General features: G+C 66.8%; 50 protein-coding genes, 3 tRNA genes and 1 other RNA gene (2 of these 54 cut by a window edge). 44 read left to right on the top strand and 10 right to left on the bottom strand.

The window, feature by feature from the left end; translation table 11 throughout:
* From LV476_RS06270 to LV476_RS06255, 4 genes are all read left to right on the top strand, one after another.
* Positions 1–907: the 3' portion of an autotransporter assembly complex protein TamA gene (locus LV476_RS06270; RefSeq protein ID WP_250074493.1), read on the top strand. It extends 773 nt beyond the left edge of the window; only the last 907 of its 1,680 coding nucleotides appear in the window; its start codon lies off the left edge, out of view; its stop codon occupies positions 905–907.
* A 26-nt stretch (positions 908–933) separates the two neighbouring features.
* Positions 934–4,797: a translocation/assembly module TamB domain-containing protein gene (locus LV476_RS06265; protein WP_250074491.1), complete on the top strand. Its 3,864-nt coding sequence runs from the start codon at positions 934–936 to the stop codon at positions 4,795–4,797.
* 145 nt (positions 4,798–4,942) lie between these two features.
* Positions 4,943–5,632: a zinc metallopeptidase gene (locus LV476_RS06260; RefSeq protein WP_250074489.1), complete on the top strand. Its 690-nt coding sequence runs from the start codon at positions 4,943–4,945 to the stop codon at positions 5,630–5,632.
* A 94-nt stretch (positions 5,633–5,726) separates the two neighbouring features.
* Entirely contained in the window at positions 5,727–6,497 is a 771-nt protein-coding gene (locus tag LV476_RS06255; protein ID WP_250074487.1) for an inositol monophosphatase family protein, read from the top strand.
* 90 nt (positions 6,498–6,587) lie between these two features.
* Here the strand turns inward: LV476_RS06255 and LV476_RS06250 are convergent, their stop codons facing one another.
* Both LV476_RS06250 and LV476_RS06245 read right to left on the bottom strand, forming a co-directional pair.
* Positions 6,588–7,397: an undecaprenyl-diphosphate phosphatase gene (locus LV476_RS06250; RefSeq protein WP_250074485.1), complete on the bottom strand. Its 810-nt coding sequence runs from the start codon at positions 7,395–7,397 to the stop codon at positions 6,588–6,590.
* A 147-nt stretch (positions 7,398–7,544) separates the two neighbouring features.
* Positions 7,545–8,141: a Maf family protein gene (locus tag LV476_RS06245; protein ID WP_250074483.1), complete on the bottom strand. Its 597-nt coding sequence runs from the start codon at positions 8,139–8,141 to the stop codon at positions 7,545–7,547.
* A gap of 111 nt (positions 8,142–8,252) precedes the next feature.
* Here LV476_RS06245 and LV476_RS06240 point away from each other — a divergent pair, with 111 nt between their 5' ends.
* From LV476_RS06240 to LV476_RS06205, 8 genes are all read left to right on the top strand, one after another.
* Positions 8,253–8,819 carry a YceD family protein gene (locus LV476_RS06240; protein ID WP_250074482.1) on the top strand — a complete coding sequence of 189 codons (567 nt, stop codon included), beginning with the start codon at positions 8,253–8,255 and terminating at the stop codon, positions 8,817–8,819.
* Between the two features lie 99 nt (positions 8,820–8,918).
* Positions 8,919–9,104: a 50S ribosomal protein L32 gene (gene rpmF, locus LV476_RS06235; RefSeq protein ID WP_250074479.1), complete on the top strand. Its 186-nt coding sequence runs from the start codon at positions 8,919–8,921 to the stop codon at positions 9,102–9,104.
* A 120-nt stretch (positions 9,105–9,224) separates the two neighbouring features.
* A complete protein-coding gene (gene plsX / locus LV476_RS06230) occupies positions 9,225–10,247 on the top strand; it encodes a phosphate acyltransferase PlsX (protein ID WP_250074477.1) in 1,023 nt (340 codons plus the stop codon).
* Entirely contained in the window at positions 10,244–11,218 is a 975-nt protein-coding gene (locus LV476_RS06225; protein ID WP_250074475.1) for a beta-ketoacyl-ACP synthase III, read from the top strand. Before plsX ends, LV476_RS06225 begins: the two co-directional genes overlap by 4 nt.
* Positions 11,219–11,247: 29 nt before the next feature.
* Complete coding sequence (locus tag LV476_RS06220; RefSeq protein ID WP_250074473.1) at positions 11,248–11,715, top strand: CYTH domain-containing protein; 468 nt, start codon at positions 11,248–11,250, stop codon at positions 11,713–11,715.
* A 163-nt stretch (positions 11,716–11,878) separates the two neighbouring features.
* Positions 11,879–12,505 (top strand): response regulator, encoded by a 627-nt coding sequence (locus tag LV476_RS06215; protein ID WP_250074471.1) that lies wholly within the window; start codon positions 11,879–11,881, stop codon positions 12,503–12,505.
* A 24-nt stretch (positions 12,506–12,529) separates the two neighbouring features.
* Entirely contained in the window at positions 12,530–14,371 is a 1,842-nt protein-coding gene (uvrC, locus tag LV476_RS06210) for an excinuclease ABC subunit UvrC (RefSeq protein ID WP_250074470.1), read from the top strand.
* 143 nt (positions 14,372–14,514) lie between these two features.
* A complete protein-coding gene (locus tag LV476_RS06205) occupies positions 14,515–16,851 on the top strand; it encodes a mechanosensitive ion channel domain-containing protein (RefSeq protein ID WP_250074468.1) in 2,337 nt (778 codons plus the stop codon).
* Between the two features lie 80 nt (positions 16,852–16,931).
* Here the strand turns inward: LV476_RS06205 and LV476_RS06200 are convergent, their stop codons facing one another.
* A complete protein-coding gene (locus tag LV476_RS06200; protein WP_250074466.1) occupies positions 16,932–17,522 on the bottom strand; it encodes a Tll0287-like domain-containing protein in 591 nt (196 codons plus the stop codon).
* A 154-nt stretch (positions 17,523–17,676) separates the two neighbouring features.
* A complete protein-coding gene (locus tag LV476_RS06195; protein ID WP_250074465.1) occupies positions 17,677–18,357 on the bottom strand; it encodes a DUF1134 domain-containing protein in 681 nt (226 codons plus the stop codon).
* Between the two features lie 194 nt (positions 18,358–18,551).
* Here LV476_RS06195 and dcd point away from each other — a divergent pair, with 194 nt between their 5' ends.
* Positions 18,552–19,133 carry a dCTP deaminase gene (gene dcd, locus LV476_RS06190; RefSeq protein ID WP_250074463.1) on the top strand — a complete coding sequence of 194 codons (582 nt, stop codon included), beginning with the start codon at positions 18,552–18,554 and terminating at the stop codon, positions 19,131–19,133.
* Between the two features lie 39 nt (positions 19,134–19,172).
* Here the strand turns inward: dcd and LV476_RS06185 are convergent, their stop codons facing one another.
* Complete coding sequence (locus tag LV476_RS06185) at positions 19,173–19,847, bottom strand: HAD family hydrolase (protein WP_250074460.1); 675 nt, start codon at positions 19,845–19,847, stop codon at positions 19,173–19,175.
* Between the two features lie 246 nt (positions 19,848–20,093).
* On the opposite strand from LV476_RS06185, the gene LV476_RS06180 reads away from it, so the two are divergent.
* From LV476_RS06180 to LV476_RS06160, 5 genes are all read left to right on the top strand, one after another.
* Positions 20,094–20,672 carry an RNA pyrophosphohydrolase gene (locus LV476_RS06180; protein ID WP_250074458.1) on the top strand — a complete coding sequence of 193 codons (579 nt, stop codon included), beginning with the start codon at positions 20,094–20,096 and terminating at the stop codon, positions 20,670–20,672.
* On the top strand, positions 20,662–22,953 hold the full coding sequence (ptsP, locus tag LV476_RS06175; RefSeq protein ID WP_250074456.1) for a phosphoenolpyruvate--protein phosphotransferase: 2,292 nt from the start codon (positions 20,662–20,664) through the stop codon (positions 22,951–22,953). Before LV476_RS06180 ends, ptsP begins: the two co-directional genes overlap by 11 nt.
* Before the next feature lie 124 nt (positions 22,954–23,077).
* Positions 23,078–23,154, top strand: a tRNA-Pro gene (locus LV476_RS06170).
* A gap of 18 nt (positions 23,155–23,172) precedes the next feature.
* Positions 23,173–23,249: transfer RNA gene (locus LV476_RS06165), tRNA-Arg, on the top strand.
* Positions 23,250–23,285: 36 nt separating this feature from the next.
* Positions 23,286–23,361 (top strand) — tRNA-His (locus tag LV476_RS06160).
* A gap of 52 nt (positions 23,362–23,413) precedes the next feature.
* Here the strand turns inward: LV476_RS06160 and LV476_RS06155 are convergent.
* Positions 23,414–23,779 carry an EscU/YscU/HrcU family type III secretion system export apparatus switch protein gene (locus tag LV476_RS06155; protein ID WP_250074454.1) on the bottom strand — a complete coding sequence of 122 codons (366 nt, stop codon included), beginning with the start codon at positions 23,777–23,779 and terminating at the stop codon, positions 23,414–23,416.
* Positions 23,776–24,717, bottom strand: a complete 942-nt coding sequence (locus tag LV476_RS06150; protein ID WP_250074452.1) for a flagellar hook-length control protein FliK — start codon at positions 24,715–24,717, stop codon at positions 23,776–23,778. The genes LV476_RS06155 and LV476_RS06150 overlap by 4 nt, the downstream gene beginning before the upstream one ends.
* Positions 24,718–25,116: 399 nt before the next feature.
* On the opposite strand from LV476_RS06150, the gene LV476_RS06145 reads away from it, so the two are divergent.
* The 10 genes from LV476_RS06145 (at position 25,117) to LV476_RS06100 (ending at position 35,292) form a co-directional block, all read left to right on the top strand.
* The gene (locus LV476_RS06145) at positions 25,117–25,311 is read left to right on the top strand and encodes a hypothetical protein (RefSeq protein ID WP_250074450.1); all 195 of its coding nucleotides are present in this window, start codon (positions 25,117–25,119) and stop codon (positions 25,309–25,311) included.
* A gap of 349 nt (positions 25,312–25,660) precedes the next feature.
* Positions 25,661–27,070 (top strand): sigma-54 interaction domain-containing protein, encoded by a 1,410-nt coding sequence (locus tag LV476_RS06140; protein WP_250074447.1) that lies wholly within the window; start codon positions 25,661–25,663, stop codon positions 27,068–27,070.
* A 76-nt stretch (positions 27,071–27,146) separates the two neighbouring features.
* Positions 27,147–27,500 carry a flagellar hook-basal body complex protein FliE gene (gene fliE, locus LV476_RS06135; protein WP_250074444.1) on the top strand — a complete coding sequence of 118 codons (354 nt, stop codon included), beginning with the start codon at positions 27,147–27,149 and terminating at the stop codon, positions 27,498–27,500.
* A 51-nt stretch (positions 27,501–27,551) separates the two neighbouring features.
* Complete coding sequence (fliF, locus tag LV476_RS06130) at positions 27,552–29,339, top strand: flagellar basal-body MS-ring/collar protein FliF (RefSeq protein ID WP_250074441.1); 1,788 nt, start codon at positions 27,552–27,554, stop codon at positions 29,337–29,339.
* Positions 29,340–29,344: 5 nt separating this feature from the next.
* The gene (fliG, locus tag LV476_RS06125) at positions 29,345–30,382 is read left to right on the top strand and encodes a flagellar motor switch protein FliG (RefSeq protein ID WP_250074440.1); all 1,038 of its coding nucleotides are present in this window, start codon (positions 29,345–29,347) and stop codon (positions 30,380–30,382) included.
* Complete coding sequence (locus LV476_RS06120; protein ID WP_250074438.1) at positions 30,369–31,190, top strand: FliH/SctL family protein; 822 nt, start codon at positions 30,369–30,371, stop codon at positions 31,188–31,190. The genes fliG and LV476_RS06120 overlap by 14 nt, the downstream gene beginning before the upstream one ends.
* A complete protein-coding gene (gene fliI, locus LV476_RS06115; RefSeq protein ID WP_434062818.1) occupies positions 31,187–32,551 on the top strand; it encodes a flagellar protein export ATPase FliI in 1,365 nt (454 codons plus the stop codon). Before LV476_RS06120 ends, fliI begins: the two co-directional genes overlap by 4 nt.
* Before the next feature lie 15 nt (positions 32,552–32,566).
* Positions 32,567–33,034, top strand: a complete 468-nt coding sequence (locus LV476_RS06110; RefSeq protein ID WP_250074437.1) for a flagellar export protein FliJ — start codon at positions 32,567–32,569, stop codon at positions 33,032–33,034.
* Entirely contained in the window at positions 33,031–34,686 is a 1,656-nt protein-coding gene (locus LV476_RS06105) for a flagellar hook-length control protein FliK (RefSeq protein ID WP_250074434.1), read from the top strand. The genes LV476_RS06110 and LV476_RS06105 overlap by 4 nt, the downstream gene beginning before the upstream one ends.
* Before the next feature lie 282 nt (positions 34,687–34,968).
* Entirely contained in the window at positions 34,969–35,292 is a 324-nt protein-coding gene (locus tag LV476_RS06100; RefSeq protein ID WP_156574744.1) for an H-NS family nucleoid-associated regulatory protein, read from the top strand.
* 118 nt (positions 35,293–35,410) lie between these two features.
* Here LV476_RS06100 and LV476_RS06095 read toward each other — a convergent pair whose 3' ends face one another.
* Complete coding sequence (locus LV476_RS06095; RefSeq protein WP_250074433.1) at positions 35,411–36,577, bottom strand: tetratricopeptide repeat protein; 1,167 nt, start codon at positions 36,575–36,577, stop codon at positions 35,411–35,413.
* Positions 36,578–36,718: 141 nt separating this feature from the next.
* Here LV476_RS06095 and rnpB point away from each other — a divergent pair.
* The 16 genes from rnpB (at position 36,719) to ftsZ (ending at position 54,384) form a co-directional block, all read left to right on the top strand.
* Positions 36,719–37,074: RNase P RNA component class A (gene rnpB / locus LV476_RS06090), an RNA gene on the top strand.
* A 340-nt stretch (positions 37,075–37,414) separates the two neighbouring features.
* Complete coding sequence (gene mraZ / locus LV476_RS06085) at positions 37,415–37,867, top strand: division/cell wall cluster transcriptional repressor MraZ (RefSeq protein ID WP_349665998.1); 453 nt, start codon at positions 37,415–37,417, stop codon at positions 37,865–37,867.
* Positions 37,864–38,787, top strand: coding sequence for a 16S rRNA (cytosine(1402)-N(4))-methyltransferase RsmH (gene rsmH / locus LV476_RS06080; RefSeq protein WP_250074428.1), 924 nt, complete (start codon positions 37,864–37,866; stop codon positions 38,785–38,787). Before mraZ ends, rsmH begins: the two co-directional genes overlap by 4 nt.
* Entirely contained in the window at positions 38,784–39,044 is a 261-nt protein-coding gene (ftsL, locus tag LV476_RS06075; RefSeq protein ID WP_250074427.1) for a cell division protein FtsL, read from the top strand. The genes rsmH and ftsL overlap by 4 nt, the downstream gene beginning before the upstream one ends.
* Entirely contained in the window at positions 39,041–40,810 is a 1,770-nt protein-coding gene (locus tag LV476_RS06070) for a peptidoglycan D,D-transpeptidase FtsI family protein (protein ID WP_250074425.1), read from the top strand. Before ftsL ends, LV476_RS06070 begins: the two co-directional genes overlap by 4 nt.
* A gap of 1 nt (position 40,811) precedes the next feature.
* Positions 40,812–42,329, top strand: coding sequence for a UDP-N-acetylmuramoyl-L-alanyl-D-glutamate--2,6-diaminopimelate ligase (locus tag LV476_RS06065; protein ID WP_250074423.1), 1,518 nt, complete (start codon positions 40,812–40,814; stop codon positions 42,327–42,329).
* Complete coding sequence (locus LV476_RS06060; RefSeq protein ID WP_250074421.1) at positions 42,326–43,780, top strand: UDP-N-acetylmuramoyl-tripeptide--D-alanyl-D-alanine ligase; 1,455 nt, start codon at positions 42,326–42,328, stop codon at positions 43,778–43,780. Before LV476_RS06065 ends, LV476_RS06060 begins: the two co-directional genes overlap by 4 nt.
* Positions 43,761–44,843, top strand: coding sequence for a phospho-N-acetylmuramoyl-pentapeptide-transferase (gene mraY, locus LV476_RS06055; RefSeq protein ID WP_250074419.1), 1,083 nt, complete (start codon positions 43,761–43,763; stop codon positions 44,841–44,843). The genes LV476_RS06060 and mraY overlap by 20 nt, the downstream gene beginning before the upstream one ends.
* Positions 44,843–46,303, top strand: coding sequence for a UDP-N-acetylmuramoyl-L-alanine--D-glutamate ligase (gene murD / locus LV476_RS06050; protein ID WP_250074418.1), 1,461 nt, complete (start codon positions 44,843–44,845; stop codon positions 46,301–46,303). Before mraY ends, murD begins: the two co-directional genes overlap by 1 nt.
* The gene (gene ftsW, locus LV476_RS06045) at positions 46,300–47,538 is read left to right on the top strand and encodes a putative lipid II flippase FtsW (protein WP_250074417.1); all 1,239 of its coding nucleotides are present in this window, start codon (positions 46,300–46,302) and stop codon (positions 47,536–47,538) included. Before murD ends, ftsW begins: the two co-directional genes overlap by 4 nt.
* Complete coding sequence (murG, locus tag LV476_RS06040) at positions 47,535–48,653, top strand: undecaprenyldiphospho-muramoylpentapeptide beta-N-acetylglucosaminyltransferase (RefSeq protein WP_250074416.1); 1,119 nt, start codon at positions 47,535–47,537, stop codon at positions 48,651–48,653. The genes ftsW and murG overlap by 4 nt, the downstream gene beginning before the upstream one ends.
* Positions 48,653–50,089, top strand: a complete 1,437-nt coding sequence (gene murC, locus LV476_RS06035; RefSeq protein ID WP_434062817.1) for a UDP-N-acetylmuramate--L-alanine ligase — start codon at positions 48,653–48,655, stop codon at positions 50,087–50,089. The genes murG and murC overlap by 1 nt, the downstream gene beginning before the upstream one ends.
* Entirely contained in the window at positions 50,086–51,066 is a 981-nt protein-coding gene (locus LV476_RS06030; RefSeq protein WP_250074413.1) for a D-alanine--D-alanine ligase, read from the top strand. Before murC ends, LV476_RS06030 begins: the two co-directional genes overlap by 4 nt.
* Positions 51,066–51,872, top strand: a complete 807-nt coding sequence (locus tag LV476_RS06025) for a cell division protein FtsQ/DivIB (RefSeq protein ID WP_250074411.1) — start codon at positions 51,066–51,068, stop codon at positions 51,870–51,872. The genes LV476_RS06030 and LV476_RS06025 overlap by 1 nt, the downstream gene beginning before the upstream one ends.
* A 64-nt stretch (positions 51,873–51,936) precedes the next feature.
* A complete protein-coding gene (gene ftsA / locus LV476_RS06020) occupies positions 51,937–53,181 on the top strand; it encodes a cell division protein FtsA (RefSeq protein WP_250074409.1) in 1,245 nt (414 codons plus the stop codon).
* Between the two features lie 45 nt (positions 53,182–53,226).
* Positions 53,227–54,384 (top strand): cell division protein FtsZ, encoded by a 1,158-nt coding sequence (gene ftsZ, locus LV476_RS06015; RefSeq protein WP_250074407.1) that lies wholly within the window; start codon positions 53,227–53,229, stop codon positions 54,382–54,384.
* A gap of 100 nt (positions 54,385–54,484) precedes the next feature.
* Here ftsZ and LV476_RS06010 read toward each other — a convergent pair whose 3' ends face one another.
* Positions 54,485–54,943 carry an RDD family protein gene (locus LV476_RS06010; protein ID WP_250074404.1) on the bottom strand — a complete coding sequence of 153 codons (459 nt, stop codon included), beginning with the start codon at positions 54,941–54,943 and terminating at the stop codon, positions 54,485–54,487.
* A protein-coding gene (mfd, locus tag LV476_RS06005) for a transcription-repair coupling factor (RefSeq protein ID WP_250074403.1) crosses the window boundary here: on the bottom strand, positions 54,940–56,909 show its 3' portion. It continues 1,495 nt past the right edge of the window; only the last 1,970 of its 3,465 coding nucleotides appear in the window; the start codon falls outside the window, past its right edge; the stop codon is at positions 54,940–54,942. The genes LV476_RS06010 and mfd overlap by 4 nt, the downstream gene beginning before the upstream one ends.

Here is a 56,909-nt window from a genome sequence, read left to right as displayed (position 1 = left end):
TGCCACCGATGTCGGTCCGCGTGTCGGGGCCAAGGTGACGCGTCGCTACGTCAACAAGCGTGGGCATCAGTGGGCGGCGCGTACCCAGCTCTCGGCGATCGAGCAGCGCATCGACACCACCTACACCATCCCCCGCGCCGCCGATCCGCTGCGTGAGCGCTACGACATCTACGCCCGAGCGACGCGCGAGGACAACAACGACATCCTCACCACCGCAGCGGCGACCGGCCTGCAATGGGCGTACGAAGGCGATCGCTGGACCCGGTCGCTGTTCACCGAGTACCTGCTCGACCGCACCCGCTACGGCGACGAGCCTCCCGAATCGAACGGCTTCGCCATCCTCGGCGGCCGGCTGGGGTACGACGGGTTGGACGATCCGCTCTTTCCCAGCGAAGGGGTGGTGGTCGACGTCTCGCTGCAGGGGGCGGCCGAGCCCGTGCTCTCGGCGACGAGCTTCGTCCGTGGGCACCTGTTCGTCGGCGGCTATCTGTCGCTGGGCCGCTGGATCTTCGCCGGGCGGGGCGAGGCCGGCATGATCGTGACCGACGAGTTCGACAAGATGCCGCGCTCGCTGCGGTTCTTCACCGGCGGCGACCGTTCCGTGCGCGGCTACGAGTACGAGTCGCTCGCGCCGGAGAACGAAGACGGCACACTGATCGGCGGCAAGTACCTGCTGGTCGGCAGCGTCGAGGCCATGTACCCGGTGGTCCGCGATGACTGGTATGTCGCCGCCTTCGTCGATACCGGCAATGCCTACATCGATCCCCAGGCGGAGCTCAAGACCGGTGCCGGGCTGGGCGTGCGCTGGCGATCCCCGGTGGGCATGGTCCGCCTCGACGTGGCGCAGCCGCTCGATGGCAGCGATGGCTTGCCGCGGTTGCACCTCGGGCTGGGGGCCGCGTTTTGAACCGGGGTCGGAGGCTGTTCACCCTGTTGGTCTGGGCTCGACGCGTGGTGCTGGTCATTGGCTGGTCGGTCGTGCTCGCCACGCTTCTGTTGCTGGTCGGGTTGTGGTGGCTCACCTCGACGCCCAGTGGCGTGCAGTGGGGTGTCGCGCAGGCCGAACGCCACCTCGGCGCCCTCACGGTCGACGAGGTGTCCGGTACGCCCTGGCGCGGCATGCGTGTCGCCGGTCTCTCCTGGACACCCGAGCAGGGCGCGAACCTGAGATTCGAGGCGGCAAGCCTGCAGGTCGATCCGGGTGAGCTCTGGCGGGCGCGGTTGCACATCCCGAAGTTGTCGGTCGACGGGGCCGAGGTCGAACTGCCGCCTGCTCCGGAGCCGAATGCGACCGATCAACCGGCCGGTCTGCCCGCGATCCCGCCGATTGCCATCGACCTCGAACAGTTTTCAGCCAACCGTGTCGTGGTTCGCCAGGGCGAGGCGCGCTATGAACTGGTCGAAGCCCGTCTCAGTGCCGGCCTGGAGGCTCGTGATCAGTCCCCGCAGCTGTCCATGCGGCTGCAGGCGCTCGACCTGCGCCTGCCCGACTCACTCCGGGTGAACGGTCGGGGCGAAGTGGCCGCCGGTCTCGCCGGCGAGATGCCGCTGACGGCACGCCTGGACCTGCTGGTCGACCATCCGCGCGGCTGGCTGAGCGGGCCGATAACGGCCGATGGCTCGATCCGCGACGGGGTGACATTGACTCCGCGCCTGGCCTGGATCGGTACCGACGGTGTGCCGGCATCGGTGTGCGGGCGGATGGTGCTCGATACCGAGCGGCTCGATCTCGAGTCGCTGCGGGTCGATTCGCTTGGTGGCCACCTCGATTTGCGTGGCGAGGCGCGCTGGGCACCGCGCTGGTCGTTCGATCTGGTCGGCGAGGCGCGCTCTCTGGACCCGGCATGGGTCGAGCCGTCGCTGCCCGGCACGCTGGACTTCGATCTCGATGCCCACTTGGAGGCCGCCGACGGCTGGCTGCCGGCGCGCGGCAAGGTGCTGTTGTCCGGGCTGACGGGGCGTCTCGCCGGCGAGACGCTCGACGACGTGACCCTCGACCTGCGCGCAGAACAGACGCGGGCGACCGCCGAACTGAGCGGCTCCGCGGCCGGCGGCCAGCTGGCGTTTGATGGACACCTGACCCCCGAGCGCACGTTTGCCGCCGAGTGGCAGATCGATGCGCTGCCGATCGCGGGCGGAGATGAAAAGCACGGGGCCATGCGTCTGGCCAGTCGCGGTCGACTCGACGGCCAGCTGCCCGACTGGCGCCGCAAGCTGACGATTGATGACTGGATCGAGTCGAGTCGCGTCGACCTGCAAGGCGGGGTGTTGCGCGTCAGCGAGCATCGCGACGGCCAGGTGGCCCGATCGGCCGAGGCGCGCCTGATCGGTCGGTTGGATGGCGGTCGCCTGTCGGTGGGGCAGTTGGCGCTCGATGCCCCCGGTGGCGAGCTGGCGGCGAGTGGCGATCTGATGCTCTCGTCCGACTGGGCCCGGTGGCGTATCGAGGCCCTCGAGGCCGGATTGTCGATCCCCGATCTTGCCGACTTGCCCTGGGATCTGGTCGACCGTCTGCCCGGCGTGGACCTGGCAGCGCTTCGCCCGCAGACAGCCAGAGGCAAGATCAACATGGACGTAGAGGCCGCCGGTCCGCTGGTCGCACCTCATGGCCGACTCGATCTTGATGCCAGGGGACTGCAGTTGGCCGGCTACCGCCTCGAACGTGCCCAGACCGTCGTGCGCCTCGATCCGCCGTCGGACGAGGCGCCGGCGGATCGTCCGGCGCAACTGTCGCTTGAGGCGGTCGGCCTGCGATCCACGGCGGGCGGGCCACCGATCTTCGACCGGCTGGCCGTCGAGCTGGCCGGCCGGCGCACGGACCATCGCTGGATGATCGACATCGAGGGCGCGGCGGATGCCCACATCGAAGCAAACGGTGGCTGGCGAGAGGGCGCCTGGCGGGGACAGCTTGCCCGTTTGACGCTGGAGTCCCCCTGGGCGGGGGGCTGGCGACTCCCCGCGGCGGCGGACATGCTGCTCTCGCCGTCGGCGCAACGGATCGACGGTTTGTGTCTCAAGTCGACGGTGTCCACCGCCGACGGGTCGGTGTGCCTTGATGCCGAACGGCAGGATGGCCGTACGCAGGCCAGCATAAAGGGCGATCTCGGTCTGCAGACCCTGTGGGCGCAATGGCGCGGCGATGCCCCGGCCAATGTGACGTGGGCCGGTCGGATGCGGCTGGATGCCGAGGCTGATCTCGGCCCGGACGGGCGGATGGCGGATCTGTCGCTGGTCCTTCCGGCGAGCGAACTGCGCATCGATAATGCAGGCGGAGAGAGTGACGAGCCGGAGGCGGTTACCTACCCCGAGACGCGCCTGACGGCCCGACTTGCCGATGAGCGGGTCAAAGCCGCGTTGTCCGGCGGCGTGGAGGACTGGTTGATGGTCGATGGGCAGGGAACGATCGGGCTGGCCGACCGCAGTCTCGATGGCAACGTGTCTCTCCGGCAGGCCGACCTTGCCCGGCTGTTCACCTTGGCCGACCGTCTGGTCGGGCCGATCCAGACCCCGGTGAGCGACGTGACCGGCACGCTCGGCGGCGAAATGACGCTGAGCGGTAGGCTGGACGCTCCGCAACTGGCAGGGCGTCTAACCGGTCGGGGCCTCGGTTTCTCGTCGCTGCCGACGGGCACCTCCTATCGGGACGGGCGTGTCGAACTGCGCATCGACGAGGCGGGCCAGCTCGAGCTGACCGGTTCGCTGCTCGGCGAGGCCGACACGCCGCCGAAGCCCGTCTTCGAGGGGCGGCATGTCACCGAGACGGCGATGCCGGCCAGTCGCGGACGCATCCAGCTCGACGGCTCCGGGCATCTCAGGGCCCTCGACGACTGGCGGTTCTCCGCCACCTTGGGTGGCGAGGCCATCCCGCTCCTGCGTCTACCCAGCCTGGCGCTGGATGCCCGGCCGGACCTCGAAGGCGAGTTCACGCCGTCGGGCGGGCGGTTGTCGGGCAGCATCCATGTGCCGCTGGCGATCGCGAACGTCGCCCGGCTGCCCGAGAATGCCCGCCGCAATTCCGAGGACCTGGTGATCGTCGGCAAGGAACCGGAGCCAAGGAAGGCCGGCTATCCGTTGACCGGCGACATCAACGTGGTGCTGGGCGACTCGGTGAGCCTGCGAGGCCAGGGGCTGGCAACGCGCCTGACCGGCGGAATGGAGATGCGCCTGCGGCCGGAACAGCCGGTCGGCGCGTTTGGCGAGATCCGGCTGGTCGACGGGCGTTACGAGGCCTACGGCCAGACATTGATGGTCGAACGCGGGCGGCTGACCTTCGCCGGTCCACTGACGTCACCGGGACTGGATGTGGTCGCGACCCGGAAGATCGAGGACGAGCAGGGCACGGTCGTCGGGTTGCAGATCGTCGGGCCGCTAGAGTCGCCGGAGACCGAGGTATTCTCGCGGCCGCCGACCTCCCCGAGCAATGCCCTGTCGCTCCTGCTGACCGGTCGGGAGTTGTCCGCCGGCAGCGATGCCGATGCCTCGCTGCTCCTGAACGCCATTGCCGGGCTGGGCATTCGGCAGGGCGACCAGATGGCCCAGCAGGTGCGCTCGGTGTTCGGCATCGACGAGATCGGCTTCACCACGTCCGGTGGCGCCGAGGGCGCGCGCTTGAGCGTGGGCAAGCGCATCGGGGAGAATCTACTGGTCCGTTATGCCGTGGGCGTATTCGACGGAGTCGGCGAAGTGATCACGCGTTATCGCATCAACAAGTTCCTGCACCTGGAGCTCTCCAGCAGTGCCCAGTCGCAGTCGGGCGACCTGATCTATCAGATCGACCGTGGACGGCCGGAGGACTGATGGGTACCTCGAGAAATCTGTTGCGCCACCCGATTGCAGCGTCGCGTGCTCACTCACTCCTCGCCTATCGGTTTGATATGTCTCGTCATTCGCTCCGCGGCTCCTTGCACTCGGGCGGCTCTCGACGGTTTTTCGAGGTACCCTGATGGGCGTTGGTTTGTTGATCGGCCTGGGCCTGATGGCCGCGCTCTCCTACCTGCCCGGCTGGTGGGTCGGTCGGGTGATGCGCCGTCACAGCCAGCCGGCCGACCGTTTCGATTTCAGCGGCGCGGATCTCGCCCGCTACCTGCTCGACCGCCACCACCTCGAGTACGTCAAGGTGGAGAAGACCGATTCGGGCGATCACTACGACCCGTCCGACCGGGCGGTGCGCCTGTCATCGGCCCACTTTGCCGGGCGGTCGCTCACGGCGATCACGGTGGCCGCGCACGAGGTGGGTCATGCCCTGCAGGACGCCGAAGATTACCCGCCGTTCCAGCGCCGCCAGGAGGTGGTCGAGCGCACCCAGTGGGCGCAGCGGATTGCCGGCTGGATCCTGCTGGCCATCCCCGTGGTCTCGGTGATCCAGAAGGGGCCGCTTGCCGGCCTGATCATGTTCGCCGCCGGCGTGATGACCATGGCCGTGCCGGTGTTCGCCCATCTGGCGACCTTGCCGACCGAGCTCGACGCGAGCTTCAACCGGGCCCTGCCGATGCTCAAGGAGACCGGCCTGCTCAAGCGCGCCGATCGCCGACCCGCCCGCCGCATCCTGCGTGCGGCGGCCTTCACCTACGTCGCCCAGGCACTGTCATCGCTGATCAACGTCTTCAAATGGCTGCGCGGCATGCGCCGCTGAGCCTCACGCTCCGGTCGAAACGGGTCTCGGGTACAATGCCGCCCATCACGCCGAGATCCGGCAGGAAATCCAGATAAAAACCAGGAAACGCGTCATGCAGAGCCAATACCTCGAAACCGCCCTTGCCGCCGCGCGCGCGGCCGAAGCCGTCGTTCGTCGCTACTGGCAGCAGAACGTGGAGATCGAGATCAAGGAGGACGCCACGCCGGTGACGGTCGCCGATGTGGAAACTGAGAAGGCGATCAAGGCGGTCATCCTCGATGCCTTCCCGGAACACGGCTTCTACGGCGAGGAGACCGGCAAGACCAAGCCGGAGGCGGAGTTCACCTGGCTGGTCGATCCGATCGACGGCACCAAGAGCTTCGTGCGCGAGTACCCGTTCTTCTCCACCCAGATCGCGCTGATGAAGGGCGACGAGCTGATCCTGGGCGTCTCCAGCGCGCCGGTGTTCGGTGAATACGCCTACGCGGAAAAGGGTGGTGGCGCCTTCTACATGGACCAGCAGGCGCGTGTCTCGACGATCGACTCGCTGGCCGATGCGACCCTGTCCGTGGGCAACCTCGCCACGCTGGCACATCAGCCGGTCGGCTGGGCAGGTCTAGCGACGCTGGTCACCGAGGTCAACCGCACCCGTGGCTACGGCGACTTCTACCACTACCACCTGCTGGCGCGCGGGGCGATCGATCTGGTGGTCGAGTCGGACGTCAACGTGCTCGACATTGCCGCGCTGTCGGTCATCGTGAAGGAGGCTGGTGGCGTGTTCACCGATCTCGAGGGCAACGGCGTCGGTCTGGATACCACGACGGTGTGTGCGGCGGCCACACCCGAGCTGCACCAGATCGCCCGCAAGCGTCTCGGGTACTGATCCCGAGGCCAGCCGGCGCATCGATACAGGAAAAGCCCCCGGCTGCTGACGCGGCCGGGGTCTTTGGTTTTCGTGCTGCGAATGGGCGGGTCAGCCGGCCGTCGGCCAGAAGTACCACAGGATCAGCGAGCCGAACACGATCCGGTACCAGGCAAAGCCCTTGTAGGTGTGCGTGGCGATGAAGCGCAGCAGGAAGCGGACGAAGATCAGGCCGCTGACGAACGAGGCGGCCAGGCCCACCGAGAGCATCATCAGGTCCTCGGCCTCGAGCAGGTGCCAGTACTTGAGCAGCGAGTACAACGTCGCGGCCAGCATGGTCGGGATGGCGAGGAAGAAGGAGAATTCGGTGGCCGCCTTGCGTGACAGGCCGAAGATCATGCCGCCCATGATGGTGGAGCCTGAGCGCGAGGTGCCCGGAATCAGGGCGAAGCACTGCATCACGCCGACCTTGAGCGCGTCCATGGCGCGCATCTCGTCGACGGTCTCGATACGCACCGGCGGTTTGAAGTGCTCGACCAGCAGGATGATTACACCGCCGACGATCAGCGCCATCGCGACATAGAACGGGTTGAACAGCACCGCCTGGATCCACTGGTGGGCCAGCAGCCCGACGATGGCCGCCGGGATGAAGGCGATCAGCAGGTTGACCGTGAACCGCTGCGCCTTGCGCTCGCGCGGCAGGCCGCGGGCCGTCTGCCAGAGCGTGTCCCGGTAGTGCCACATCACCGCGAGGATCGCGCCCAGCTGGATGAAGATCTCGAACACCTGGGCGTTGGTGCCGTGATAGCCGAGCAGGTCCGCGGTAATGATCAGGTGGCCGGTGGAGGAGATGGGCAAGAATTCGGTCGCGCCCTCGACCAGGCCGAGAACGAGTGCGGTCAGCCACTCGGGAAGCAACATGGGACAGGGGTCTCCTCAGGTCCGGGGTTCGTCACGCGCCGTGGCGTGAACACACAAGGCGGGCAGGATAGCGCATTCGGCTGATGTTTCGTTGACCGCGGCAGGTCGTCGGGATTCCCTGCTGGAAACAGTGGAAAAGCGTTCTGGTTACGTCGCGGCAAGGGGGTCGATGCCGACCTCGCGCAGCAGGCGCGCGGTCGCGATCAGTGGCAGCCCGAGGATTGCGGTCGGGTCGCGGCTGTCCATCCGCTCGACCAGGCTGACGCCCAAGCCTTCCGAGCGCATGCTGCCGGCGCAGTCGAACGGCTGCTCGATCTCGACGTAACGGGCGATTTCGTGGCCGGTCAGTCTGCGCATCTGTGCCTCGACCGTTTCCTGCCAGTCAAGCCGCTGGCCGTTCGGACCGACCACGCGTAGTGCGACATAAAACCGGATCGTCTGCCCGGCGATTTCGGCCAGCTGGCGGCGGGCCGTGGCGGCATCACCAGGTTTGCCGAGGATGCCGCCCTCCCAGGCAAGCAACTGGTCCGAGCCGAGCACCGTGGCACCCGGGTGGCGCTCGGCGACCGTGTCGGCCTTGAGTTTTGCCAGGCGCAGGCAGGCCTCGCCGGGCGTCTCCTCGGCGAGGATGGTCTCGTCGACGTCCGCCGGGTCGATGCGGTAGGACAGTCGCAATCGATCGAGCAGCGCCCGGCGCGTTACCGATCCCGACGCGAGCACCAGGCTGGGTTGGGTGTGTGGCATTTTGTTTGGCGAAAGTATGAGAAGCCGGTAAACTTAGCGGATTAAGATTCCCGCTTGCAAGACGGGTGGCGCGTGGCTGATCGCCGCGCCCTGCCGGAGCAGGATATGTCGATGCCGACTGATGACCGCCAGAATACCGACCGGCAGCTGACCGTGCCACTGGATGTGCGTGCGGCGTGTCGGTCGGGCGCGGTCGAGACGGGCGAAGTGCCCCTGGCGGCATTGCCGCGGTGCCGGGACATGGCGCCAGACGGCGGGCAGCTGGCCTATCGGGTAGGCTTCTTCGAGTCGCAAGGGGTGCAGCCGCTGGCGGCCGAGGTGCATATCGAAGCGGCCCTGGCCCTCGAGTGCGCGCGTTGCCGGCAGACGGTGGTCACGCCGGTCACGTCGACATCGCAGATCCGGTTCGTGTTCAGCGAGGATCAGGCCGAGCACGTCGAGGCGGAAGCCGAGCCGGTCATCCTCGGTCGCGAGGGGCGGGTGCGGTTGCTCGACTTGCTCGAGGACGAGGTTTTGATGTCCGTCCCGCTGATGCCGGTCCACGATCAGCCCTGTGCAGAGATTGCGGCAGGGCAGGCGTACGAATCCGGCGAGCTGCCCGAGCCGTCCGGCGAGGAACGGGAAAACCCGTTCGCCGCGCTGGCGGCGTTGAAGAAGGATCCGGGCGGGGATCAGTAGATAAACAGCCGTGGCGCGACGTCGCCACGGCGGCAAGGAAAACGTGAAAGCTAGCAGGCGCGCCCCGGCGCGTCTTGATCATTTTGGAGGTAGAAAACCATGGCCGTTCAGCAAAACAAGGTTAGCCGCGCCAAGCGCGACTCTCGCCGTGCCCACGACAGCCTGAAGAAGACCCAGCTGTCCATCGACCCGACCAGTGGCGAGACCCATCGTCGTCACCACGTTACCCCGGACGGTTTTTACCGTGGCCGTCGTGTCGTGACCAAGGCCGGCGAAAACGCCTGATTTTCATTGCCGACCACCTGCCCGTGGCCCGCATGGCGGGTGACGGGGCCGTTCGCGTCGTGATGGCGGCAAGGCGGATGGTGCCCTGACGGGCGGGTTGCGGCCAGCCAAGGGGCGTTGATGAGCAGCCAGATCGCAATCGATGTGATGGGCGGCGACCATGGACCGGAAGTGACGGTCCGTGCTGCCGCCCGTTTTTTGTCACGCCACCCGTCGGCAAACCTGCTGCTGGTTGGCGATCAGGCCACCATTGAGCAGCAGCTCGCCGCGCAGCACGGTATCGATCGTGAGCGCATCGAGATCGTTCACGCCGACCAGGTGGTTGCGATGGACGAGTCGCCGGCGATCGCGTTGCGCACCAAGAAGCGCTCCTCGATGCGCCTGGCGATCGACCTGGTCAAGGACGGGCGTGCCCAGGCAGCCGTGAGCGCCGGCAATACCGGTGCGCTGATGGCGACGGCCAAGTTCGTCCTCAAGACCCTGCCGGGCATCGAGCGCCCGGCGATCTGCACCGCACTGCCGAACGAGTCGGGTCATACCCACGTGCTCGACCTGGGCGCGAACGTCGATTGCGACGCCGAGCACCTGTTTCAGTTCGCCGTGATGGGGTCGGTGCTCGTGGAGGCCTTCGACGAGAACCCGGCGCCGCGTGTCGGGTTGCTCAACGTCGGTGCCGAGGCCATCAAGGGCAACGATACGGTCAAGAGTGCCGCCGAGCGGCTCGAGTCGGGGCCGGTCAACTACATTGGCTTTGTCGAAGGCGACGATATCTACAAGGGCGGCGTCGACGTGGTGGTCTGCGACGGTTTCGTCGGCAATGTCGCCCTCAAGAGCAGCGAAGGGGTGGCGAAGATGATCAGCCATTTCCTCCGTCAGGAGTTCAAGCGCGGTGTGCTGTCCCGGGTGGCCGCACTGATGGCGATGCCGGTGCTTGCCCGCCTGAAGAAGCGTGTCGACCCGGGCCGCTACAACGGCGCCAGCCTGCTCGGCCTGCAAGGCATCGTGATCAAGAGCCACGGCGGCGCGAACGTGGACGCCTTCGGCAATGCCCTGGACGTGGCCCTGCGCGAGATCGAGAAGGACGTGCCGCGCCGTATCGACCAGCGCCTGGAAAAACTGCTGCAGGAGCGCTCGCAGGCATGATCCACTCGCGCATCACCGGTACCGGTAGCTACCTCCCGGAACGGGTCATGACCAATCATGACCTCGAGCAGATGGTGGACACCTCGGACGAGTGGATCCGCGAACGCACCGGCATCGAGCAACGCCATATCGCCGCCGACGGCCAGTTGACCTCCGATCTGGCCGAGCCGGCGGCCCGTCGCGCGCTGGAGGCGGCCGGCCGGGTTCCCGAGGAGGTCGACCTGATCATCGTGGCGACCACCACGCCCGACCGGACCTTTCCCTCGACCGCCTGCCTGTTGCAGCAGAAGCTCGGCATCCACGGCCCGCCGGCGTTCGACGTGCAGGCGGTCTGCACCGGCTTCGTCTATGCCCTGTCGGTAGCGGACAAGTTCATCAAGACCGGCGCTGCCCGCTGCGCGCTGGTCGTCGGCGCGGAAACGCTCTCGCGCATCGTCAACTGGTCCGACCGCAATACCTGTGTGCTGTTCGCCGACGGTGCCGGCGCGGTGGTGGTCGAGGCCTCGGACGAGCCGGGCATCATCCGCACCGACATCCATGCCGACGGCAGCTACGAGTCGCTGCTCACCACGGTCAAGCCCGACCCGGAAACCACCGACCCCGAGCGCCTCGCCGACGGCACCGCCTTCATCGAGATGCGCGGCAACGAGGTGTTCCGCATGGCGGTCAACACCCTCGGGCGCATCGTCGACCAGACCATGGAGGCCGCCGGCATGAGCCCGGACGAGATCGACTGGCTGGTGCCGCACCAGGCGAATATCCGCATCATTCAGGCGACGGCGCGCAAGCTCGGCATGTCGATGGATCGGGTGGTGACGACGGTTGGCCAGCACGGCAACACGTCGGCGGCCTCGGTGCCGCTGGCGCTGGACGTGGCCGTGCGCGACGGACGCATCAAGCGTGGCGACGTGATCCTGACCGAGGCCTTCGGTGGCGGTTTCACCTGGGGATCGGCGCTGCTGCGTTACTGATCACCCGCGAACCCCTTGGGGAGACTTCGATGGCGAAGGAGATCGAGCGCAAGTTCCTGCTCGCCAGTGAGGCCTGGCGAAACGAAATCGACCGCTCCGAGCGCATGGTGCAGGGCTACCTCAACGACGAAGGGCCGGTGTCGGTGCGGGCCCGCATTGCCGGCCCGCGGGCGTGGCTGAATATCAAGAGCCGCACGCTGGGCATCTCGCGCGACGAATTCGAGTACGAGATCCCGCTGGCCGACGCCGAGCGGATGCTGGATCACCTGACCACCGGCCCGGTGATCGACAAGACCCGCCATTTCGTCCGGCATGGCGGCCACCTGTGGGAGATTGACGAGTTTCACGGCGAGAATGACGGCCTGATCGTCGCCGAAGTGGAGCTCGCGCACGTCGATCAACCCTTCGACCAGCCCGCCTGGCTAGGTGAAGAGGTGTCGCACGATGCGCGTTACTACAACGTCTCTTTGGTTAAAAATCCGTACAGTCAGTGGTAAATTGCCGGTTGGGTAGAACGTCGCCCCCTGCGGGGAGCGGCATGAGTGAGACCGAGGGGCCGGGCGGAGGAACGATGCCGGGCCGGTCGTCTTCCGGGCAGACGGTGAGGAAACGACACGGGCTTGTCCGCATCGAGACGAAGGGTTGCCAATGATTCGGGTCATGATTATTGATGATCACACGATGGTGCGCGCTGCGATCAGTCATCTGATCGGCGGCGTGGGCGACATCGAGGTGGTCGCCGAGGCCGACAGTGGCGAGCGGGCCCTGGACAAGCTCCGCTCCGACGATATCGACGCCATCCTGTGCGATATCCACATGCCCGGCATGGGCGGTTACGAATGCCTCAAGCGGGCACACCAGTCCTACCCGCGCCTCGGCCTGGTGGCGTTGACTGCCGAGGCCGATGTGACGCTCGCCCGGCAGGTGCTCGAGAGTGGCGTCCACGCCTACGTCACCAAGGATGCCGACCCCGAGGAGCTAATCAACGCCATCCGCAAGGCCGCCCTGGGTCAGCGTTTCATCTCCAGCCGGATCGCGCAGGAGATCGCGCTGCAGAACGGCCGCAGCGAGGAGGATCCCTTCGAGGTGCTCTCCGGCCGCGAGCAGCAGGTGCTGCGCATGATCCTCGACGGCAAGAACAACACCTCCATCTCCGATGCCCTCTGCGTCAGCCCCAAGACCATCAGTACCTACCGCGCCCGCATCCACGAGAAGCTTGGCGTGAGCACCGACATCGACCTGCTGCGCCTGGCGGTCAAGGCCGGCCGCACCGTCCTGTCCGCCTGATTCGCCGACGCTCCCCGGCTGCCGATGACCGACCGGTTTGATTCCAAGGCCTTCCTGGCCTCCGTGACCGAACGCCCGGGCGTCTACCGCATGCTCAACGCCGACGGCGAGATCCTCTACGTTGGCAAGGCGCGCAATCTCAAGAATCGGCTGTCGAGCTACTTCCGCGGCACCCCGAAGGCGATCAAGACCCGCCGACTGGTCGAGCAGGTTGCCGACGTCGAGATCACCACGACCCAGACCGAGGCCGAGGCACTGCTCCTGGAGAGCAACCTGATCAAGGCCCATCGGCCGCGCTACAACGTCCTGTTGCGCGACGACAAGAGCTACCCCTGGATCTACGTTTCCACCAACGACCGCTTTCCACGGCTGGCCTACCACCGTGGCTCGCGCAAGCGACCGGGGCGCTATTTCGGGCCCTATCCCTCCGCCGGCGCGGTGCGCGAGACACTCAACCTGCTCGAGAAGGTCTTCAAGGTGCGCCAGTGCGAGGACAGCGTGTTCAAGAACCGCTCGCGACCCTGCCTGCAGTACCAGATCGAACGCTGCAAGGCGCCCTGCGTGGCCTACGTCGACGAGGCCGAGTACCGCCAGGACGTCGAGGACACCATGGCCTTCCTTGGAGGTCGCAGCCAGAAGCTGATCGACGACCTGGTTCAGCGGATGGAGCAAGCTGCCACGGACCTCGACTTCGAGAAGGCCGCCACACTGCGCGACCAGATCGGCATGCTACGGGCGGTCAGTCAGCAGCAGGGCATCACTGGCATGTCCGGCGATGCCGACGTGATCGCCCAGATCAGCGAGCAGGGTATGACCGCGGTCGGGGTGGCCACCATCCGTGACGGCCGCCACCTCGGCACCCGGCATTTCTTCCCGGATGTGCCGGCCGACGCCGATCCCGGCGAGGTAATCAGCGGTTTTCTGGGGCTCTACTACAGCGAGCACGAGCTGCCGCGGCGCATCCTCTGCGACCGGCTGCCCGAGGATGCCGAGTGGCTTGCCGGCATGTTCACCGAGCAGGCTGCACACCGGGTCGAGCTGATCGAGCCCAAGCGCGGCAAGGCGCGTGCCTGGCTCGAGGATACCCGTGAGAACGCCCGCATCGCTCTGGCCGAGCGGCTGGTTAGCCGCCGGGGGCTGACGCGGCGTTTCGAGGCGCTCGGGGAGTGGCTCGCAATGGAGCGGATCGAGCGTATCGAGTGCTTCGACATCTCGCACACCCAGGGCGAACTCACTGTCGCGTCCTGCGTGGTGTTCGGCCCCGAAGGTCCGCGCAAGGATCAGTACCGCCGGTACCACATCGAGGGCATCGCGGGTGGTGACGACTATGCCGCCATGCATCAGGCCCTGTCGCGGCGTTTCGATCGCGCGGTGCGCGAATCGGGCGTCCTGCCAGACGTTCTCTTGATTGATGGCGGCAAGGGCCAGCTGGCCCAGGCGATCGACGTGCTCGCCACGCGCAATCTGACTGATCGCGTGCGGGTTATCGGGGTGGCCAAGGGGCCGGAGCGGCGCCCCGGCGAGGAGACCTTACTCCAGCCGCTGCCGGACGCGCCGGGTCTATACGCCGAAGACAACCTCAGCCCGCATGACCCGGCCCTGCATCTGATCCAGCAGGTTCGCGACGAGGCACACCGCTTCGCTATTACCGGCCATCGCGCGCGCCGACAGAAAGCACGCACCCAATCCGATCTCGAGCGTATTCCCGGCGTCGGCGGAAAGCGTCGCCAGGCGCTGTTGAAACACTTCGGCGGTATCCGTGGGTTGAAGAATGCCAGCGTCAGCGAGCTGGCCAAGGCACCCGGCATCTCGCCAACACTCGCGACCCGTATCCACGAATGGTTCCATGAGGGTGGGTCCGCCTGACGGAAACCCCCGATGCCCCGCGCGACGTCACCTCCTGGTGCGTCCACGCGCCTGAGGGCCACGTCGTTTGCTAGGCTTTAGCCTTTCGTTCACCCCCATAACCCCTATCGGAGCCCGTCCGCATGCCGCGAGTGCCTGTCGCCATGTCTGTTTCCTTCCGTCGTCTACTGTATTGGCCGTTGCTGGTCGGTCTGCTGTTTTCTCTGCTGGCGTCGCCGGTCATGGCGCAGTCGGCGGGTGGTGCGGGTACCCAGGCGGACGGCGGTGCGTCGGCATCCGGAGACCAGGCCGACTATGGCGCCTTGGTCGAGCTGCTCAAGGATCCGCAAAAGCGCGATCAGCTGATTGCCGAGTTGGAACGACTGTCTTCCGGCAGCGGCGAGTCGGCCGGCAGCGGGGCCAAGGCTGAAGAGAGTGACGGCACGTCGGCTGGCGTAAAGGGGGCGGTGTCCCACGTGGTGGGTCCTGTCTCCGAGAGCATCGGTGAAATGGCCGGCGCAGCGGGGCGGCTATTCGACGGCGATGTATCAATCGATTGGCTCGCCGTGGGCCAAATTGCCTGGCGGGTCGTGGCGGTGTTGGCACTCGCCTATCTGGTGCTTGCCCTCGGCCGTCTGCTCTTACGGGGGTTCTGGCGGCGGCTGGAGCGCTACGCCCAGACAACGACGGCCCGTCACCGGCTGTTTCGTGTCGGTCTGGCCGTGCTCGTGAGCCTAGTCTCGGGCGTGGTGCTGGTCGCACTGGCCTATCTTGCGTCCCAGGCGAGCGTATTGTGGCTGGCGGACGGTGATGAACGGATAGAGGGCGTGCTCGCGCTGGCACTCGAAGCCTTTATCGTCGTCGAACTGGCGCGCCTCGTGATCAAGGTGGCCTTCGCCCCCGCGTTGCCGGGGCTGCGGCTGTTTCCCTTGTCCGAGGAGGATTCGCGCTTCTGGTCGCGCTGGTTGTCCCGGGTGATCTGGTTGACGGGCTATGCGGGGATCATGCTGGTGCCGGCGATCCAGGATGGCGGACATGACGATCTGGCGCGAGCCGTGGGCTGGACCGCCGCGCTCCTGGCGCTGGCGTACACCTGGGGGCGGCTGTGGCGTGCGCGGCACATGGTCCGCGAGGCACTGGTGGCCCGCGCCGATCGTGCCGAGCGGGCATTGTCCTCTTGGGCGTTGCGGCTTCTCGGTGGCACCTGGCACTGGTTGGCGATGCTGTATGCGCTGGGTGTGTTCGTGGTCGCCATCGTCCGCCCGGGCGAGTCGCTGCCCTTCGTGGCACTCGCGACCTTCAACACCGCGGTCATCGTCGGGGTGGCGATCTTCGTCGCGGCGATGCTCACGCAGTGGATCGGTCGGGGCGTGCCGGTGCCCGACAGCCTGCTCGCGCGTATGCCGACGCTACAGTTGCGTCTGAATACCTACGTGCCGCTGATTCTGCGGATCATTCGTATCGTGATCGGGCTGGTGGCGTTCTTCGGCGTGCTCTGGGCCTGGAACCTGGCAAACGTGTTCGCCTGGTTCGCGAGCGAAGGTGGTCGTTGGCTGCTGTCGGCAAGCATCGACATCGCTATCGTGCTGTTCATCGCGCTGATCGCCTGGCTGGTGGCCACCGGACTGATTGAGGCCAAGCTCAACAGTGATGCCGGGATGCCGTCGGCGCGCATGCAGACCCTGCTGGCCCTGTTTCGCAATGCCATTGCCATCGCCCTGATCACCGTTACCGCGATGATCATCCTGTCCGAGGTGGGCGTGGACATCGGGCCGCTGCTTGCCGGCGCCGGGGTGCTTGGGCTGGCGATCGGCTTCGGGGCGCAGAAGATGGTGCAGGACGTGATCACCGGGGTCTTCATCCAGATCGAGAACGCGATCAACACCGGTGACGTGATCACCGCCGCCGGGGTGACCGGAACGGCGGAGCGGCTGTCGATCCGCTCGGTCTCGGTCCGCGATCTCGCCGGGACGGTGCATGTCATCCCGTTTTCCTCGGTGGACATCGTCTCCAACTACATGCGCGAGTACGCCTACCACAAGGCCGAGTACGGCATTGCCTATCGCGAGAACATCGATGACGCCGTCGCCGAGCTCAAGGCCGCCTATGAGGAGCTGGCGAACGATCCGGACTACAAGGATCACCTTCTCGACGGTATCGAGATTCCCGGCGTCACGGCACTGGCGGACAGCTCGGTCAACATCCGCGTGATGATCAAGACCACCCCCGGGGACCAGTGGTCCGTGGGTCGTGCCTACAACCGCCTGGTCAAGATGTACTTCGACAAGGCGGGCATCGAGATCCCGTTCCCGCACACCACGCTGTACTTCGGCGTGGACAAGGACGGCACGGCGCCACCGGCCAACCTGCGCATGCTGGACTCCCGCGAGGCGAAGGCCGAGAACGAGAGCGAGGACCAGTCCTCCGGCAAGAAGCGCAAACCGGATGGCCCGGGTGGTCATGTGCCCGACGCGGACGACGTCGACCAGCCGGAGACGTGACCGTTCGGTCGGCCCGATCCGCAATCAAAAACGCCGACGGCATCGTCGGCGTTTTTTTGGCTGGGGAAACAGCGGGGCGTTCAGCCGTCGAGCGGAGCGGTGATCGAGAAGCCGCCGCGAATGTCGCCCTTTTCGAATCCGGTCGCCTGGTCCTCGGGGTACAGCTTGTCGATTTTCGCCTTGAGGTCCGGGTCGACATTCGTGCCATGACAAGTCAGGCAGACTTCCTGGGTGCCGATCGCCTTCATGTAACGCAGGCGCTTCTCGCCCTCGACGGTCGTCACCTCATGCCACTCGATCGTCTTGGGTGACTCCCCGTCGGCCCGGCGGGCCTCGAAGTCCTTCAGCACGGCAAGCTCCCAGTTCGTCGGCGGGGTCGCGCGCGGCTTGAGGCTGGTGCGGCGCAGGGTGAAGCCGGTCTCCTCGCTCAACTGCGCGGCGATCTCGGGTGCTCGCTCGTGACAGACGGATACGGCCGCCATGGGGCCACCCTGCTTCATGGCTGCCTGCAATTCGCCCTTGAGCGTCTTGCCGAAGGTCTGCGCCGCCTGGCGGTATTCCTGCAGCTGCTGGTCGACCGGTTCGGCTGCCTGGGCGGACAGGGCGGCGACGCCCGAGAGGGCGAGCGTGGCGACAAGCAGGCGACGGGTCGGTTGCTGGGAAAGGGTCATGCACGTTCTCCTTGGCGTTGGTCGAGGTTCCGTACGAGGGGGATTCGCCTTACGTATAAGCCAGCCCGACGTTGGGTGCAATGCGAATGGCCAGACGAAAAAAAGGCCGGTCGATGCGACCGGCCTTGCTGGCGTGGTTCGATCCTTGGCGGGATCAGAACGGGTTGTAGGACTGCTCCTGCGTGAACTGCACATAGCCCACGCTGGCACCGAGGCGTACCCCGACGCCGACGCGGATCGGCGCGACGACGATCGACTGGCTGCGCAAGTAGTGCATGCCGACGCCGCCGACCAGAAAGGCCGAGCCGGACACGCCGGCGAAGCGCTGGAAGATCAGATCGGGGCGGGGCAGGTTGTAGACCAGCATGAACACCCGGCCGGCATCGCCGCCGAAGTCCCATCCGATCGACGGACCCTGCCAGTAGACCTTCTGGGTCTCGCCCGACTTGGCCATGAACTCGCCCTGCCCGTAACGCAGCCCGACGAACAGGGCGCCGCCGCCTTCCTCGCCCTTGATGATGGCGTTCGGACGGCCGTACTGCGCAAAGGCCCGGTCGACCACCTTGGCGATCGCCTCGGCGGATCCGCCCAGGAAGTCGACCGCCTCCTGAGTCGTCTGGTACTTGTCGTACCCCTCGTCCTGATCCGCGCCCGTGGTATCGGTCTGCGACTGCGCCGGTGCCGCGTTCGCGCTGTTGGTTGTACTGTTGTTCGCCGGTTGTGTGGCGCAGGCGCCCAGCATGAGCGCGGCAGCCAGCGGTAGCCCCAAGCGTGCCAGGCGGGAGATGGCCCGGCCGGACGATTGGTTCAGCGTGCTACGAAGAATTCCTGTCATGTCGCACATAGTTCCTTGGTCGGAGTGAAACGGCTTGCTGTCTCCCCGAGAGACCGGCGAGCCGGTCAAAAGTTGCGAGACGGGTCGCCGGGGTCGAGGGTGGTCGTCGGTTGACAACCTGCTGATTTGTGGCAAGCATACGCGCTTTGCCGTCAGGACGCCCGACGGTACCGCCTTTTCAACGGGATGACCCAATGAGTATCAAGTCCGATCGCTGGATCCGCCGGATGGCCGAGGAGCAGGGAATGATCGAGCCCTTCGAGTCCGGCCAGGTGCGCGCCATGCCGGGCCCGGATGGGCAGTCCGAGCCGATGGTGTCCTACGGCACCTCGAGCTACGGCTACGATGTGCGCTGTTCGACGCATTTCAAGGTGTTCACCAATATCAACACCACGATCGTCGATCCCAAGGCCTTCGATCAGCGCAGCTTTGTCGACGTGCACTCGGACGTCTGCATCATCCCGCCGAACTCCTTCGCGCTGGCGCACACCGTCGAGTACTTCCGCATCCCGCGCAACGTGCTGACGATCTGCCTGGGCAAGTCGACCTACGCGCGCTGCGGGATTATCGTCAACGTCACCCCGCTCGAGCCCGAGTGGGAAGGGCACGTGACACTCGAGTTCTCCAACACCACGCCGCTGCCGGCAAAGATCTACGCCAACGAGGGTGTGGCGCAGATGCTGTTCCTCGAGTCCGACGAGGTCTGCGAGACCTCCTACCGGGACCGTGGCGGCAAGTACCAGGGTCAGCGCGGCGTCACTCTGCCGACCGCCTGATCCGCAGGAGGCCCGCCGGGAGCGGGCGATTCCCGCCGTTTACTCGGCCGTCTCCTCGACGGCGTTGAGCATCAGGACGTCCCAGCCGCGAGCCTCGGCCTCGCGCCGAAGCACTGGGTCCGGGTCGACCGCCACCGGGTGGTCGACCTGTTCCAGCAGCGGCAGGTCGTTGCGTGAATCCGAATAGAACCAGGTTTCCTCCGGGCGCACCTGCTGGGTCTCCAGCCATTCCTCCAGCGCCAGGATCTTGCCGTGCTGGAACGTCGGCGTGCCGGTGTAGCGACCGGTATAGCGGCCGTTGCGGCGCTCCGGTTCGGTCGCGAGCAGGTGCGGAATGTCGAACAGTTTCGCGATCGGGCCGGTGACGAAGGCATTCGTCGCCGTGATCAGCATCAGGGTGTGGCCGCGACGGCGATGCTGCTCGACCAGTTCCCGCGCCGGTTCGCCGATCATCGGCCGGATCTGCTCCTCGATGAATTCTTCCCGCCAGGCTTCCAGTTCCTCGGCCGGATGCTCGGCCAGCGGGGCGAGCGCGAAGCGCAGGTAGGCGTCGATGTCGAGCGTGCCCTGCTGGTAGTGGCGCAGGAACTCGTCGTTGTGACGGGCGTAATCCTCCGCATCGACAATGCCGCGCTCGGTCATGAAAGCGCCCCAGGCGTGATCCGAATCGCCGGCGAGCAATGTGTTGTCGAGGTCGAAGATGGCCAGTTTCACGAAATGCCTCCTGCCCGGCAGGGCCGTCTTTCCCTGCCGTCTTGGTCGCGATGTATCCCGGCGCGTGCCGGGTCGACGGGCGCGCATGATACCCCATCATGGGCTTGGTTTATCGCCCGGGGGTTTTGTGAAAGAATCAATCTCAATTGGGTGACCGCGAGCGGATGCGTTCCGCGAGTGCGGTCAACCCCTGCGAGGCCCGTCGCCTCGCCATTTCGGGCGTGTGACTTTTGCAAGAGTGAAATCGTGATTGACCGTAGCGGCTTTCGACCCAATGTCGGGATAATTGTTTGCAACCAGCGGGGCGAAGTCTTCTGGGGCAAGCGGGTCGGGCATCGTTCCTGGCAGTTCCCGCAGGGGGGCATCAACGCCGACGAGCGACCGCTCGAGGCGATGTACCGTGAATTGCGCGAAGAGGTCGGGTTGCTGCCCGAGCACGTCTCGGTCATGGCCTGGACGCGCGGCTGGCTGCGCTACCGCCTGCCGCGCAACATGGTCCGGCGGCATGTGCAGCCCGTGTGCATCGGCCAGAAGCAGAAGTGGTTCCTGCTGCGACTGCGTGCCGACGAAGGCGCCTTCGATCTCAACGCCTCCCACAAGCCGGAGTTCGACGGCTGGGAGTGGCGCCCGTTCTGGTCGATCCTGCCCGAAGTGATCTATTTCAAGCGCACCGTCTATTTCCAGGCTCTGCACTCGCTGGCTCCGTTCATCGAAGGCATTCCGCCCGAATGTCCCGACGACTGCCTGCCGGAACAGTTCGAGCGCCGTGCCGAACAGGCTGAAGCGGCCAATCCGGCCGTGACGGAGTCCCGCGATGCTCGATGAGCTGCGTCAGATCGTTACCGAGGTGTCGAAGTCGGCCGACCTGCGGGCGGCTCTCGACCTGATCGCGCGCCGCGTCCAGTCGGTTCTCGACGTCTCGGTCTGTTCGGTCTACGTGCTCGCTGGCGACGAGGCTGCCGAGGTCGAGCCTTCCCTGGTGCTGCAGGCCACCGAGGGCCTGAACAAGGGCAAGATCGGCCAGGTCTCCCTGGGGCTCGAAGAGGGGCTGGTGGGTCTGGTCGCGCGGCGCGCGGAGGTGATCAACCTCGAGGACGCCTCGACCCACCCGTCGTTCAAGTTCGTTCGCGACATCGGCGAGGAGCCCTATCACGGCTTCATGGGCGTGCCCATCATCCATCGCGGCGAGGTCCTCGGCGTGCTGGTGGTCCAGGCGCGCGAACGGCGCCGGTTCTCCGACGACCAGGAATCCTTCGTCGTCACCTTGGCGACCCAGCTGGCCTCCGCCATTCGGCATGCACGTGCCAGCGGCGAACTGATGCGCACCGGCAACGAGCCGGGCACGTTCGATTCGGCCTTCTCCGCTCGCGGTCTGCCGGGCTCGCCCGGCGTGGTCTTCGGCACTGCCGTCGTGGTGGCGGACGGCCAGTCGCTGGAGTTGGTCGAGGACCGCGAGGTTGATGACGTCGACCACGAGCTGGCGGTCCTCGATAGCGCCATCGAGGCGGTGCGTCAGGAATTCGAGCAATTGAAGATCGACTTCGCTCGCGCCTCGGGCAGCGAAGAGGAGAATCTCCTGTTCGATGCCTTCATCCGCATGCTCTCCGGCGGGTCGCTGGTCGAGGCGATCGAGCAGCACATTACGGCCGGCAAGTGGGCCGGCGCGGCCTTGCGCGATGCGATCGCCGAACACGCGGCGGTGTTCGAGCAGATGAGCGACGCCTACCTGCGCGAGCGTGCCCAGGACATCCGCGATCTCGGCAATCGGGTACTGCACAAGCTGCATGCCGAGAGTGCCGGCCCGACCGACTGGCCGGAGCAGATCGTGCTGGTGGGCAACGACCTGTCGGCCTCGCATCTGGCCGAAGTGCCGACCGAGCGACTCGTCGGCATCGTCTCCTCGACCGGTTCGGGCTCGTCGCATCTGGCCATCCTGGCCCGCGCACTGGGCGTGCCGGCGGCGATGGGCGTCTCGGACCTGCCGGTCTCGCGGCTGCGCAGCAAGGAAGTGGTGGTCGACGGCTACCGCGGGCTTGTGGTGGTGCGCCCGCGCGGTTCGCTGCGCGAGGAGATGCTGCGACTGGCGCAGGAGGAGGCCGAGCTGACCGAGGAGCTCGCCGCCCTGCGCGACGAGCCGGCGCTGACCTCCGATGGCGTGCGCGTTGCCATGCACGTCAACATCGGCCTGCTGTCCGACATGGCGCCGTCGCTGACCGTCGGTGCCGAGGGCATCGGCCTGTATCGCACCGAGGTGCCGTTCCAGATCCGCAAGCAGTTCCCCGGCGAGGAGGAGCAAGCGCACATCTACCGCGAGGCGCTCGAGACCTTCGCCGGCAAGCCGGTGGTGCTGCGCACGCTCGACGTCGGCGGCGACAAGCCGCTGTCGTACTTCCCGATTCGCGAGGACAACCCGTTCCTCGGCTGGCGGGGCATTCGCCTGGTGCTGGATCACCCGGAGATCTTTCTCACCCAGATCCGGGCGATGCTCAAGGCATCGGCCGGGCTGAACAACCTGCACATCCTGCTGCCGATGATCTCGGCCGTCGACGAGCTCGACCAGTCGCTGGCCTACATCGCCCAGGCGGTTGACGAGGTGTCCGAGGAGATTGGCGAGATCGAGCACCCCAAGGTGGGCGTGATGATCGAGGTGCCCTCGGCGGTCTACCAGGCCGACGCGCTCGCCAGTCGCTGTGACTTCCTGTCGATCGGTACCAACGACCTGACCCAGTATCTGCTGGCGATCGACCGCAACAACGAGCGGGTTGCCTCTCGCTATGACGCACTGCATCCGGCGGTGCTCTCGGCCGTGCGGGACGTCTGCGAGGCCGGCGCACGGCAGGACTGTGACGTCGCGGTCTGCGGGGAGCTGTCCGGCGATCCCCTCGGCGCGGTGCTGTTGCTCGGCCTGGGCATCCATTCGCTGTCGATGAGCGCCGGTTCGCTGCCGCGGATCAAGTGGGTGATTCGTAGCTTCTCGCACGCCGAGGCGCGCGAGCTGCTCGATCAAGCGATGCGTTGCGAACGGCCCGCGGAAGTCCGTGCGCTGCTCAACCAGGCGCTCGTGGATCGGGGGCTGGGTGGCCTGATTCGCGCCGGTCGTCACTGACGAAAAGAGGGCGCGCCGGGCAATTGACTTCGCCCGCGGCGATGCCTATCATGGCGCACCTTCGTCGCCGGACGGGTTCAGAACCGCTCAGGCGGACGGGGCGCGTTTGCGCGATGACGGCGAACGGAGTGTAGCGCAGTCTGGTAGCGCACCTGGTTTGGGACCAGGTGGTCGGGGGTTCGAATCCCTCCACTCCGACCAGAGATTTAGCCGAAACTTGCGCCTGTAGCTCAACCGGATAGAGCATCGGCCTTCTAAGCCGAGGGTTGCGGGTTCGAGTCCTGCCGGGCGCGCCATAGCGCACCTGCACGAACGGCAAATGCCTTTCGATGGTGACTGTAGCTCAGTTGGTAGAGCCCCGGATTGTGATTCCGGTGGTCGTGGGTTCGAATCCCATCAGTCACCCCACCTTCTCCGCGAAAAAGCCCGCCACCTCGGCGGGCTTTTTTGTGTCTGAGCTTCAGGCTCCGGAGGCAGGCTCGTCGTTTTCCGCGGCGCGATCTCGAGCCCGGCGCAGTACCTCCTCGTGGCGATCATTGACGTAGAGCGCGTAGCTCAGCACCTCGGCCACCGCGCGGAACAGGGGCTCGGGTATCCGGTCGCCCAGGTCGATCTGCGCCAGTGCCCGTGCCAGCATCGGATCCTCCACGTCCGGCACGCCCGCCTCGCGCGCCGTCTCGATGATGCGGCGTGCCAGTTCGTCCTGGCCGGTCGCCACCACCTGCGGCACGTCGCTGCCGTCATACGCCAGGGCGATCGCCCGCCGTGGGGTCTCCTGGCCGGGACGATCGTCCCTTTCGACGTTCTTGTCGTCTCGGTCCGTCATGCCTGCTCGCTCAGAAAGCCGTGTGCCGATGGCGTGTCATCGCTCGCCGTGTCCGGTTCGAGGCGTGAGCTCACCGAGGCGGGCGGTGGGCCCTCGTAGGCGCCGAGCCGCCCGGGGGTGAGTCCAGCCTCCTCGAGGCCACGGGCGAGGGTGGTCCGCGAGGCTTCGAGTATCGACACCGTCCCGGGCCGGTCGGCGAACAGGTCGACATCGATGCGAGTCCCACGCAGGACCAGCGCGGCATGCACCGGACCCAGCTGGGGCCAGTCCATCGCCAGGTCGAGCTGCCAGCGTGCCTCCCTGCCGTCTCCGTTCGGGCCCTGGTCCTCCTCGCGGATCGCCATGCGCAGGTTGTGGGCCTGGTTGGCCAGCTGCAACGGAATCTCGAGCAGCCACACCGGCTGGTTCGGCCCGGCCTGCGTGCCGGCGGCCTGACCGGCCGCCCCCTGCGACAGCGCGGTGGAAATCTGGCTTCGTTCCACCTGCTCGCCGAGACGCTGCATGAAATCGAGTGTCGCCTGCCGGGTCGCCGGATCGCGTGCTGCCAGCTCGGGACGGGCCCGCAAGTGACGGGCGGCCTGCTGCAAGACGGCACCCAGCGGGGTTTCTGTTAGGCCCGTACCGCCAGGGGCGATGGCGCCACCGACGCCGGCCAGCGGGTTGGGTTGCGTCGGGGGGTTGTGTTGGGTGGCCAGCCACCCGGCGACCAGAGCGCGGACGAGGCGAGGCTCGCGCAGTGCCGATAACAGGGGGACGAGGCCGTTGAGTCCGGCCGGGACCGTCTGCGACGAACTGCCGGCCGGTGCACTTGCCTGGCTGGGCGCGCCCCGGGCGATCGTTTCGCTTCTCGTTGCCGAGGCGGCCTGGTTGGATAGAAAGGCCTGAATGGGGCGGGGTGTGGCCGGTGCGGCGCTGTCCGGCGGCCGTGCTCCCGGCATCGTTGCAGCCGAGGTCGTGGTGCCAGCCGTTCCCGGCTGGGTGGCGCCACTCGGTGACGCGCCTGCCCGGCTTGCCACGCCCCGGACGATCGTTTCGCTGGTCGTTGCCGAGGGGGGCTGGTTGGATGGAAAGGCCTGGAGGGGGCGGGGTATGGCCGGTGCGGCATTCGCTGTCGGTCGTGCACCCGACGGCGTTGCAACTGGTGTCGTGATGCTTGCCGTTCTCGTCGGGGGAGCGCCATTCGGCGACGCGCCGGCCTGGGCTTGCGGCATGGCGGTAGGTGTCGATGGTGCGCCTTGGCCGGAGGGAGAAAGTCGTGCCAGCGCCTGAAGCAGGTGTCGGGTCAGCTGAGTCTGGTCGAGTTGTCTAGGGTCGGGGGGTGGCCCCAGCGGGCGCAAATGAACCTGCTGGCCCAGGCGGGTGACTTCCAGGTCGATGGCCTGCCCGGCCCTCAGCGGGTGCTGGGTGGTCACGGAAAGCTGACCGCCGGCCACCGAAAGCATGGCCCGGTCGCCGGGCTTGGCGCCGGTGAGCGCGATCGCGGCCAGACGCTGGCCCGTTTCCAGTCGGAGAGTCGGACCGGCATGGGTTGATTGGCCGGGCTGTTCGACCTTGAGGATCTTCATTGGGTCTCCGAACGGGCGCGAAGGCGAGCGAGCCGGGCGATACTCACCGCCCGGCTCGATGGTAGGCCGCGCGCTTGTCGCTCACAAGCCACACTGCCTCGTGATGGAAATTCCGCTTCACTGACAAAGTTTTGACATGCCCGAGGGGTCAAGATAGCGTCCCGTGGAACTTTCTAGCCCCACACTTGTCGTGTCGCCCGAAACCGGGCGGAGGTGGGGCGCCAAAGCCGGCGAATAGACCGGTAGAAAGAATCATATAACCAACAAGAACAAATAGTTGGCGGCGCGCCCGCGCCGTCCACCGGGAGAACCAAAGATGCCGCGGCCCCAACCCCTTTGCTGGATCGACAGCAAGGCACCCGAGGCGACGTTGCTGGCGGAGCAGTTGACGCTGCTGGGGTTCGAGACCGTGACCGGTCCGGCCCCTGCGCTTCCCGAGCCGCCCATGTGCCGGATGACCTTTGCTGCCGATGCATCCGTCGAGCAGGTCGATCCCCCCTGGATTGTCCTGGGGACGTTGACTGAAACGCCCAATCCACCACCACAGGTCCAGCTGCCGTGGCCGGTGCCGCTCGAGACCCTGCAGGGTGTCCTGTCGCCGATGAAGAGCCGTTGGCACGCCGAGCGGCTGCGCCGCGACAATCGTGGATTGATCGGCAGCAGCGCCGCTCTGGAGACGCTGCGCCACGAGGTCGCGCAGGTGGCCCCTACCGACGCCACCGTGCTGATTCTCGGTGAGACCGGTACGGGCAAGGAGGTGGTCGCCCGCATGATCCACATGTTGTCCGAGCGGGCGGACAAGCCGTTCGTGCCGGTCAACTGCGGGGCAATTCCCGGCGAGCTGCTGGAATCCGAGCTGTTCGGCCACGAGAAGGGGGCGTTCACCGGTGCCATCACCCAGCGCAAGGGACGTTTCGAGCTGGCCCAGGGTGGCACCATCTTCCTCGACGAGATCGGCGACATGCCGTTCTCGATGCAGGTCAAGATCCTGCGGGTACTTCAGGAACGCAAGTTCGAGCGCGTCGGCGGCAGTGTCTCTTTCGATGCCGACGTGCGAATCGTCGCGGCCACGCACCGCGATTTGCCGGCCATGGTCGACGAGGGCAAGTTCCGCCAGGATCTCTATTACCGTCTCAACGTCTTCCCGATCCATACCCAGCCGCTGCGGGCGCTGCGCGACGACCTGCCCGAGATTGCCGGCGCCCTGGTCGATCGGCTGAGTCGCGAGGGGCGGCCTTCGCCTCAGCTGACTGCCCCGGTCCTCGCCGTGCTCCGGCAGCACGATTGGCCCGGGAACGTGCGTGAGCTGGCCAACGTGCTCGAGCGCATCGGGATTCTCGCCCCGGATCGGCCCGCTCGCGTCCACGACCTGCCGTTGCACCTGCACCACCTGACTCCGGCTGAACCCCAGCCCGAGGCCGAGATGCCGACGGAGGTCGCGACCGCCACCGGCGCCGAGGCGATCGATCCGGACCCGCGCAGCATCTGGTCGCTGACGGAAAACATCGGCCCGCGCCTGCCGATGACGCCCGAGGAAGTCGAGGACTGCGACCTGACGCTTCCGGACGACGGCATTTCCCTGAAGGCCCAGCTCGAGGCGATCGAGCAGGCCTGGATCCAGGCCGCGCTCGCCCAGGCGGATGCCGTTGTCGCTCGCGCGGCCCGTCTGCTGGGCATTCGGCGGACCACCCTCGTGGAGAAGATGCGCAAGTATCAGATCGGCTGACGGCGTTCTTGCCGATCTGGCATGCCTCCTGCTAGAGACTGCGCAACCAATCCGCGACAGTCAACGAGGTGGATCCATGAGCGGCAACGACATGTCCGTCGACCAGATCCTTTCCCAGATGCAGCAGCTGCGCACCGCAGCGACCCAGCGCCCCAGCGGCCCCGAGGCCCTCAATCCGGCCGCCCAGGGCGTCGCCGAGACCGAGCGCGCCTCCTTTGCCGATGCGCTGACCCAGGCGGTCGGACAGGTCAACGAGCTGCAGCAGACCTCCGGCGATCTCAAGAACCGCCTGCAGGCCGGTGACGACAACGTGACGCTGACCGAGGTGATGGTGGCCTCGCAGCGCTCCTCCGTGGCTTTCGAGGCGACCCTGCAGGTGCGCAACCGATTGGTCCAGGCCTACGAGAAGGTCATGAACATGCCGCTGTGATGCGCGGCACCCCTACCGTCACCCGAATTCGCTTGATACGGACATAACCCCATGGCCCAAGGCTCCGCAATCACCACTACCCCCACTGGATCCGCCGCAGAAAGCCCGCGCTGGATTCGGCAGATGGATGCGTTCACCCAGTCGTCAAGTTTCCGGCAGTTGCTGCTCTTGATCGCGCTGGCCGCCGTGATTTCCTTCATGGTCGGCTTCTTCCTGTGGGGCAGCGGCAAGTCGATGGTGCCGCTTTACCAGTCGCTGGATACCAAGGCGTCCGCCGAGGTGGTCGAGGCACTCAAGGCAGCGGGAGAGCCCTACGAGCTGGCGGCCGACGGTACGGTGAAGGTCGGCGCCGACCGCCTGCCGGAAGTCCGCATGCTGATGGCCCAGCAGGGGCTGCCGGGGGGTGACGGCACCGGGTTGGAGATGCTGAATCAGGACCAGTCGCTGGGGACCAGCCAGTTCATCGAAAAGGCTCGTTACCGCCGCGCGGTCGAGACCGAGCTGGCGCGCTCGATCCAGACGATCGGCTCGGTGCGGGCCGCCCGGGTGCACATCGCGCAGCCGGAGAAGTCGGTCTTCGTGCGCGATCGCAAGACGCCGACGGCCTCGGTTGTCGTCGACATCAAGGGCGGCAGCACCCTGAGCCGCGGCCAGGTCAACGGCATCGTCCACCTGGTCGCCTCGAGCATCAACGACCTGTCGCCCGAGAACGTCAGCGTGATCGACCAGGCCGGCAACCTGCTCACCAGCGACGGCGACGGTGCCGCCGGCATGGGCCTGACCAGCCGCCAGTTCCGCTACCGTCAGAATCTTGAACAGGCCTATGCGCGGCGGATCGAGTCGCTGCTCGCACCGATCATGGGATCCGACCGGGTGCGTGCCCAGGTCTCGGCCGACATCGACTTCTCGCGGCGCGAGGGCACCAGCCAGACCTACGGTCCGGGAGAGGGCGTGCTGCTCAGCGAACAGGTCAACGAGACCGTCCGTTCGCTCGGCGGTGGCGAGAACATCGGCGGCATGCCGGGTGCGATCGCCAACCAGCCGCCGGGCGGTGGCGAGGTCAATCCGGGCAACGGCGACGGCGGGCTGGCGCCGCCGCAGGACCTGACCGTCGAGGAATTCCAGACGCTGGCACAGACACCCATCGACAGTGATCGGAGCGAGACCCGCAACTACAACGTGGACCGCGAGATCCAGCACACGCAGTTCGCCAGTGGCCAGATCGAGAAGCTCAGCGTTGCAGTGCTGCTCGATGAGAACGTTGCCGGCAGCGGCGCGGGGCAGGGCGAACCGGAGGATCCGCAGGCGGCCGAGGCCGCTGCCGCGGCCCGTGCCGAGCGCCTCGATCGCATGCGTGCCCTGGTGGCCCAGGCCGTCGGCATCGACGAGGCGCGCGGTGATCAGATCACCCTCAGCAGTTTCCCGTTCGTCGATCAGGACATCGAGCCGGTCAGCACGCCGCTCTGGGAACAGGGCTGGTTCTGGACGACGCTGAAGAACGCCGGCATGGGCCTGGCCTTGCTGCTGGTGTTCCTGCTGGTCGCCCGCCCGCTGCTGAAGATGCTCGCCGACAGCCGGCGTGAGCGGGCATTGCCGCCGGCCGAGAACGGCGAGCCGAACCCCGCCGGTCAGTACCCGGTGCCCGCTCAGTATCCCGATGAACGGCGCGCTCAGGGTGGCGAGAACGAGCAGGAGGACGAGGATGACCTGTCCAACGTGCCCGAACTGATCGGCAACGCAAGCTACACCGACAAGTTGCGCCAGTTGCGCAAGAGCGTCAGCCATGATCCCAAGGCAGTGGCCGCGGTGATCAAGCAGTGGACGCACGAGGAGAACTGATCCCCATGGCCCAGGCACCCGAAAACAAACTTCCCCAGGAAAGCCCGCTGGGCGGTCTCAAGGGACCGGAGAAGGCCGCCATCCTGATGATGGCCCTCGGCGAGGAATCCGCGGCGCACGTTTTTGGTCATCTCGACCCGCGCGAGGTGCAGAAGATCGGTCAGGCGATGGCAGTGCTCAAGAACGTCACCCGGCCGCAGATTCAGGCAGCGCTGGACGAGTTCTCCGACGATCTCGAGAACCAGACCGGTCTCGCGCTGGGGTCGAACGACTACATCCGCAACGTGCTCACCCGAGCTCTGGGCGAAGAGCGTGCCTCCGGGCTACTCGAGCGGATCTCCTCGCAGGGCAGCCGCCGCAACCTCGAGTTTCTCAAGTGGATGGACGCGCGCTCGATCGCGGAGATCATCCGCTACGAGCACCCGCAAATCATCGCCATCGTGCTGTCGCACCTGGAGAGCGATCAGGCCGCCGAGATCCTGCAGATGCTGCCGGAAAACACCCGCACCGACATCGTGCTGCGCATCGCGCATCTCGAAGGGGTCTCGCCGCAGGCGCTCGAAGAGCTCGACGACATCATGGAGCGTCAAGCATCCGGCACCACCGGCGGCAAGTCTTCCAAGGTGGGCGGCGTGAAGATCGCCGCTGGCATCATGAACTTCCTCGAATCCAATGTGGAAGAGGAGCTCATGGGTCGGGTGAAGGAGACGGACGAGGACCTCGGCACGCAGATCGAGGACCTGATGTTCGTCTTCGCCAACCTGGTCGAGGTCGAGGATCGCAGCCTGCAGGTACTGCTCCGCGAAGTACCGGCGGACAAGCTCCTGCTGGCCATGAAGGGTGCCGATTCCGAACTCAAGGAGAAGATCTTCGGCAACATGTCGCGCCGTGCCGCCGAGATGATGCGCGACGATCTCGAAACGCTCGGCCCGACACGCCTGGCCGATGTCGAGGCGGCGCAGAAGGAAATCCTGCAGGTCGCCCGTCAGCTGGCCGACGAAGGCAAGATCTCCCTGGGTGGTGGTGGCGATGAGTTCATCTAACGACGAGAGCGTGATCACCCGCCCCCTCGAGGCCGAAGACTGGCAGACACTGCTCGATGCCTGGGAGCTGCCGGAGTTTGCCGACGGCCAGCCGGTCGTCGAGGAGGACGAGCCGGACCCGGCGACCGCCGAGGAGATCGCTGCCGCACGTGCCGAGGCCGAGCGACAAGGCTACGAGGTGGGTCTGGAAAAAGGCCGCGACGCCGGTTACCAGGAAGGTCTCGCCGCGGCGCGCGAGGAGATCGAGCAGGTCGAGAACCGTCTGCGCGGGTGGCTGGCGCACCTGGAGCGCCCGCTGACGTTGCTGGATGACGAGGTCACCGAACAGCTGGCGGCTCTGGCCACCCAGATCGCGCGGGTCATGGTGGCGCGCGAGGTACGGGTCGACAACGCCGGTCTGCCGTCGATCGCCCGCGAAGCCCTCGGGGCGCTGCCGGTTTCCGTGAGAACGGTGATCGTCCGCTGTGCGCCTGCCGACGAGCCCGCCTTGACCGAACTGCTGGGCGATGCCCGCTTCGAGTCGCTCGATCTGCGTCCGGACCCGACAGTCAGTGCCGGCGGCCTGGTGGTCGAATCCGGTGATGCGCGGGTGGATGCCAGCCTTGCGAACCGGTGGGCGGCGACGCTCGACCACCTGATCGGTCGCGTGTACCCCGGGCCCGATCAGGTGGTGCCGCCAAGCGCCGAGAACACCGCCTCGGCAACGGATCACGATGGTGAGCCTTCGTTCGACGACGCACCGGACGGGACGACCACAGGAAACGACGTGGCCGACGGCCAGGACGCCGGTCCGGAGGACGCACGATGACCGATCCCGGCCTGCGTGATCCGAGCAAGGACGTCTCGCTCAACTGGGCACGTCGCCTGATGGGGACGGCTGCCCGGGTCGATGCGCCGGTCGCGGCATCGGAAGGGCGCATCGTCCGCGTGGTCGGCCTGGCGCTGGAGGCGCGCGGACTCTCCGCGCTGATCGGTGACCAGTGCGAGGTGACCGACCCGCAGGGGCGGCGCTTCGAGGCGGAGGTGGTCGGCTTTGCCGAGGAATCCACCTATCTGATGCCGCTGGAGACCACCCAGGGTGTCGGTCCGGGATGCCGGGTGAAGAACCTCGGGGCGGCCAGTCGGGTGCCGATGGGCGAGCAACTGCTCGGCCGGGTGCTAGACGCGCGCGGGCGGCCGATCGACGACGGGCCGCGCCTGACCGGTGATGCCTCGGTCAACCTGCACGGTCGGCCGATCAATCCGCTGAAGCGTCGCGAGATCACCGAACCCCTGGATGTGGGCGTGCGGGCGATCAATGCCCTGATGACCGTCGGCCGCGGGCAGCGCATGGGCATCTTCGCCGGTTCGGGCGTGGGCAAGAGTGTGCTGCTGGGCATGATGACCCGCCATACGCAGGCGCAGATCATCGTGGTCGGTCTGGTCGGCGAGCGGGGCCGTGAAGTGGCCGAGTTCGTCAGCGAGATCCTCGACGAGGAGGCGCGCGAGCGTGCTGTCGTCGTGGCGGCGCCGGCGGACAGCTCGGCACTGATGCGGTTGCACGGGGCGAATCTCGCCAGCTCGATCGCCGAGCATTTCCGCGACCAGGGCTTCGATGTGCTGCTGCTGATGGATTCGTTGACCCGTTTCGCCCAGGCGCAGCGCGAGATCGGCTTGGCGATCGGCGAGCCGCCGGCGACCAAGGGCTACCCGCCGTCGGTGTTCGCGCAATTGCCGCGCCTGGTTGAACGGGCCGGCAACAGCGAAAGCCGCGAGGGCAGCCTGACGGCCTTCTATACCGTCCTGGTCGAGGGGGACGATCTCAACGATCCCGTGGCGGACTCCGCGCGGGCCATTCTCGACGGGCACATTGTGCTTTCCCGCGAGATCGCCGAGCGCGGCCGCTTCCCGGCGGTCGATGTCGAGGCGTCGATCTCGCGGCTGATGCCCAAGCTAGTCGATCCGGAGCATCTATCCTTGATGAGGCGGTTCAAGGAACTGGCCGCAACCTATCGTGAAAATCGCGACCTGATTGCGGTGGGCGCCTACCGGCGTGGTCAGGACGCGCGTCTCGACCGGGTCATCGATATTCAGCCGGACCTGGAAGCGTTCCTGTCGCAGTCGATGGACGAGTCGGCCGACATGGCATCGAGCATCGATGCCCTGGTGGACCTGCTGCATTCGGCCTGAGTGGGGTAAGCGACGATGAGCGACAAGCAGCGACTCAAGTCCCTGGGCAACGCGGGGCGCGTGATGGGTCATCAGGCGGATCTTGCCCGCCGTCGGCGTCGCGAGGCGGAGCGCGAGCTGGATGCCCAGCGCCAGCGACTGGCGGACCTCGAGGGCTATTTCAACGAGTACACCAACAACATCAGTTTTGCCGCCGAGGGACGCAATCGCGCCTTTGCGCTGCAGAACTATCGGCAGTTCATGGCGCGGATCGAGGAGACCATCGAGCACCAGCGTCGAGTGGTCGAAGAGCTCGAGCAGCAGTTGGCGCAGCGCGCCAATGATGCGCGCGATGCGCAGGCCCGCAACGAGTCGGTCGATCGGTTGAGCGAGCGTTATCGCAACTCGATCCGGCGGCGCAACGAACGCAACGAGCAACAGGTGATGGATCAGCACGGCGCGGCCAACGCCGGGCGGGGCGTGGAATCCGGGGGGCGGCAATGAGTCAGATTGGCAACGAGAAGGGCGGGTTGGAGATGATTGGACGGCTGTTGGGCGGCGTGGACGGCAAGGTCGGGCGCGTCGCGGCAAAGCTCGGCAGCGGGGCATCGCAGGACTTCGCTCGCCTGATGGCCTCGGCACAGGGGCGTGTCGAGGGCAGTCAGCGCGCGCCGGGGGTGTCGGGCGACGTTGCCAGGGATGGGTCAGGGCTCTCGGATTCGCTTCGCTCGGCGCTTAGCGCGCTGGGCGAGGAAATCACTCACCTGCGCCAGCAGCTTGGCTCGGACAAGTCGGGCCAGTTGCCCCCCGGTTCGGGAGGCGAGTCGGATGCCCGTGCGGTGTTGGGGCAAATGCTCGAAACGATTCCCGCATCCGGCGGAGAGGAGTCTGCCGGACTCGGACGTCACGAAGTCGACATGTCGGTATCACGTGGTGGGGATTTCGCTTGGGCATCGTCGGATGGGCGGTCGGTCGAGGGGCAGTCAATCGGGGCATTGGAGGCGACCGGGCATGTCGACGGGGCGGCCAGTGGCGAAACAGCCGCGCGTTCGCTTTCGGCGCAATCGCTGGCCACCGACGAGGCAATCGCGCGTGACGTGGCCGGACTGGCACAGGCGCTGGCCGACTGGCGCGAGGCGCTGGATGCCGGTTCACCGGTTCGGGCCGAGGCGGCGATACAGACTTTGCGCGACCGACTGGCGGCACTGCGCGAGTCGATGCCGGGCGGTGAGGGGGCTTCCGCCGACCGAACTCCGGCGCTGGTGGGACAGTTGCAGGCACTTCAGCAGCTGATGACGCGGTCCGGCATGGCGGGGTCGACGGAAGGGCCGGTCGCTCGGGGTGCGGGTGAGCCCCGGTCCTGGTCGGAATGGTCGTGGCGGCTGGCTGCCGGTGGGCAGTCCGCCGGCTCGCGCTCGGAGATGGCAGCGCGCGCTTCGGCCACGGTCGCGTCGAGTGGCGAGGGTTCGGATTGGAATGGTGGGCCGGTAACGGCCGCCTTGGGGCTTGCGGGGCGTGAGATGCCGGCGCCCTCGCGCACGGAACGATTGACGCCGGCGCACTGGTCGGCGCTGGGCGGGCTTTCCGCTCAGCCCGCCGATACGGCAGTCGAGACGACGGTGGCGCCCGGTGGGCTGGGTTCGGCGGGAACGGCATTTTCGTCGACGTCGGCAGGCCAGGCCGCCGGGGGTGTCTTCACCGGCCAGGCCGCCACGCCGCCACCCAACCCGCAGATGCCGGCGCAGTTGGGCCAGCAGATCCAGTGGATGGTCGGCAAGGGCGTGTCCCGGGCGAATATCGAGTTGCGGCCGGCCGACCTTGGCCCGCTGAAGATCTCGATCGAGACTCAGGGGGACGAGACCCGTATTGCCCTGACCGCCACCAACGCGACCACCCAGGGTCTTCTCGAGCAGCAACTGCCGCGGCTCAAGGAGTGGTTGCAGGAATCCGGGCTTGCGCAGAGCGAGGTGGATGTCTCGCTCGCTGAAGAAGGCGACTTCGGGCAGCAACTGGCCGATGCCGACGGGGGTGAATCCGATGGCCACGGCGGCGCGCCGGCTGATGCCGAAATGATGATGTCCGCGAGTGGTTCAGCTGACACCGACGATGCGCTCGAGTGGGTTGAGGGGCGAGGGGTGCTGGATCTGTTTGCCTGAGCGCGGGTTTTTCTTCTGATTCGAAAACGGACTCGTCCAGCGAGTCCGTTTTTTTGCATTAATCGATTGCGTGATCGTTTTATTATATGCGTGGTGTGATTAATTCGACGGTTTTCCCCAATGGGGATGGGGGAATACGTAATGTTGACGCTTGTTATTTTATGGGCTAGATTTCTCCCACATTGGGACGTGCGAAGGAATGTGCGGTTTCCTCCAGCTAACGAACGCAGTGTTTTGAATCGCCGCATTGTGCATTCCACTACAAATAGGTAGGTAGTACAGATGAGCCAATTTGACGTCAAAAACCTTTCCGCCGACGAATTGAAGAAACTGGTCAATGATGCCGAGCAGGCATTGCGCGAGCGCAGCAAGCAGCGCGTAATGGAGTTGCGTCGTGAGGCCGAGGCGCTTGCCAACGAGCTGAACACCACGGTGGCCGATATCTTCGGCCTGGAAAAGGGCAGCAAGCAGGCGGGCAAGAAACTGCCGGCCAAATACATGAATCCGGCCAACCCGTCGCAAACCTGGTCAGGTCGTGGCAAGCGTCCGAACTGGCTGGTCGACGAGCTGAACAAGGGCAAGAAGCTCGAGGATTTTCGTATCTGATTACGGACCGGCCGATATGAGGTCGGGCCACTCGCCGGCTTCTCTTGCAGGCGAATGATTCGAATCACAAAGGCCCCGCCGAAATGGCGGGGCCTTCTTTATGTGGCGAGTTTGCGGATCATTCCGTCGTGGATGTCAGCTTTTGCTTCAGCCATTCCGGTGGTTGGTCGAGTTTATCAAGGCAGTGGCGAGCGGCGCGGTCGATTACGCCGTGTTCGTGGTATAGGCCCTCGGTTTCGGCCCAGTCACGGACTTCCTGTTCCAGAATACCGTGGTGCTTGGCGACGCTTATCAGCTGGACCACGCCGTCGCGGTGCCATTTTGCCTGTGCCGCATTTTTATCCCCCTGTGTCTCGGCGATGGCCACGGACGCGGCTGCGATCAGAGGGGCACTTTCGCCGCGGCGCGCCTCGTCACTCGCCAGAAGGCGTGCTGCCAGCGGGCAGACCGCTTCGACCGGCGCCCGCAGAGCAAGTGCGGCGGTGAAGGCCAGCATCAGTGCCTGTTCGTCGCGCGAGGCATCGTCGATGAGCAGGTTAAGCACGGTGCGGTAGTCGCCGGACTCGATCATCAAAGTCATGCCGCGCTCGCGCATGGCCGGTTCGAGGTGCTGCCCGAGCCCGGCCAGCACCTGCTGCCACAGGCCGATGCGTCGATCGTCGAGCCAGGGTGACAGGATCTCGACGGCTTCGTCGCCACCGCCCTGTTCGACCAGCTGCTCGATCAGCGCCTCGGCTGCCTGCTCGAGGAAGCTCGGGTCGTCGGCCCGGGCAGCGGTCTCGACGGCCTTTGTCAGCGGGGGGATGGCCTTGAAGAGGTTGCCTTGGCGGCGGAAGAGGGTGGCCAGGTCGAGATGCACCTGCGTGGCGACCTCGGCGGGCAGCTGGTCGAATTCGGGCTGCTTGACCAGTTCGCTCAGTAATGTGATCGCCTCCCGGACATCGCCGCGAGCAGCATGGGCCAGCGCCAGCGTGTGGGTCAGCGCCGGATCGGGCGACTCCTCGAGCAGCTCTCCTGCCACGGAGGCGGCCTCCTCGAGTCGGCCTTCGCCGATCAGCGCGACGCACAGGCCGTCGGCAATCTCGAAGCGGCGTTGGTCGTCGCAGCGGCGCATCCAGGCCAGCAGCCATTCGAGCCCGTCACGGTCGATGGCATCGGTCTGCCACGACTCCCGGTAGATCCAGTCGATCACCTCGGCTGCCTGTCGGCAGTCGATCCGGCTTTCGGCGGGATCGTCCATCTCTGCGTGCCGGGATTGCAGTAACGAGGGAAGCGCTTTTGCCATGGCAGTGCTCGTGGTCGGACTGGTCGGAATGGATCGCTGGCCGTGAGTCTACCGGATTCGGGTCGTCTTGATGGCGGGCGGCGGCCTGCACTGACCACGTGGAGCTCGACACGCCGCTGTGCTCCGTTATACTCCGCCGCCGGAGTTGGCCAGGTTGTCGCGGCGTCTTTCGAGGCGTCGAGGAAAGTCCGGGCTCCATAGGGCACGGTGCCAGGTAACGCCTGGGCGGCGCGAGTCGACGGAAAGTGCAGCAGAGAGTAGACCGCCGATGGCCGCAGCAATGTGGCACAGGTAAGGGTGAAAGGGTGCGGTAAGAGCGCACCGCACGCGTGGTAACACGTCGTGGCACGGCAAACCCCACCGGGAGCAAGGCCAAATAGGGGAACAATGGCGTGGCCCGCGCTGTTCCCGGGTAGGCTGCTCGAGCGCAACGGCGACGTTGCGCCCAGATGAATGGCAACCCATGACAGAACCCGGCTTATCGGCCGACTCCACCCCATTCCCGCGCGGCTGTCATCCCGTCGCCGCGCTTTTCGGGCTCTTCCAGCCCCTTTCGCCCCGACCGTCATCCTCGACGGTCGATGTGCGATGAAACACTCCCACTTTCCCCCACCGGCACTCAAATGCCGTTCTGATGCGCTCTCCCGCATCCTCGTGCGCTTTGTTACCTATGCGTGGTAACCCACTGTTTTTATCTAAAAATAGCCGGCATTTTCTCCGCTTTTCGTCGGCTAACTCCTTGTGGTCAAAAGAAAAATCCCGCCATTTGCTTGAACGGGTGTCGGGGCAGGGCTATAGTGCGCGCAGGTGTAGAAAAGTGGGAAAAAGTGGGAAAAAGTGTTCCGGGGCATCACCAACCTGAATCTCGACGCCAAAGGACGCCTGGCCATGCCCACGCGTCATCGGGAGGCGTTTGCCCACGACGATAACCAACTCATTCTCACCATCGACACGCAGGAGCACTGCCTTCTTATCTATCCGCTGAGCACCTGGCTCGACATCGAGAAGCAGATCGACGCCCTGCCGTCATTCAACAAGACGGCCAATCGCATCAAGCGGATGCTGATCGGCCACGCCACCCAGGTGGAGTTCGACTCCGCTGCCCGCATTGTCATCCCGCCCGCGCTGCGCGCGCACGCCAAGCTGGAAAAGCCGGCGGTGCTCGTCGGGCAGGGCAAGAAGCTCGAGCTCTGGTCGCAGGACCTGTGGACCGAGATGACCGAGGATTTCCTCGACCAGTCGGACGAGGACGACCAGCTGCCGACGGCCCTGGAGACGTTGTCACTATGACGTTCGACCCCAGCCACGACACGGTGATGCGAGACGAGGCGGTCGATGCGCTCGTCATCGACGCGTCGGGCACCTATGTCGACGGCACGTTCGGTCGAGGCGGTCACAGCCGCGCCATCCTCGCACGCCTCTCCGAGAAAGGTCGGTTGATTGGCTTCGATCGTGATGCCGAAGCCGCCGAGAGTGCCGCCCGGCTGGCCGAAGAGGACGGGCGTTTCTCCTTTATAAGGGCCGCGTTCTCCGGCTGGGGCGAGGCGCTGGTCGAGCGCGACGTGACCGAGCCGGTCCACGGCGTGATGTTCGATCTGGGCGTCTCCTCGCCGCAACTCGACCAGGCCGAGCGCGGCTTCTCGTTCCGTTATGACGGTCCGCTGGACATGCGCATGGACCAGAGCCATGGTCCGTCCGCGGCCGACTGGCTGGCAGTGGCCGAGGAAGAGGAGATCCGAGACGTGCTGTTCCGCCTGGGCGAGGAGCGTTTCGCCCGGCGGATTGCCGCCGCCATCGTCGAGCGGCGTCGCGAACAGCCGTTCACCCGCACCAACGAGCTGGTCGACTGCGTGGTCGCCGCCACGCCAAGGCGCGACCCCAACAAGCACCCGGCCACTCGTACTTTTCAGGCGATCCGCCTGTACATCAACCAGGAGCTCGACGAGATCACGCAGGCCCTCGAGCAGTCGCTCGAGCATCTACGTCCCGGTGGCAGGCTGGTGGTGATCAGCTTCCATTCGCTGGAGGACCGCATCGTCAAGCGGTTCATTCGCGATCACAGCACCGCCGGCAAGGACTTCTTCGGCAATCCGACCGGCCCGGTGGCGCTGAAGAAGATCGGCAAGGCGATCCGCGCCGGCCGCGACGAGATTCAGCGGAACCCGCGGGCGCGCAGCGCCATCATGCGGGTGGCGGAGCGAGCGGCATGAAGGCGCTCAACCTCCTCCTGCTGGTGATGGTGGTCTCGAGTGCATTCGCCGTGGTGATGCTGGTCGCCGAGGATCGGCGCCTCACGCAGGAGATCGCGAGCACGCGTGATGGCATCGAGCGGCTCGAGGGCACCTACGCCGAGCTGCAGCTCGAAGAGGGCACGCTCACCGCTCAGGGTCGGATCGAGCGCATCGCGACCGAGGAACTCGGCATGGTCCAGCCGGCCGAGGACAGCGTGACGGTGGTGTTCCGATGAAAGCGCTCTGGGACGGCATCATGCACTGGGCCGGCTGGCTCGGCGTGCGCTGGCGCGCCGGCATCGTGCTGATGGTGTTCGCGGGCGCGGCCCTGATGCTGGTCGGTCGTGCGGTGCAGCTTCAGGTGACCGAGCACGATTTCTACGCCGAGCAGGGCGGCGACCGCCACCAGCGTGTCCAGACCATCGCCGCGCATCGCGGCATGATCACGGATCGCAACGGCGAGCCGCTGGCCATCAGTGTCGCCATGCATGCCGTCTGGATCGATCCCAAGGTGATCTCCGGCCATCCGGAGGCGGTCGGCCGGCTGGCCAGCATCCTGGACCGGCCGGTCGCCAAGTTGAACAAGCGGGTGCGCGACTACAGCAGTCGTCGCTTCCTTTACGTTGCGCGCCAGGTGCGTCCGAGCGTGGCCGCCGCCGTGCGCAGCGCCGGCCTGCCCGGCGTGGGTCTCAAGCGCGAGTACAAGCGCTTCTATCCGACCGCCGACGTCACCGCGCCGCTGCTCGGCTTCGCAAATATTGACGATGTGGGACAGGCCGGGATCGAACTGAGCTTCGACCAATTGCTCTCCGGCACACCGGGCAAGCGGCGCATCCTCAAGGACGGCGACGGTCGCGAGATTGCCGACCTGGGCGTCATCCAGAAGGCGCGCCCGGGACAGGACCTCGCCCTGTCGATCGACCGTCGCCTGCAGTATCTCGCCTATCGCGAGCTGGCGCGGGCGATCGAGGAGCAGCAGGCGCTGGCCGGGTCGGCGGTGCTGATGAACGTGACCACGGGCGAAGTGCTGGCGATGGCGAGCGCTCCCTCGTTCAATCCCAACAACCGCGCGACCATCGACCCGTCGGTGACCCGCAACCACGCCATCGTCGATCAGTTCGAGCCGGGCTCGGCCGTCAAGCCGTTCACTGTCGCCACCGCACTGGGCACGGGCCGCTGGAAGCCGAGCGACACGGTCGACACGGAGCCGGGCTATCGCCGGGTGGGTGGTTTCACCATTCATGATCACCGCAACTACGGCACGCTCGACATGACCGGCCTGCTCGAGAAGTCGAGCAACGTCGGCGCGAGCCTGCTCGCCGAGGACATCGGCGCCGAGCCGCTGTGGCAGACCTACCGCGGGCTGGGCTTCGGCCAGATCACCGGCGTGGGCTTCCCCGGCGAATCGCCCGGGTCGCTCAGTCTGTGGCGCGACTGGCGGGCCGCCGATACCGCGGCCCACAGCTACGGTTACGGTCTGGCGGTCACGCCGCTGCAGCTGGCGACCGCCTACGTCGCACTTGCCAACGGGGGGCAGTACTTGACCCCAAGCCTGCTGCGTCGCGACAAGGTGCCCGACACCCGGTCCGTTTTTTCCACGCCCATTGCCGACCAGGTGGTCGGCATGCTGCGTTCCGTGGTTTCGCCCACCGGGACGGCGCCGGAGGCCGCAATCACCGGCTTCCAGGTGGCTGGCAAGACCGGCACCGTACGTCGTCTGGGCAAGGGCGGTTATTCGAAGACGGATTACAACACCGTGTTCGCCGGTGTGGCCCCGGCCACGGACCCGCGGCTGGCGCTGGTGGTGGTGTTGCACCGCCCGACGGCGGGCAAGGTGTATGCCGGCGACGTGGCCGCACCGGTGTTCCAGCGGGTGATGAGCGGCGCGCTGCGCATGCTCAATATCCGGCCGGACGACCTGCCGGAACTGCCCACCGGTCAGGTGGCCGGCGACGTGCCCGCCACGGTGGCGGAAAGTAACCACGACCGGGGGGCTGGCTGACATGGCGCGCGTCGACATCCCCGAAATCGACCTGCGCGAGGTGGCCGTGCTGCGACACGCCGGCGCCCCGGATCGCCGTATCGCGTCGATCAGCGACGACAGCCGCCAGGTCGAGCCCGGCACGCTCTTCTACGCGCGTGAGACACAGTCCCACGGCGCGGACCGCTTCGTGGCCGACGCGCTGGCGCAGGGTGCGGCCGCGGTGCTCGGTAGCGGGCTCACTCCGGCCCCGGGCGTTATCAGCATCGACCGTCCCGAGGAGGCGATGGCCGATCTGATCCTTCAGGCCAATGGCTGGAGTAGCGAGTCAGTCGGAATCACCGCGGTGACCGGAACCAACGGCAAGACCACCGTCAGTCACCTGCTGGCCGGACTGATCGGCATCGACGGCGAGCCGGTCGGTGTGATCGGCACGCTCGGCTGGGGGCTTTGGTCGCCGCGGGCCGACTACGAGACGACCACCAACACCACGCCGGGACTGATCGAGAACTGGTCACTGATTACCCGGCTGGTGCGCGAGGGTGCGCGCGAGATCGTGATGGAAGTCTCCTCGCACGCGCTCACCCAGGGGCGGGTCGAGGGACTGCCGATCCGGACCGGCGTGTTCACCAACCTGGGTCGCGACCACTTCGACTATCACGGCGACATCGACGCCTACCTCGCCGCGAAGGCCCATCTGTTTACCCTGCCGAGCCTGCGTCAGGCGGTGCTGAATGGCGGCCAGTCGGCCAGCGAGACCATGCTTGCGACACTCGCGGCGCGTTCGGATGCGCCGCGGACGCTGTGCTTCGCCTTGGCCCCCGTCAAGCCAATCGCGGGTTGTGGTCCGACACTCTCCGGCCATCTCGAATCACTCGAGGCGGGTCGGTTGCGTCTGGCGGTGCGCGGGCGCGGCGAGCGGGCCTCGCTGAACGTGCCGCTGGCCGGACGGTTCAACGCCGAGAATCTGCTCGCCGCGTTGGCGGCACGGCTGGTCGTGGGCGAGACGCTCGAGACGCTCGCCGACCGTGTCGGGCGTCTGAAGGCGCCGCCGGGGCGGATGGAAAGCTTCAAGATCGGCCGGGGCATGACGGCCGTGGTCGATTACGCCCACACCGCCGATGCCTTGGAAAACGTGCTTTCCAGCCTGCGCGAGAGCATGCCGCAAGGATGCCGCCTCGGGGTCGTTTTCGGTGCCGGTGGCGATCGCGATCCGGGCAAGCGTCCGCTGATGGGGGCCGTCGCCGAACGGCTGGCCGACTGGGCCATCGTTACCAGCGACAACCCGCGAAGCGAGTCCCCGGAGGCCATCATCGAGGCGATCGTCGCGGGTACGAAGGCGCCGGAGAGCATCGACCAGATCATCGATCGCCACGAGGCGATCGCGACCGGTATCCGGCGACTGGCCGACGGGCGGCCGGGAGACTGTCTGCTGATTGCCGGCAAGGGACACGAGACCGGCCAGCAAGTCGGCGATCAGACCTTGCCGTTCGACGACCGCCTCGTGGTGCGTGAGCAAGCGCGGGAGGTGGCCGCATGATCCGCGCGACCCTCGAACAGATCGCATCCTGGAGCGGTGGCCGCCTGGCGGCGGGCGTCGATCCGGCTACATTGATCGCCGGTGCCGGGACCGATACCCGTGCCGACCTCTCGGGGCGCCTGTTCGTTGCCCTGAAGGGGCCGAACTTCGATGCGCATGCCTTCCTCGCCCAGGCGGTGGAGCAGGGGGCGGTGGCCGCGCTGGTCGAACAGGAGCAGGACGATGTTTCCCTGCCGCAGGTGGTCGTCGACGACACCCAGGCGGCCCTCGGCCGTCTGGCTCGCGGCTGGCGCGAGGCGGTTGACCCGACCGTGATCGCGATCACGGGCAGCAGCGGTAAGACCACCGTCAAGGAACTGCTCGCCGCCATGCTTGGCGAGGTCGGCCCGACCGCGGCCACCCGCGGCAACCTCAACAACGAGATCGGCGTGCCACTCACCCTGCTCGACTGGCCGGCCGAGACCCGGTTCGCCGTGGTCGAGATGGGTGCCAACCACGTCGGCGAGATCGCCGCGCTGACCGAACTGGTCGCTCCGGACATCGTGATGGTCACCATGGCCGGGCGTGCCCACGTCGGCGAGTTCGGCTCGGTCGAACGCATCATTGAGGCGAAGGGCGAGATCTACCGCCATCGCCCGGAGACGGCACGACCACTGATCAACCTCGACTCGGCCGGCGCGGACCAGTGGCTCAAGAGCGCGCCCAAGGCCGATACCTTCACCCTTGATGCGAGCCACCGCGAGTGGGCCACCTGGACCGGTCACTACGACGCGGCACAGCACGAGCTTTCGATCGACGAACGGGGGCGGCCGGCACTCGACCGCCTGCCGGTTCCCATCCCGGGTGCGCACAACGCCATGAACCTGCTAGCGGCGATCGCAGTGGCGCGCCTGGCCGGGGCCTCGTTCGATGCCGTCACGGCTGGGCTGGCTGCCTTCCGCCCGCCCGCAGGCCGCATGGACGTGATTCGCCTGGCGAATGGCTGGCGGGTGATCGACGACAGTTACAACGCGAACCCCGAGTCGATGCGCGCCGCCCTCGGCTATCTGGCCGGCCAGCCCGGCGAGCGGTTTGCCGTACTTGGCAGCATGGGGGAGCTCGGCGCGCAGGCCGAGACGTTGCATCGTCAACTGGGCGAGTTCGCCGCCGGCGAGGAACTCGACGGGCTGATCGCGGTCGGTCCATGGGCCGCAGCGATCGCCACCGGCTTCCGAGCCGCTGCCGGCTCCCCCGACTCCATCGACACGGCTGAGGACAGCACCGAGGCGGCCAAGGCATTGCATGCGCGTCTGGCTACCCGGAGCGAGTCGGCTGTGACGGTCCTGCTCAAGGGATCGCGCTTCATGCACATCGAACGGGTCCGCGAGGACCTCGAACGGGAGTACGGCGTCGCGCCGAAGCCCGGGAACGAATCCACAGGGAGAGGGCGAGATGCTGCTCTGGCTGACTGAATGGCTGACCCAGTACGCCAGTTTCTTCGGCGTATTCGAATACCTGACCTTCCGGGCGATGCTCGGCGTGGGCACGGCCCTGCTGATCTCGCTCGCGATCGGGCCGCTGGTCATCCGCTGGCTGCAGAGCGTCAAGGCGGGTCAGCCGATCCGCGAGCTGGGTCCGCAGACCCACCTGGCCAAGGCGGGCACGCCGACCATGGGCGGGGCGCTGATCCTGATCTCGATCGCCATTTCGATGCTCCTGTGGGGCAATCTCGGCAACGTCTACGTCTGGGTTGCCCTGCTGACCACCATGGGCTTCGGTCTGATCGGCGGCTGGGACGACTACCTCAAGCTGTCGCGTCGCAACAGCGACGGTCTCGCCGCGCGCTGGAAGTATCTCGGCCAGTCGGTCGTCGCTCTGCTTGCGGCGGTGTTCCTCTACCAGATCGCCGCGGCCCCGGCCGAGACCAGCCTGCTGATCCCGTTGCTCAAGGACACGCTGATCCCGCTGGGCTTCGGCTTCGTGATCCTGACCTACTTCGTGGTCGTGGGCAGCTCGAATGCCGTCAACCTCACCGACGGCCTCGACGGTCTGGCGATCATGCCGACCGTGCTGGTTGCGGGCGGCCTGGGCGCGTTCGCCTACGTTACCGGTCACTACGAGTTCGCCAACTATCTGGGTCTGCCGTTTATCGGCGGCGTGGGCGAACTGACGGTCTTCTGCGCGACGATCGTCGGCGCAGGTCTCGGTTTTCTCTGGTTCAACAGCTATCCCGCCCAGGTATTCATGGGCGACGTCGGTGCGCTGGCGCTGGGGGCTGCGCTCGGCATCGTCGCGGTCATGGTTCGCCAGGAGATCGTGCTGTTCATCATGGGCGGCATCTTCGTGCTGGAGACCGTCTCCGTGATGCTCCAGGTCGCCTCGTTCAAGTTGACCGGCAAACGCATCTTCCGCATGGCGCCGATCCATCACCACTTCGAGCTCAAGGGCTGGCCGGAGCCGAAGGTGATCGTGCGCTTCTGGATCATCACGGTGATCCTCGTCCTCATCGGCCTGGCAACCATGAAGGTGCGCTGATGAAGCTGATTATCGGCATGGGACAGACAGGCTTTTCCGCCGGGCGCTTCTTCCAGCGCCGGGGCGAGGCCTTCGTCGCTGTCGATACGCGTGGTGCTGCGGCGCCGCGCGAAGTCTGGCTGCGCACGTTCGGGCAGGGCACCGTCTACGACGGCCCACTGACGACGGACATGTTCGACGCCGCCGCGCTCCGGGACGTGACGGACATCGTGCTCAGCCCGGGGCTCAACCCGGCGTCCAGCCCGTTGCGGCAGATGCTCGCCGAGGCCGCGCGGCGCGGGATCCGGGTGGCCAGCGACATTGCCCTGGCGCTGCGGTACGCCGAGGTGCCCTATCTGCTGGTGACCGGTTCGAACGGGAAGAGCACGGTTACCGCATTGACTGCCGAGCTGCTCACCGCGCTGGGCTACCGCGTGGGGATTGGTGGCAACTACGGCACCCCGGCGCTCGATCTCCTCGCCGAGCCGGCCGACGTACTGGTACTCGAAGTCTCCAGTTTCCAGCTCGAGGCCTGCCGGGCCGAGGAAATACACGCCCGGGCGGCCACGGTGCTCAACATCAGCGCCGATCATCTCGACCGTCACGGCACCATCGATGTCTACGCCGCGCTCAAACAGAAGCTGGTGGTCAACGCCGAGACGGCCGTGATCAACCTCGACGATCCGATCGTCCGCGCCATGGGCTCGACCTGTCAGGGGCGGATCGTCGGTTTCTCCGCCACCCCCGAGGCGGACGGGATGCCGGTCAAGCACCACTTCTACCTGGATTCCGACGGCGAGGCCCTCTGCCGTGACGATCAGGTGCTGCTCGACGGTGCCAGCCTTGCCTTGCCGGGGTCGCACAATCGGATCAACGTGCTGGCGACTCTCGCGCTGGTGGAAGGTTTCGCCGGTCGGCAGGCTCTCGGCAACGATGCCCTTCGGCAAGCGCTGGAATCCTTTGCCGGGCTGCCGCACCGCATGCAGGTGATCTGCACCCGTTCCACCAACGGGACGGACATCCGTTTTATCAACGATTCCAAGGCGACCAATGTCGGCGCCGCCATCGCTGCAGTCGAAGGGCTTGCCGCCGCCGGCGTGGCGCATCAGCTGGTCATTGCCGGCGGGCAGGCCAAGGGTCAGTCGTTCGACGAGTTCGCACGGACCCTCGTGACGCATGCCGACGGCGTGGTCCTGATCGGCGAGGATGCCGGCGCCATTGAGCGTTCGCTGCAGCAGGCGGCGGACACCAAGGCTCCGGCGGTCTACCGCGCCGAATCGATGCAGGATGCCGTGGCGTGGGCGGCCGGTCGGGCCGAGGCCCTGGCGGCCGCAGGTGATTCGGTCGCGGTATTGCTGTCACCGGCCTGCGCCAGTTTCGACATGTTCCGTGGCTACGCCGACCGGGGCGAGTGCTTCGCCCGCGCCAGCGAGACGGCCTGTGTCGGGGTGAACGAGCCGATCGCGGAGGTGCTGTCATGAGTCTGGTGACGGCCAATCTCCGTGGAATCCGCTGGCTGGGGCGCGTCGGTAGCGACGGGCTGCGCCGACTCGGTGATCGTGGCCAGAGCGAAGTGCAGCGCCATGCCGTCGGCATCTCGCTTGATCGCGGTTTCCTCGTGGCGCTTATGTCCCTGCTGTCGATCGGTCTGGTGATGGTCGCCTCGGCGACGCTCGGTTCCGGCGACGAGGCCGGCCGCGGGCTGCTGATCCGTCAGGCGGCCGCCGTGGTGATCGGCCTGGTGGCCATGACCGTCTTGCTGATGGTGCCGCTGCGGCATTTTGTCGCGATGCGCAGCATGGTGCTGCTGGTGTCATTGGCGCTGCTGGCGGTGCTGTTCGTTCCGGGCGTGTCGCATACGGTCAACGGGGCGACCCGCTGGATCGATCTCGGCTTCGTCCGCCTGCAGGCGAGCGAATTCGCGCGGCTGGGCATGATCATCTGGATGGCCGCCTACCTCGGCGTACACCTGGAGAAGGTGCAGACCCGCATCCGTGGCATGGCTGGTCCGGTCCTGGTGATCATGCTGGCCTCGACGTTGCTCCTGCTGCAGCCCGATTACGGCAACACCCTGGTGCTCGGGGCGACGCTGTTCGCCATGGCCTGGTTGATGCGGGCCCAGCTGCAGACGATGCTGATGCTGATGGTCGCCGGCGGTGCCCTGGCCATCGCGGGCGTGTTCTCCGCCCAGTATCGCGTCGATCGGCTGCTGTCATTCTCCAACCCCTTTGCCGACCCCTTCGGCGACGGCTATCAGCTGGTCAATGCCCTGATCGCCATCGGTACGGGCGGGCTGTTCGGCCGCGGGCTGGGCGAAAGCGTGCAGAAGCTCGCCTACCTGCCGGAGGCACATACCGATTTCATCTTCGCGGTGTTCGCCGAGGAGTTCGGCCTGTTCGGCGTGATCGCGCTGCTGGGCCTTTACGGCGTGCTGGTCTGGCGTGGTTTCGTCATCGCGCGCCTGGCCTGGGTCGCGAGGCACTACACCGGTGCGGCGCTCGCCTGGGGCATCAGCGTCTGGGTCGGCATGCAGTCGCTGATCAACATGGGCGTGAACATGGGGCTGCTGCCCACCAAGGGTCTGACACTGCCGCTGATCAGCTATGGCGGTTCGGCGATGGTGGCGACACTGCTCGCCATGGGCCTGGTGCTGCGCGTTCACCACGAGGCCAGCCGGGCCTTGGCCGAGAAGGGAAGCCCGGAGGTGAGCCGATGAGCCGCGGTGTGATCTACGTCATGGCCGGTGGTACCGGCGGTCACGTCATCCCGGCGCTCGCGGTCGCCGAGGCGCTGGCCGAGCGCGGCTACGCGATCCGCTGGATGGGCACAGAGCGCGGCATCGAGTCGCGCTTGGTGCCCGAGGCCGGTTATTCGATCGATTACCTCGAGATCGGAGGACTTCGTGGCAAGGGCCTTACGACCCGGCTGGCCGCACCGCTCCGCCTGATGCGCGCGGTCTGGCAAGCCATTCGGTTGTTGCGCCGCCACCAGCCGGTGCTGGTGGTCGGCATGGGCGGATTTGCCGCCGGGCCGGGCGGCCTGGCGGCCTGGCTCACCCGCAGCCCGCTGGTCATCCACGAACAGAATGCCATTGCCGGGCTGACCAACCGGGTGCTCTCGCGCCTGGCTCGCGTCACTTTGGCCGCCTACCCGAATGCCTTCGGTGCGCCGTTGCCGGCCAGCCGCGTGGTGGGTAACCCGGTCCGCGGCGATATCGAGGCATTGCCCGCGCCCGCTGAACGGTTTGCCGGCCATGACGGGCCGGTGCGGGTGCTGGTCCTCGGTGGCAGCCTCGGCGCGCAGGCGCTCAACGAGGCGGTGCCCGAGGCGCTGGCGCGCATCAGCGGCACCACCCACTTGGACGTCCGTCATCAGGCCGGCCCGCGCCACGTCGAGGCCGCCGAATCTCATTACGAAAATGCCAACTGGGGAGCGGGCAGTCGCTACCAGGTCAGCGGCTTTGTCACCGACATGGCAGAAGCATTCGGCTGGGCCGACTTCGTGATCGCTCGGGCCGGAGCGATGACCGTCGCCGAGATCGCCGCGGCCGGTGTGGGGGCGTTGTTCATTCCGTTCCCGCACGCCGTCGACGATCACCAGCGCTTCAATGCCGCCTGGCTGGTCGACCAGGGCGCGGCGCGGCTGCTGTCCCAGACCGAGGCTGATGTCGAGCACCTGACGGCGTTGCTGGGTCCGCTGCTGGCCGACCGAGCCGTGCTGCTGGACATGGCGGAACGCGCGCGGGCGGCGGCTGTGCCGGAAAGCACCGCGCGCATCGCGTCGGTCTGCGAACAGACAATCGACGGGCAGCGCCCGGGGGAGGGTTCCTGATGGATTCGATGACCGCTGAATTCGCCCCGGTCGCCCAGGTCCGTATGCGCAAGGTGCGCAAGCTCCACTTCGTCGGTATCGGCGGCGCGGGCATGAGCGGCATTGCCGAGGTGCTGCATACCCTCGGTTTCGTCGTGACCGGTTCCGACATGAACGAGTCGCCGGCCGTTCGCCATCTGCGCGAGCTCGGCATCGAAGTGTTCATCGGCCACGATGCCGCCAACCTTGCCGATGCCGACGTGCTGGTGATCTCCACGGCGATCGCGCCCGACAACCCGGAGCTCGTGGCCGCCCAGGCCGCCCGGCTGCCGATCGTTCGTCGCGCCGAGATGCTGGCCGAGATCATGCGGTTCCGCATCGGTCTCGCGGTCGCCGGCACGCACGGCAAGACCACCACCACGTCGCTGCTGGCAGCGATCATGGCCGAGGCGGGCCTCGACCCGACCTACGTGATCGGCGGCAAGCTGCTCTCGAGCGCGTCGAACGCCCGGCTGGGTCGCGGCGAATACCTGATCGCCGAGGCCGACGAGTCGGACGCCTCGTTCCTGCACCTGCAACCGCACGTCGCGGTGGTCACCAACATCGACGCCGACCACCTCGAGACCTACGACAACGATTTCTCGCGGCTGCTGGATCACTTTGTCGAGTTCCTGCACAACCTGCCGTTCTACGGGCTGGCGGTGATGTGCGCCGATGACGAGCACACCATGAGCATCGTCGACCGGGTCGGTCGACAGGTGCTGACGTTCGGCATCGACGAGGCGGCGGACGTCCGCGCCACGGACATCCACAGCGACGGCTTCGAATCAGCCTTCGACGTGACGCTGCCCGACGGTGAGTCGTTGCACTGCCGTCTCGCCATGCCGGGCCGGCACAACATCCTCAACGCCCTGGCGGCGATCACGGTGGCGCACGACCTCGGCGTAGACAGCGCCGCGATCGCCCGGGCACTAGCGGGCTTCAAGGGCGTCGGTCGTCGCTTGGAACGTCGCGGCACGCTGGCCTTCCGCCAGGGACGCCGCATGCTTCTCGACGACTACGGGCACCACCCGCGCGAGGTGGCCGCGACGCTCGCCGCCGTGCGTGATGCCTGGCCGGACGAGCCGCTGCTGCTGATCTTCCAGCCGCATCGCTACACCCGCACCCGGGACCTGTTCGAGGACTTCGTCGAGGTGCTCTCCCAGGTCGATCAGCTGATCCTGCTCGAGGTCTACGCGGCCGGTCAGCAGCCGATCGCCGGCGCGGACGGTCGCAGCCTCGCCCGGGCGATCCGCGCTCGTGGCCAGGTCGACCCGGTGTTCGTCGCCGACCCCGACCAGGTGCCGGAGGTGGTCGACGACATGGTGCACGACGACGGCATCGTCCTGACGCTGGGTGCGGGCAACGTCGGCAGCCTGCCCGGCATGCTGCTGCAACGCTGGGGGGAGACGTCATGAGCCACGAGCAGGCACTCGGCCGGGTGATGGTCCTGATGGGCGGCTGGTCCGCCGAGCGGGATGTCTCGCTCGACAGCGGGGCGGCGGTCCACGAGGCGCTGGTCTCCCAGGGGATCGACGCGATCGCCGTGGATCTCGACCGGGCGGGTGCACGCGAACTGGGTCAGCGCATCGCGGCCGAGCGTATCGATCGCGTCTTCATCGCCCTGCACGGGCGCGGTGGCGAGGACGGTCAGGTCCAGGCGCTTCTCGAGCTTGCCGAGGTGCCTTACACGGGCAGCGGCATGGCTGCCTCGGCGATCGGCATGGACAAGGTGATGTGCAAGCGCATCTGGCGCGGCGCGGGGCTGGCGACGCCGGACTTCGCGGTGGTCGATGACCTCGAAGCCGCCCGTGCTGCTGCCGACCGGCTTGGCTGGCCGGTAATCATCAAGCCAACGGCCGACGGGTCGAGCGTCGGGGTGAGCAAGGTCGATGATCCGGCGGGCGTTGAGGCGGCGTTTGTCGATGCCGCTGCCCACGGCGAGGTGATGGTCGAGCAGTTCGTCGCCGGCGGCGAATATACCGTCGCCATCCTCGGTGAGCGAAGCCTGCCGGCCATTCGCATCGAGGCCAGCGCCGAACATGCCTTCTACGACTACCAGGCCAAGTACGAGGCCGAGGACACCGGCTACCGGATCCCCTGCGGTCTGTCGTCGGACGAGGAGGCGCGCATGGCCGAAACCGCCCGTGCCGCCTTCCGTCTGATCGGCGCCCGCGGCTGGGGGCGGGTCGATTTCATGCGTGACGCCGAAGGCCGGCATTGGCTGATCGAGGTGAACACCGTGCCGGGCATGACCAGCCATTCGCTGGTGCCCATGGCCGCACGGGCCGTGGGGACCGATTTCCCCGGCCTGTGCCGAGCGATTCTCGAACAGACCCTGGTCAGCTCGGCGGGGACGCGCGCGGGAGGCGAGACGGGTGATGGAGCGGATTAATGGCAGCACGACGAGCCTCCCAGGCGCGGCCCCGCGGGCCCACGTGGCGCGAGCGCTGGTCGGCGTTCGTGGCCGGGCTGCGGATTGCGGCCCGCTGGGCATGGCGAATCGGGCTCTGGGCCGGATTCATCGCGGCCCTGGCGCTGGTCTCGCAACGGGTCTGGTTGAAGCTGCAGGCACCGGTGAGCTCGATCGAGATCGACGGGGCCAACCGGTTCGTTACCGCCGAGGCGGTGCGTACCGAGCTCGAGCCGGCCAAGGGGCAGAGCATCTGGTCGGTCGACATCGAGGAGTTGCGTCATCGCCTGCTGGCCAATGGCTGGCTGACGGAGGTGCGCATCGAACGGCAGTGGCCGGATCGCCTGGTCGTGCGACTGGCGACGCATCGGCCGATCGCAGCCTGGAACGAGAAGCGACTGCTGAGTGCGGCCGGTCGGGTTTTCGAGCCGCAGGACCGACCCGCGGACCTCGAGCTGCCGGAGTTGGCCGGGCCGTCCGGCAGCCAGTGGTCGGTCTGGGAGCGCTACACGAGTCTCCGGCCGGTGCTGGCGGATGTCGGGTTGACGTTGTCGGGCGTCTCGATGAGCGCCCGCGGCTCACTCAGCCTGTCGCTGGCTTCCGGCGCGGTGATTCACGCCGGCCGGGAGTCGCTGGAGACCCGCCTGCAGCGGTTGCTGGACGTGTATCCCGCAACGCTGGCGGGACGGATGGAGCAGATCGAGCGTATCGACCTGCGGTACAGCAACGGATTCGCGGTGGCCTGGCGGGAGTCGGCCACCGACAAGACAAAAAAAGAAAAAGACTGAAAACAGGGATGTTCCGGAGCCAAGACAGTTCGGAAATCATGGCAATCAAGGGCAGAAACACAGCATGAGCGCGTTGAGAAAAGGAGAGCGGGAATTCGTTGTCGGACTCGACATCGGCACCAGCAAGGTTGCGGCGCTGGTGGGCGAGTGCGACGGCGACGGGCGCCTGAGCCTGATCGGCTACGGCTCCCACCCGACCAACAAGGGGCTGCGACGCGGGTCGGTGGTCGACATCGAGTCAACCTCGATGGCCATCCGCCGCGCGATCGACGGCGCCAGCGCCCTGTCGGACTGCGAGATCGGTTCGGCCTGGGTCGGCGTGGCCGGCGATCACGTCCGCAGTCTGGATTCGCAGGGCATGACCGGTACCGGCGGGCGCGAGATCACCGATGCCGACGTCGCGCAGGTGATCCAGTCGGCCCGCGCGGTCAAGATCCCCGACGGGCAGCAGATCCTGCACTGCGAGCCGCAGGAGTTCCGCATCGACGGGCAGGACGGTATCCGCAAGCCGCAGGGCATGAGTGGCCACCGGCTCGAGGCGAACGTCCACATCGTTACCTCGGCGGCCAACAACGTGCAGAACGTCATCAAGTGCGTCGAACGCTGTGACGTGCACGTCGAGGGCACCATCCTCGAGCCGATCGCCGCGGCCCGCGCGGTGCTGAACGACGACGAGCGCGAGCTCGGCGTGGTGCTGATCGACATCGGTGGGGGAACCACCGACGTGGCGATCTACACCGGCGGGTCGCTGCGCTACGCCGCGGTCCTGCCGATCGCCGGCGAGCAGATCACCAACGACCTTTCCTACGGCCTGACCACGCCGCCGGCGGAGGCCGAGAAGATCAAGATCAATCACGCCAACCTCGGCCAGCTCGACGAGCGCGAGTCGTCTCGCGCCATTGAGGTGCCGGGTGTCTCGGGGCGTCCACCGCGTCGCATCCCGCAGGAGACGATGATGCGCATCGTCCGCCCGCGAGTGGAGGAGCTCCTTTCCTACGTCCAGGAGTCCATCCGCCAGTCGGGCTACCTGAACTTGGTCAATGCCGGGGTAGTGCTGACCGGCGGCACGGCGCAGATGCCGGGCTTCGTCGAACTGGCGGAGGACTTCCTGCAGATGCCGGCTCGACTGGGAACGCCGCAGGGCGTGGTCGGCAACCTGGATGCACTCGAGGACCCGGCGAACGCCGCCGGGATCGGTTTGATGCTGCACGGGCTCGAGCAGGCCCGCGAACAGACGGCCCATGGACCGGCGACGGCCCATGGAAATCTTTTGGAACGCCTCAAGGGCTGGTTCCGCGATCACTTCTGATTCACACGATTTTTACGAACGCCACGCGAGAGAGGAGATGACACCATGAGCAACTGGACAATGGCAGAAATGCAGACCGAGAGCGCCAAGATCAAGGTGATCGGCGTCGGTGGTGGTGGCGGCAATGCCGTCGCGCACATGGTTCAGCAGCACATCGAGGGCATCGAGTACATCAGTGCAAACACCGATGCCCAGGCGCTGGTGAAGAGCAACGCCCCGTCGCAACTGCAGATCGGCGCGAACATCACCAAGGGCCTCGGCGCCGGCGCCGACCCGGAACTGGGTCGTCAGGCCGCGCTCGAGGATCGAGAGCAGATCCAGGAAGCGATTAGCGATGCCAACATGCTGTTCATCACCACCGGCATGGGTGGCGGCACGGGCACCGGCGCGGCGCCGGTGATCGCGCAGATCGCCCGCGACATGAACATCCTCACCGTGGCGGTGGTGACCCGGCCGTTCTCCTTCGAGGGCAAGAAGCGCACCTCGGTGGCCATGGAAGGCATTCAGGAGCTCGAGGACAACGTCGATTCGCTGATCGTCATCCCGAACGACCAGCTCACCGCGGTGATGGGCAAGCAGGCCGCCCTGCGTGACGCCTTCGCCGCCGCCAACGAGGTGCTGTTCACTGCCGTGGCGGGCATCTCCGAGCTGATCACCCGTCCGGGCGAGATCAACCTCGACTTCGCCGATGTCCGCGCCATCATGACCGAGAAGGGCACCGCGATGATGGGCACCGGCGTAGGCACCGGCGACAACCGGGCCGCCGAGGCCGCCGAGGCCGCGATCCACAGCCCGCTGCTGGACGACATCAACCTCACCGGTGCCGAGGGCATCCTGGTCAACGTCACCTCCAACGGCGATCTGTCGATCGGCGAGTTCATGGAGATCGGCGAGATGGTCCAGGGGCTTGCCGGCGACGAGGCGGTGGTCAAGGTGGGCACCGCGGTCGACGACGAGCTGGACGGTCAGCTGCGAGTCACGCTGGTGGCCACCGGCCTGTCGCGGATCAAGAACGTTACCGGCGAACAGTCCAAGCCGCGGGTCGTGATCGACAACGCCCGCCGCGAGGAGCCGGCCGAGTCGACCGAGCAGTCGCATGCCGAGGCGCAGTCGGCCCACGCGGGCACCGCGCATCACGGCAATGCCGCGATCAACCTCGACACGATCGACATCCCGTCGTTCCTTCGCCACCAGGCGGACTGAGCGGCGCCCGGCCGAGAGGTCGGGATTTCACTCGCGAGGCAGAAGTGAAAAGGCCCCGGGTTTCCCCGGGGCCTTTTTGCGTCTGGGATTGGTAGGAAGTTCAGGCAGGAGGCAGCAGTTGCACCACCCGCATCGACAGGCGCTGGTCGAACCAGGTCCGCCGCTTGGGGTCCGCCTGCGCGGCGAGGAACAGGATTCCGAGGGTGGCGATGCACAGCAGCCCGAAGACGAAACGCATCAGCATGGGGGCAAGGCAGGCGCCGTCCGTTTCGCGGATGAGCAGCAGTCGCCAGACCTTCATGCCCGGCGTCTGACCGAAGCGGCACCAGAAAAAGACGAAATAAGCGGCGATCCAGGCCAGCAGGTAGAGGCGGAACAACCATTGTGCCGGCCCCTCTGGCGGCACCGGTTCGCCGCCGGTGACCAGCAGGGCGAGGAAGGTGGCCAGGATCACCACGGCGATGACGAACAGCAGGTCGTAGGCCACCGCGGCTGCACGCCGCCACAGGGGCGCGGTGCGTGCCGGGCGCTTCGGGGTGGTATCGTCCCTGGCGGTCATGCGTTGGCCTCGGCGGTCTCGGGCAGGGCGATGTCCTGCAGGATGGCGCGAATGGTGGCGAGGCGGTCATCCAGTTCGGGCATGTCGCGGTAGAAGCGCAGCGTGTCGGCCGACAGGCGATAGGTCTCGGGGGCGGCCTGCACCGCGGCGACCAGCTTGGCTGGGTCGATGCGGGCGTCCTCGCCGAAGATCAGTCGGCCGCCGCGCGCGGTCAGTTCGACCTTGGTGAGCCCCAGGCGCCGGGCGCGGATGCGCAGCCGGTGGGTCTCGACCAGGGCGACGACCGGCTCGGGCAGCAGGCCGAAGCGGTCGATCAGCTCCACCTTGAGCTCGTCGAGCGCCTCGTCGTTCTCGGCGGCGGACAGGCGCTTGTAGAGCGTCAGGCGGGTATGGACGTCGGCGACGAAGTCGTCCGGGATCAGGGCCGGCTCGCCCAGATCGACTTCCGTCGTGCGGCTGTCGACCGGGGCCTCCAGCGCCGGCTCCCGGCCTTCCTTGATAGCGGCAACTGCCCGGTCGAGCAGCTGCATGTAGTAGCGGTAGCCGACCTCGTGCATCTGCCCGGACTGCCCGGAGCCGAGCAGCTCGCCGGCACCGCGGATCTCGAGATCGTGTGTCGAGAGCGTGAAGCCCACCCCGAGGTCCTCCAACGCGGCGATCGCCTCGAGACGCTTCTCGGCATCCGGTGTGAGCTGGCCCGGCTCCGGGGTGATCAAGTAGGCATAGGCGCGGTGGTGCGAGCGACCCACCCGGCCGCGCAGCTGGTGCAACTGGGCCAGGCCGAACTTGTCGGCGCGGTGGATCAGGATGGTGTTGGCGGTGGGGATGTCGATGCCGGACTCGATGATCGTGGTCGAGACCAGCACGTTGAAGCGCTGGTGATAGAAGTCGGACATCACCTGCTCGAGGCCGCGCTCGCCCATCTGGCCGTGGGCGACGCCGATGCGCGCCTCGGGGACGATCTCCTCGACCAGGCGGGCCATGCGGTCGATGCTCTTGACCTCGTTGTGCAGGAAGTACACCTGGCCGCCGCGCTTGAGCTCGCGCTGGATCGCCTCGCGGATCTGCACCTCGTCCCAGCGCAGGATCACCGTCTTGACCGCGAGGCGCTCGCGCGGCGGGGTGGCGATGATCGACAGATCGCGGATGCCCGAGAGCGCCATATTGAGCGTCCGCGGGATGGGTGTGGCGGTGAGCGTCAGCATGTCCACCTCGGCGCGCAGGGCCTTGAGGCGTTCCTTGTCGCGCACGCCGAAGCGTTGCTCCTCGTCGATGATCACCAGACCGAGGTTGGCGAACTCCGGCGAGTCGCGCAGTAGCTTGTGCGTGCCGATGACGATGTCGACCTGGCCGGCCTTGATCCGCTCGCGCAGTTCACCGGTCTTCTTGCTGCCGGAGAGACGCGACAGGCTCTCGACGGTCACCGGCCAGTCGGAGAAGCGGTCGCGGAAATTGCGCAGGTGCTGTTCTGCCAGGAGTGTCGTGGGCACCAGCACCGCGACCTGGGTCTGGTTCTCGACCGCGACGAAGGCTGCGCGCATGGCGACCTCGGTCTTGCCGAAGCCCACGTCGCCGCAGACGACCCGGTCCATCGGCTGGCTAGCCGCCATGTCGGTCAGCACCTGCTCGATGGCGAGGCGCTGGTCGTCGGTCGGTTCGAAGGCGAACTCCTCGGCAAACTGGCGGTAGTCGGTCTCGTCGGCCTTGAACGAGGTGCCCTTGCGCGCGGCGCGACGGGCGTGCACGTCGAGGAGCTCGGCGGCGACGTCGTGTACTTGCTTGGCGGCGCGTCTCTTTGCCTTCTCCCACTGACCGGAACCGAGGCGGTGGAGTGGGGCGGTATCTTCCGCGCCGCCGGTGTAGCGCGAGATGCGCTCGAGGCTGGAGACCGGCACGTAGAGCTTGTCGTCGTCGGCGTAGGTCAGCAACAGGTATTCCTGCGGCTGTTTGTTCATCTCCAGCGTCA

The sequence above is a fragment of the Guyparkeria hydrothermalis genome (assembly GCF_023555385.1).
Taxonomy (GTDB): domain Bacteria; phylum Pseudomonadota; class Gammaproteobacteria; order Halothiobacillales; family Halothiobacillaceae; genus Guyparkeria; species Guyparkeria hydrothermalis_A.
The sequence above is the reverse complement of the archived record's forward strand: the minus strand, read 5'-3'. Positions and strand labels throughout refer to the sequence as shown.

What these genes read in the sequence shown, in the direction of transcription:
- mraY (WP_250074419.1), top strand. Translation starts at nt 43,761, where the DNA reads ATGCTGCTCTGGCTGACTGAATGGCTGACCCAGTACGCCAGTTTCTTC.
- ftsZ (WP_250074407.1), top strand. Translation starts at nt 53,227, where the DNA reads ATGAGCAACTGGACAATGGCAGAAATGCAGACCGAGAGCGCCAAGATC.
- LV476_RS06010 (WP_250074404.1), bottom strand. Translation starts at nt 54,943, where the DNA reads ATGACCGCCAGGGACGATACCACCCCGAAGCGCCCGGCACGCACCGCG.
- LV476_RS06155 (WP_250074454.1), bottom strand. Translation starts at nt 23,779, where the DNA reads ATGACGGACCGAGACGACAAGAACGTCGAAAGGGACGATCGTCCCGGC.
- uvrC (WP_250074470.1), top strand. Translation starts at nt 12,530, where the DNA reads ATGACCGACCGGTTTGATTCCAAGGCCTTCCTGGCCTCCGTGACCGAA.
- rsmH (WP_250074428.1), top strand. Translation starts at nt 37,864, where the DNA reads ATGACGTTCGACCCCAGCCACGACACGGTGATGCGAGACGAGGCGGTC.
- LV476_RS06225 (WP_250074475.1), top strand. Translation starts at nt 10,244, where the DNA reads ATGATCCACTCGCGCATCACCGGTACCGGTAGCTACCTCCCGGAACGG.
- LV476_RS06065 (WP_250074423.1), top strand. Translation starts at nt 40,812, where the DNA reads ATGGCGCGCGTCGACATCCCCGAAATCGACCTGCGCGAGGTGGCCGTG.
- murG (WP_250074416.1), top strand. Translation starts at nt 47,535, where the DNA reads ATGAGCCGCGGTGTGATCTACGTCATGGCCGGTGGTACCGGCGGTCAC.
- murC (WP_434062817.1), top strand. Translation starts at nt 48,653, where the DNA reads ATGGATTCGATGACCGCTGAATTCGCCCCGGTCGCCCAGGTCCGTATG.
- ftsW (WP_250074417.1), top strand. Translation starts at nt 46,300, where the DNA reads ATGAGTCTGGTGACGGCCAATCTCCGTGGAATCCGCTGGCTGGGGCGC.
- LV476_RS06070 (WP_250074425.1), top strand. Translation starts at nt 39,041, where the DNA reads ATGAAAGCGCTCTGGGACGGCATCATGCACTGGGCCGGCTGGCTCGGC.
- LV476_RS06195 (WP_250074465.1), bottom strand. Translation starts at nt 18,357, where the DNA reads ATGACAGGAATTCTTCGTAGCACGCTGAACCAATCGTCCGGCCGGGCC.
- ptsP (WP_250074456.1), top strand. Translation starts at nt 20,662, where the DNA reads ATGCTCGATGAGCTGCGTCAGATCGTTACCGAGGTGTCGAAGTCGGCC.
- LV476_RS06110 (WP_250074437.1), top strand. Translation starts at nt 32,567, where the DNA reads ATGAGCGACAAGCAGCGACTCAAGTCCCTGGGCAACGCGGGGCGCGTG.
- fliE (WP_250074444.1), top strand. Translation starts at nt 27,147, where the DNA reads ATGAGCGGCAACGACATGTCCGTCGACCAGATCCTTTCCCAGATGCAG.
- LV476_RS06240 (WP_250074482.1), top strand. Translation starts at nt 8,253, where the DNA reads ATGCCGACTGATGACCGCCAGAATACCGACCGGCAGCTGACCGTGCCA.
- fliI (WP_434062818.1), top strand. Translation starts at nt 31,187, where the DNA reads ATGACCGATCCCGGCCTGCGTGATCCGAGCAAGGACGTCTCGCTCAAC.
- LV476_RS06025 (WP_250074411.1), top strand. Translation starts at nt 51,066, where the DNA reads ATGGCAGCACGACGAGCCTCCCAGGCGCGGCCCCGCGGGCCCACGTGG.
- LV476_RS06120 (WP_250074438.1), top strand. Translation starts at nt 30,369, where the DNA reads ATGAGTTCATCTAACGACGAGAGCGTGATCACCCGCCCCCTCGAGGCC.
- LV476_RS06030 (WP_250074413.1), top strand. Translation starts at nt 50,086, where the DNA reads ATGAGCCACGAGCAGGCACTCGGCCGGGTGATGGTCCTGATGGGCGGC.
- LV476_RS06255 (WP_250074487.1), top strand. Translation starts at nt 5,727, where the DNA reads ATGCAGAGCCAATACCTCGAAACCGCCCTTGCCGCCGCGCGCGCGGCC.
- ftsL (WP_250074427.1), top strand. Translation starts at nt 38,784, where the DNA reads ATGAAGGCGCTCAACCTCCTCCTGCTGGTGATGGTGGTCTCGAGTGCA.
- LV476_RS06200 (WP_250074466.1), bottom strand. Translation starts at nt 17,522, where the DNA reads ATGACCCTTTCCCAGCAACCGACCCGTCGCCTGCTTGTCGCCACGCTC.
- LV476_RS06100 (WP_156574744.1), top strand. Translation starts at nt 34,969, where the DNA reads ATGAGCCAATTTGACGTCAAAAACCTTTCCGCCGACGAATTGAAGAAA.
- LV476_RS06150 (WP_250074452.1), bottom strand. Translation starts at nt 24,717, where the DNA reads ATGCCGGGAGCACGGCCGCCGGACAGCGCCGCACCGGCCACACCCCGC.
- rpmF (WP_250074479.1), top strand. Translation starts at nt 8,919, where the DNA reads ATGGCCGTTCAGCAAAACAAGGTTAGCCGCGCCAAGCGCGACTCTCGC.
- LV476_RS06105 (WP_250074434.1), top strand. Translation starts at nt 33,031, where the DNA reads ATGAGTCAGATTGGCAACGAGAAGGGCGGGTTGGAGATGATTGGACGG.
- LV476_RS06060 (WP_250074421.1), top strand. Translation starts at nt 42,326, where the DNA reads ATGATCCGCGCGACCCTCGAACAGATCGCATCCTGGAGCGGTGGCCGC.
- LV476_RS06205 (WP_250074468.1), top strand. Translation starts at nt 14,515, where the DNA reads ATGTCTGTTTCCTTCCGTCGTCTACTGTATTGGCCGTTGCTGGTCGGT.
- LV476_RS06250 (WP_250074485.1), bottom strand. Translation starts at nt 7,397, where the DNA reads ATGTTGCTTCCCGAGTGGCTGACCGCACTCGTTCTCGGCCTGGTCGAG.
- LV476_RS06140 (WP_250074447.1), top strand. Translation starts at nt 25,661, where the DNA reads ATGCCGCGGCCCCAACCCCTTTGCTGGATCGACAGCAAGGCACCCGAG.
- LV476_RS06095 (WP_250074433.1), bottom strand. Translation starts at nt 36,577, where the DNA reads ATGGCAAAAGCGCTTCCCTCGTTACTGCAATCCCGGCACGCAGAGATG.
- ftsA (WP_250074409.1), top strand. Translation starts at nt 51,937, where the DNA reads ATGAGCGCGTTGAGAAAAGGAGAGCGGGAATTCGTTGTCGGACTCGAC.
- murD (WP_250074418.1), top strand. Translation starts at nt 44,843, where the DNA reads ATGAAGCTGATTATCGGCATGGGACAGACAGGCTTTTCCGCCGGGCGC.
- plsX (WP_250074477.1), top strand. Translation starts at nt 9,225, where the DNA reads ATGAGCAGCCAGATCGCAATCGATGTGATGGGCGGCGACCATGGACCG.
- LV476_RS06245 (WP_250074483.1), bottom strand. Translation starts at nt 8,141, where the DNA reads ATGCCACACACCCAACCCAGCCTGGTGCTCGCGTCGGGATCGGTAACG.
- fliF (WP_250074441.1), top strand. Translation starts at nt 27,552, where the DNA reads ATGGCCCAAGGCTCCGCAATCACCACTACCCCCACTGGATCCGCCGCA.
- dcd (WP_250074463.1), top strand. Translation starts at nt 18,552, where the DNA reads ATGAGTATCAAGTCCGATCGCTGGATCCGCCGGATGGCCGAGGAGCAG.
- LV476_RS06215 (WP_250074471.1), top strand. Translation starts at nt 11,879, where the DNA reads ATGATTATTGATGATCACACGATGGTGCGCGCTGCGATCAGTCATCTG.
- LV476_RS06145 (WP_250074450.1), top strand. Translation starts at nt 25,117, where the DNA reads ATGAACCTGCTGGCCCAGGCGGGTGACTTCCAGGTCGATGGCCTGCCC.
- fliG (WP_250074440.1), top strand. Translation starts at nt 29,345, where the DNA reads ATGGCCCAGGCACCCGAAAACAAACTTCCCCAGGAAAGCCCGCTGGGC.
- LV476_RS06260 (WP_250074489.1), top strand. Translation starts at nt 4,943, where the DNA reads ATGGGCGTTGGTTTGTTGATCGGCCTGGGCCTGATGGCCGCGCTCTCC.
- LV476_RS06220 (WP_250074473.1), top strand. Translation starts at nt 11,248, where the DNA reads ATGGCGAAGGAGATCGAGCGCAAGTTCCTGCTCGCCAGTGAGGCCTGG.